This is a genomic window from Nostoc sp. DedQUE02 (assembly GCF_034531035.1).
Taxonomy (GTDB): Bacteria; Cyanobacteriota; Cyanobacteriia; order Cyanobacteriales; family Nostocaceae; genus Nostoc.
The window spans coordinates 1-55,251 of record NZ_JAVRBY020000049.1; the positions used below are offsets into that span (position 1 = coordinate 1).

General features: G+C 42.3%; 44 protein-coding genes and 6 pseudogenes. 35 read left to right on the top strand and 15 right to left on the bottom strand.

Translation table 11 applies throughout. The features are described from left to right. Window positions 1–101 precede the first annotated feature (101 nt). Complete coding sequence (locus tag RMX98_RS27170) at window positions 102–275, top strand: hypothetical protein (RefSeq protein WP_322680284.1); 174 nt, start codon at window positions 102–104, stop codon at window positions 273–275. A 157-nt stretch (window positions 276–432) separates the two neighbouring features. On the opposite strand, the gene RMX98_RS27175 is transcribed toward RMX98_RS27170, so the two are convergent. Then, complete coding sequence (locus tag RMX98_RS27175) at window positions 433–579, bottom strand: DUF4174 domain-containing protein (RefSeq protein WP_322680326.1); 147 nt, start codon at window positions 577–579, stop codon at window positions 433–435. A gap of 182 nt (window positions 580–761) precedes the next feature. Here RMX98_RS27175 and RMX98_RS27180 point away from each other — a divergent pair, with 182 nt between their 5' ends. Together RMX98_RS27180 and RMX98_RS27185 are read left to right on the top strand one after the other, a co-directional pair. Then, a complete protein-coding gene (locus RMX98_RS27180) occupies window positions 762–1,139 on the top strand; it encodes an S-layer homology domain-containing protein (RefSeq protein ID WP_409881890.1) in 378 nt (125 codons plus the stop codon). A gap of 21 nt (window positions 1,140–1,160) precedes the next feature. After that, window positions 1,161–1,691, top strand: coding sequence for a hypothetical protein (locus tag RMX98_RS27185; RefSeq protein ID WP_322680286.1), 531 nt, complete (start codon window positions 1,161–1,163; stop codon window positions 1,689–1,691). Between the two features lie 321 nt (window positions 1,692–2,012). Here RMX98_RS27185 and RMX98_RS27190 read toward each other — a convergent pair. The 3 genes and pseudogenes from RMX98_RS27190 to RMX98_RS27200 form a co-directional block, all read right to left on the bottom strand. Then, window positions 2,013–2,177, bottom strand: a pseudogene (locus tag RMX98_RS27190) (TIGR03643 family protein); the annotation flags it as partial. A gap of 17 nt (window positions 2,178–2,194) precedes the next feature. Then, entirely contained in the window at window positions 2,195–6,154 is a 3,960-nt protein-coding gene (locus RMX98_RS27195; RefSeq protein WP_322680287.1) for an AAA-like domain-containing protein, read from the bottom strand. 34 nt (window positions 6,155–6,188) lie between these two features. Beyond that, window positions 6,189–7,706 (bottom strand): AAA-like domain-containing protein, encoded by a 1,518-nt coding sequence (locus RMX98_RS27200; RefSeq protein WP_322680288.1) that lies wholly within the window; start codon window positions 7,704–7,706, stop codon window positions 6,189–6,191. A 637-nt stretch (window positions 7,707–8,343) separates the two neighbouring features. Between RMX98_RS27200 and RMX98_RS27205 the strand changes: the two genes are divergently transcribed. From RMX98_RS27205 to RMX98_RS27230, 6 genes are all read left to right on the top strand, one after another. Next, window positions 8,344–8,721 (top strand): hypothetical protein, encoded by a 378-nt coding sequence (locus RMX98_RS27205; protein WP_322680289.1) that lies wholly within the window; start codon window positions 8,344–8,346, stop codon window positions 8,719–8,721. A 58-nt stretch (window positions 8,722–8,779) separates the two neighbouring features. Continuing rightward, window positions 8,780–9,343, top strand: coding sequence for a hypothetical protein (locus RMX98_RS27210; protein WP_322680290.1), 564 nt, complete (start codon window positions 8,780–8,782; stop codon window positions 9,341–9,343). Between the two features lie 15 nt (window positions 9,344–9,358). Continuing rightward, window positions 9,359–10,138, top strand: a complete 780-nt coding sequence (locus RMX98_RS27215) for a hypothetical protein (protein WP_322680291.1) — start codon at window positions 9,359–9,361, stop codon at window positions 10,136–10,138. Between the two features lie 356 nt (window positions 10,139–10,494). Further along, entirely contained in the window at window positions 10,495–10,920 is a 426-nt protein-coding gene (locus RMX98_RS27220; protein WP_322680292.1) for a hypothetical protein, read from the top strand. An 892-nt stretch (window positions 10,921–11,812) separates the two neighbouring features. Then, on the top strand, window positions 11,813–12,271 hold the full coding sequence (locus tag RMX98_RS27225) for a hypothetical protein (protein WP_322680293.1): 459 nt from the start codon (window positions 11,813–11,815) through the stop codon (window positions 12,269–12,271). An 11-nt stretch (window positions 12,272–12,282) separates the two neighbouring features. Beyond that, window positions 12,283–13,449, top strand: coding sequence for a PrsW family intramembrane metalloprotease (locus RMX98_RS27230; protein WP_322680294.1), 1,167 nt, complete (start codon window positions 12,283–12,285; stop codon window positions 13,447–13,449). A 216-nt stretch (window positions 13,450–13,665) separates the two neighbouring features. On the opposite strand, the gene RMX98_RS27235 is transcribed toward RMX98_RS27230, so the two are convergent. Then, window positions 13,666–14,295 carry a hypothetical protein gene (locus tag RMX98_RS27235; protein ID WP_322680295.1) on the bottom strand — a complete coding sequence of 210 codons (630 nt, stop codon included), beginning with the start codon at window positions 14,293–14,295 and terminating at the stop codon, window positions 13,666–13,668. 278 nt (window positions 14,296–14,573) lie between these two features. Here RMX98_RS27235 and RMX98_RS27240 point away from each other — a divergent pair, with 278 nt between their 5' ends. The 4 genes from RMX98_RS27240 to RMX98_RS27255 all read left to right on the top strand — a co-directional run bounded on the left by RMX98_RS27240 (window position 14,574) and on the right by RMX98_RS27255 (window position 17,986). Further along, window positions 14,574–16,379, top strand: a complete 1,806-nt coding sequence (locus tag RMX98_RS27240; RefSeq protein WP_322680296.1) for a mechanosensitive ion channel family protein — start codon at window positions 14,574–14,576, stop codon at window positions 16,377–16,379. Window positions 16,380–16,819: 440 nt separating this feature from the next. Then, window positions 16,820–17,236 (top strand): hypothetical protein, encoded by a 417-nt coding sequence (locus RMX98_RS27245; protein WP_322680297.1) that lies wholly within the window; start codon window positions 16,820–16,822, stop codon window positions 17,234–17,236. Between the two features lie 218 nt (window positions 17,237–17,454). Further along, complete coding sequence (locus RMX98_RS27250; RefSeq protein ID WP_322680298.1) at window positions 17,455–17,631, top strand: hypothetical protein; 177 nt, start codon at window positions 17,455–17,457, stop codon at window positions 17,629–17,631. Between the two features lie 115 nt (window positions 17,632–17,746). Next, a complete protein-coding gene (locus RMX98_RS27255; RefSeq protein ID WP_322680299.1) occupies window positions 17,747–17,986 on the top strand; it encodes a hypothetical protein in 240 nt (79 codons plus the stop codon). 140 nt (window positions 17,987–18,126) lie between these two features. Here the strand turns inward: RMX98_RS27255 and RMX98_RS27260 are convergent, their stop codons facing one another. The 4 genes from RMX98_RS27260 to RMX98_RS27275 form a co-directional block, all read right to left on the bottom strand. Then, window positions 18,127–19,254, bottom strand: coding sequence for a hypothetical protein (locus RMX98_RS27260; protein WP_322680300.1), 1,128 nt, complete (start codon window positions 19,252–19,254; stop codon window positions 18,127–18,129). A 291-nt stretch (window positions 19,255–19,545) separates the two neighbouring features. Further along, window positions 19,546–19,965 (bottom strand): Hsp20/alpha crystallin family protein, encoded by a 420-nt coding sequence (locus RMX98_RS27265; protein ID WP_322680301.1) that lies wholly within the window; start codon window positions 19,963–19,965, stop codon window positions 19,546–19,548. A 283-nt stretch (window positions 19,966–20,248) separates the two neighbouring features. Next, window positions 20,249–20,461, bottom strand: coding sequence for a hypothetical protein (locus RMX98_RS27270; protein WP_322680302.1), 213 nt, complete (start codon window positions 20,459–20,461; stop codon window positions 20,249–20,251). An 85-nt stretch (window positions 20,462–20,546) separates the two neighbouring features. Next, a complete protein-coding gene (locus RMX98_RS27275; protein ID WP_322680303.1) occupies window positions 20,547–21,920 on the bottom strand; it encodes a DUF2252 domain-containing protein in 1,374 nt (457 codons plus the stop codon). Window positions 21,921–22,216: 296 nt separating this feature from the next. Between RMX98_RS27275 and RMX98_RS27280 the strand changes: the two are divergent. Beyond that, window positions 22,217–22,609, top strand: a pseudogene (locus RMX98_RS27280) (Tn3 family transposase); the annotation flags it as partial. Window positions 22,610–23,759: 1,150 nt separating this feature from the next. Here RMX98_RS27280 and RMX98_RS27285 read toward each other — a convergent pair. Beyond that, window positions 23,760–23,900, bottom strand: a complete 141-nt coding sequence (locus RMX98_RS27285) for a hypothetical protein (RefSeq protein ID WP_322680304.1) — start codon at window positions 23,898–23,900, stop codon at window positions 23,760–23,762. A gap of 321 nt (window positions 23,901–24,221) precedes the next feature. Here RMX98_RS27285 and RMX98_RS27290 point away from each other — a divergent pair, with 321 nt between their 5' ends. Further along, window positions 24,222–24,824, top strand: a complete 603-nt coding sequence (locus RMX98_RS27290) for a glutathione binding-like protein (RefSeq protein ID WP_322680305.1) — start codon at window positions 24,222–24,224, stop codon at window positions 24,822–24,824. Window positions 24,825–24,933: 109 nt separating this feature from the next. Here the strand turns inward: RMX98_RS27290 and RMX98_RS27295 are convergent, their stop codons facing one another. Continuing rightward, window positions 24,934–25,242, bottom strand: a complete 309-nt coding sequence (locus tag RMX98_RS27295) for a hypothetical protein (RefSeq protein ID WP_322680306.1) — start codon at window positions 25,240–25,242, stop codon at window positions 24,934–24,936. A 269-nt stretch (window positions 25,243–25,511) separates the two neighbouring features. Between RMX98_RS27295 and RMX98_RS27300 the strand changes: the two genes are divergently transcribed. Both RMX98_RS27300 and RMX98_RS27305 read left to right on the top strand, forming a co-directional pair. Continuing rightward, entirely contained in the window at window positions 25,512–25,916 is a 405-nt protein-coding gene (locus RMX98_RS27300; protein WP_322680307.1) for a hypothetical protein, read from the top strand. A gap of 48 nt (window positions 25,917–25,964) precedes the next feature. Then, a complete protein-coding gene (locus RMX98_RS27305) occupies window positions 25,965–26,216 on the top strand; it encodes a hypothetical protein (protein WP_322680308.1) in 252 nt (83 codons plus the stop codon). Here RMX98_RS27305 and RMX98_RS27310 read toward each other — a convergent pair. Then, window positions 26,180–26,704: an isochorismatase family cysteine hydrolase gene (locus RMX98_RS27310; RefSeq protein WP_409881611.1), complete on the bottom strand. Its 525-nt coding sequence runs from the start codon at window positions 26,702–26,704 to the stop codon at window positions 26,180–26,182. The two genes, RMX98_RS27305 and RMX98_RS27310, sit on opposite strands and share 37 nt — an antisense overlap. Before the next feature lie 102 nt (window positions 26,705–26,806). Between RMX98_RS27310 and RMX98_RS27315 the strand changes: the two genes are divergently transcribed. The 4 genes from RMX98_RS27315 (at window position 26,807) to RMX98_RS27330 (ending at window position 30,081) form a co-directional block, all read left to right on the top strand. Continuing rightward, window positions 26,807–27,106, top strand: a complete 300-nt coding sequence (locus RMX98_RS27315) for a hypothetical protein (protein WP_322680310.1) — start codon at window positions 26,807–26,809, stop codon at window positions 27,104–27,106. A gap of 116 nt (window positions 27,107–27,222) precedes the next feature. Next, window positions 27,223–28,290 (top strand): WD40 repeat domain-containing protein, encoded by a 1,068-nt coding sequence (locus RMX98_RS27320; protein ID WP_322680311.1) that lies wholly within the window; start codon window positions 27,223–27,225, stop codon window positions 28,288–28,290. 613 nt (window positions 28,291–28,903) lie between these two features. Further along, window positions 28,904–29,512 carry a hypothetical protein gene (locus RMX98_RS27325; protein ID WP_322680312.1) on the top strand — a complete coding sequence of 203 codons (609 nt, stop codon included), beginning with the start codon at window positions 28,904–28,906 and terminating at the stop codon, window positions 29,510–29,512. 254 nt (window positions 29,513–29,766) lie between these two features. Then, window positions 29,767–30,081 carry an S-layer protein gene (locus RMX98_RS27330; protein WP_322680313.1) on the top strand — a complete coding sequence of 105 codons (315 nt, stop codon included), beginning with the start codon at window positions 29,767–29,769 and terminating at the stop codon, window positions 30,079–30,081. A 246-nt stretch (window positions 30,082–30,327) separates the two neighbouring features. Here RMX98_RS27330 and RMX98_RS27335 read toward each other — a convergent pair whose 3' ends face one another. Beyond that, a complete protein-coding gene (locus RMX98_RS27335) occupies window positions 30,328–31,761 on the bottom strand; it encodes a WGR domain-containing protein (protein WP_322680314.1) in 1,434 nt (477 codons plus the stop codon). A 205-nt stretch (window positions 31,762–31,966) separates the two neighbouring features. Here RMX98_RS27335 and RMX98_RS27340 point away from each other — a divergent pair, with 205 nt between their 5' ends. The 9 genes and pseudogenes from RMX98_RS27340 to RMX98_RS27380 all read left to right on the top strand — a co-directional run. Continuing rightward, a complete protein-coding gene (locus RMX98_RS27340; RefSeq protein ID WP_322680315.1) occupies window positions 31,967–32,194 on the top strand; it encodes a hypothetical protein in 228 nt (75 codons plus the stop codon). A 371-nt stretch (window positions 32,195–32,565) separates the two neighbouring features. After that, window positions 32,566–32,763 (top strand): annotated as a pseudogene (locus RMX98_RS27345) (transposase); the annotation flags it as partial. Between the two features lie 82 nt (window positions 32,764–32,845). After that, window positions 32,846–33,358 carry a DUF1822 family protein gene (locus RMX98_RS27350; protein ID WP_322680327.1) on the top strand — a complete coding sequence of 171 codons (513 nt, stop codon included), beginning with the start codon at window positions 32,846–32,848 and terminating at the stop codon, window positions 33,356–33,358. A 20-nt stretch (window positions 33,359–33,378) separates the two neighbouring features. Beyond that, window positions 33,379–35,748: a CHASE2 domain-containing protein gene (locus RMX98_RS27355; protein ID WP_322680316.1), complete on the top strand. Its 2,370-nt coding sequence runs from the start codon at window positions 33,379–33,381 to the stop codon at window positions 35,746–35,748. After that, window positions 35,741–36,550, top strand: a complete 810-nt coding sequence (locus tag RMX98_RS27360; RefSeq protein ID WP_322680317.1) for a DUF928 domain-containing protein — start codon at window positions 35,741–35,743, stop codon at window positions 36,548–36,550. Before RMX98_RS27355 ends, RMX98_RS27360 begins: the two co-directional genes overlap by 8 nt. Window positions 36,551–36,591: 41 nt before the next feature. Continuing rightward, window positions 36,592–40,677: a filamentous hemagglutinin N-terminal domain-containing protein gene (locus RMX98_RS27365; RefSeq protein WP_322680318.1), complete on the top strand. Its 4,086-nt coding sequence runs from the start codon at window positions 36,592–36,594 to the stop codon at window positions 40,675–40,677. Beyond that, complete coding sequence (locus RMX98_RS27370) at window positions 40,667–42,457, top strand: ShlB/FhaC/HecB family hemolysin secretion/activation protein (RefSeq protein WP_322680319.1); 1,791 nt, start codon at window positions 40,667–40,669, stop codon at window positions 42,455–42,457. The genes RMX98_RS27365 and RMX98_RS27370 overlap by 11 nt, the downstream gene beginning before the upstream one ends. Window positions 42,458–42,701: 244 nt before the next feature. Next, a complete protein-coding gene (locus tag RMX98_RS27375; RefSeq protein ID WP_322680320.1) occupies window positions 42,702–45,326 on the top strand; it encodes a CHAT domain-containing protein in 2,625 nt (874 codons plus the stop codon). Between the two features lie 365 nt (window positions 45,327–45,691). Then, window positions 45,692–45,856, top strand: a pseudogene (locus RMX98_RS27380) (helix-turn-helix domain-containing protein); the annotation flags it as partial. Between the two features lie 348 nt (window positions 45,857–46,204). Here RMX98_RS27380 and RMX98_RS27385 read toward each other — a convergent pair. Next, a complete protein-coding gene (locus RMX98_RS27385; protein ID WP_322680321.1) occupies window positions 46,205–47,089 on the bottom strand; it encodes a LysR family transcriptional regulator in 885 nt (294 codons plus the stop codon). A 349-nt stretch (window positions 47,090–47,438) separates the two neighbouring features. Between RMX98_RS27385 and RMX98_RS27390 the strand changes: the two genes are divergently transcribed. The 5 genes and pseudogenes from RMX98_RS27390 to RMX98_RS27410 all read left to right on the top strand — a co-directional run. Next, window positions 47,439–48,062: an NAD(P)-dependent oxidoreductase gene (locus RMX98_RS27390; protein ID WP_322680322.1), complete on the top strand. Its 624-nt coding sequence runs from the start codon at window positions 47,439–47,441 to the stop codon at window positions 48,060–48,062. 369 nt (window positions 48,063–48,431) lie between these two features. Further along, window positions 48,432–48,857, top strand: a complete 426-nt coding sequence (locus tag RMX98_RS27395; protein ID WP_322680323.1) for an SgcJ/EcaC family oxidoreductase — start codon at window positions 48,432–48,434, stop codon at window positions 48,855–48,857. A 139-nt stretch (window positions 48,858–48,996) separates the two neighbouring features. Beyond that, window positions 48,997–49,998 (top strand): hypothetical protein, encoded by a 1,002-nt coding sequence (locus RMX98_RS27400; protein WP_322680324.1) that lies wholly within the window; start codon window positions 48,997–48,999, stop codon window positions 49,996–49,998. 1,412 nt (window positions 49,999–51,410) lie between these two features. Beyond that, entirely contained in the window at window positions 51,411–51,647 is a 237-nt protein-coding gene (locus RMX98_RS27405; protein ID WP_322680325.1) for an EF-hand domain-containing protein, read from the top strand. A 139-nt stretch (window positions 51,648–51,786) separates the two neighbouring features. Continuing rightward, window positions 51,787–52,152 (top strand): annotated as a pseudogene (locus RMX98_RS27410) (transposase); the annotation flags it as partial. Window positions 52,153–52,435: 283 nt separating this feature from the next. Here RMX98_RS27410 and RMX98_RS27415 read toward each other — a convergent pair. Continuing rightward, window positions 52,436–55,251: pseudogene (locus RMX98_RS27415) on the bottom strand (hypothetical protein); the annotation flags it as partial.

A 55,251-nucleotide genomic window follows, 5' to 3' on the forward strand; every position in this document is an offset into this window, starting at 1 on the left:
GCTATGGATTCTCCAGTTCTTTGGTGCCCCTTGTCGAAAATATTATCTTCTTTCTTAACTAACCTGCGGAATATGGGTCAGAACAAAAGCGGATTCAGTTAGTGTTCTTAGAATTAATTGAGCAAAATGCTGGCAGAATGACGGTATTGCAACTTGCGAAAAATGCGGAAATATCAACCCAGTTAGCTAAACAATATTTAGATGAGAAAGCCTTGGAACTTAATGCTGATTTTGAAGTAAATGAAGAAGGAAATGTTTTGTATCATTTCTCTTGATACTCTTTTAGGGACTTAATCATAAATAAAATTACTTCTAAAAAGCGAAATTATGATTAAAATTCTCTACAAGAATGTGATTTAAGGATTTTCATAGTACTAGCGTACTGCTTTGAAGCAAGCGATCGCTTCCTCGCTTGTATTTTATAGCTACTTTCTACCTTGAAGAGCGCATTTCTTGCTGGCGCATGGGCATAGCGTCAATTTGCTCAAAAATTGCTGTCGCCTGGACAGGTTTTGTATCTTGGCGCTTAACACTACCATCTTTGCCTATACTTCTGGTGATATACTGCCTAATTGAGATGGATAATAAATAAAAAAGCTTCTAGTAGGTCTAAAACCAGGAGCTAATAAATTCATTGCTTGATAATTGTAGTATATATATTTTTAATGATTTATCTTATCTACTTTAAGAATTAAGCTAAGTTTGAAAGTCGAATATTAATTTGATAAGGTGAAGGAGTAAATGGCTTGTAGCTGCGACTAATGTTTAAAATGTCCTCAATTGCTAGCTTGTTAAATTCAGCCACCTTTACAACTACCTTGGCATTAGCAATAATTATTTTCTATCCATCAAAAAGTCTGTCACAAATACCAAGCGACGAGCGCAACACAGTTCCTCAGGCAGGTTGTCTATCTGGGTATCCTGATGGCACATATCAAGGTTCGCGCCCAGTTACGCGCTACGAATTCGCTACCGGCTTGAATACGTGCCTAAATCAGCTAAATAAACTTATTCCCGCTAACAGGGCGGATTTAGCAACGAAGCAAGATTTGGAAATTTTGCTCAAACGACAAAGGGAATTAAACCAACAACTTCAAGAACTCAACGAGCGAGTTGATACCCCACCTGCTACAAAATAAGTATTCGACAGCAGTTAGTTTATGCAATGGCTCAAGCGCCTGCTTTATAGCGATCGCTCTCCCAATCAAGCGAGGAAACTCCCGATTAATAAATTTATGTCTAAAACAACACTCTTCTCTGGACTAACTCTCAGTTTAATACTGGGTTTATTCTCCATTGCTCCAACTACTGCTCAAGAAATATACATTGACAATAACTGTAAACAAAATCAGCAATTAAATGAGTTTGACAGATTTACTCTTTTCTATAAATCCGAATTTAAAACCAAAGGGCAAACATATTGGTTTTACTCAGGTAGATATCAAGATGGAAGTACTATTGTTTGTATTTCACAACCAGCATTTAAACAAGCAAAACTTTTAAACATAGAAAAAATACAATCTGGTTACATCGATAAAATCGACAAAGACCCACGCAATAAAACAGCCTTTCTCGTTACCGTGCGCGAGGGTAATGGTTCCTATGTCCCAATGTTCCAATACCGACTCAATTTGTCCACACCCTCTAAACCTGCACTAACCAAACTACGGGCTTGGACATCAGGACGGTAGTTGCCCTGCTTTGGCCGTCGGGTAAGCCATCCAACATTTACTATGTGTTTTCTAGTACATTATTAGCCAGTTGTATGTAGAGAAGCGATGATCGAGCGCTGTGGGTTGGTGAGTTCTTCTACAGCGTTGGGTCAACTTAGGCGATTTGTGTCTGTTCTGTTCTGTCGATATCTCATTTAAACCGCAATTCAGAGACTTGTGATGCCAAATTGCCAGAATCTTTGAACATAGCGGTATAACTTCAACTTTTACAAGCGAACGCGAGTAGCGCGTCTCGTAGAGAGGAAACCCCAAGTGATTGCACCTGTCACACATTCATGTTCATGATTTTTGATTTTGTGACTTAAACCTACCTGCAATAAACTCTCGCTTAAATAAATGTTTTGTCTTGCGTTTGGTAACTCGCTCTCGCCACATACGAAAACTGGATTCTTTCATTTGCTGCCGCATTAAGGCAATTACCTGTTTCTCTTGTAGCCCAAACTGATGTTTTTCTCACCAACTTACTTATTTGAGTAGGCTGGAGGAATCGTTTTTTCCACCTGACAAAGAGATTGACGATCGCCCAAATCTGGATGCGATCGCAAATAATCTTTTATCCACATACAACCAGAGTGCAATATCTGGTTACTATCTAAAACGCGATCGAGTTGCCAGAGAATCACAACATCATCTAACCCGGCAGATGCTAGGATTGCTCCTTGATTCTGGGTAGCGGGGTAAAAGGCAACATTCAATGCTCGTTGTTCGTGTCCTTCCAGAGTAGCGCGGAGGATGCCATCTAACGACCAAAGTTTTACTTTATTATCCCAACCAGCTGAAGCTAAGACAGTACCCCAGTTGTCGGGTAGTCCAGAATGAGGGGGAATGAAGGTGATACCATTTACCCGATCTGTGTGGGCGGGAATGGTGCGAATTAATTTACCGTCTAACGACCACAGTTTAATTGTCGTGTCCTCGCTGGCTGTAGCAACGAACTTTCCATCAGGACTAAAGGCGACATCCCAAATAGTCTCGTTATGACTTTTCAGGGTGAATTGCGGCTGAGATGGAAATTTTCCGTTCGCATTCCTGTGCCAGAGGCGAAGAAACGTATCTCGACCGCCGATCGCTAACCATTGATTATCAGGGCTAAATGCTCCAGCATTGAGGCGATCGCGGTTTTTAGGTAGGGACTCACTCAGGGTTTGGATGAAAGTGCCATCCCGCTTCCAGAGTTTGGCTGTGCCGTCCCAACTGATGGAAGCTATTTCTAGCCCATCGGGACTAAACATCACATCCCGCACTGTTGCCTTATGGGCTGAGATCGTTTTTAAGGGTTTTCCCTGCATCGTCCATAAAGTCAAGGAACCATCATCGCTACCTGCGGCGATGTCCTTCCCATCTGGGCTGATATCCACCGACCAAACCTGTCCCGGTGGCGGGGTTAAGGTGTTGAGCAGTTGTCCGGCTCGATTCCACAGCTTAATAGTACCATCAGCACTAGAGGAAACGATTGTTTGCCCATCAGGGCTAATCGGCGTATGCCAAACAGAGGCACGATGACCCCGCAATACCGTGAGAATATCGCTTTGCCGCTGCCACAGCCGCACCAAGTTGTCTTCACCACCGGAAATCAAACGACGACCATCGGCACTGAAAGCTACTTCCCATGCACCGTTAATATGGGCATACAGGGTTTGATTGACAGTTCGATCGCTGTTCCAAAACTTAATTGTGTTATCCCAACCAGCTGAAGCGAGGGTTTGTCCATCGGGGCTAAAGGCGAGAGTCACCACGCTGCTGTCGTGTTCTGTGGCAGTTTCTAATAAAGTGCCAGTGACAGTCCACCAGATAACATTACCAATCCAGTCTCCAGCTACCAGAGTTTGTCCGTCAGGGCTGAAGGTGACGCTCATCAGACGGTTTTTGCCTTTTTTGGATGCGATGGGATTATTCAGTGTCCGAATTTTCTTACCCTCTAAATTCCAGAGGATGAGAGTATTATCATCACTGACCGAGGCTAGGATGTTAGCATCAATGTTAGCATCAACAGGACTAAACGCCACCTTTGAAACTGCACCGCTGTGTCCCTTAAAAGTGCGAGTCAAGCTGCCGTCGATGCGCCAAAGTTTTACTGTCTTGTCGTTACTAGCCGAGGCAATCCATTGTCCGTTAGGGCTGACGGCGAGCGATCGCACCCAATCTTGATGTCCGTTGAGTGTTTTAACCAGTGTACCGTCCAGCTTCCACAGTCGCACCGTGCCATCTTGCCCAGCCGAAATTAATTTATCGCCTTTGGGAGTAAAGGTGACATCAAAGACTTCTCCTTTGTGACCGCTAAGTACTTTTACCAATGTGCCATCGCTTTTCCACAGAGTAATCTTACCGTGTTGGTGAGCAGCAGCGATTGTCTGTCCGTCGGCAGTGATGGCAATACCCCGGACTTTTCCCTGTTTACCGTTTAAGCGGTTGCGTTCAATGACTTGAAAGGTGGCACGGCGCAATTCTCGATCTACCTTGGTAAGTAACTCAGCAGGCACATCCGCTAATTTGCTCAATCGAGTCTGGGCTTTGATGGCACTGACTAAAGCATCTAATCGATTCCCAGAGGCAAACTGAGCTTGCGAGACGTTAGCGATCGCTTCAATTTCTCGGAGAGTGGCTTGATATCTTTGGGCAAAGGCATACATTCCCAAGAAACTGGCGACGAGGAAAGCAATACTAACAGTCCCCAGTAACCACTTTTGCAAGCGACTGGCGCGTTTTTCTTGTTGCAGTCGCTTTTCAACTTCTTGCAGTCGCCGGAATTCTTCTTGTCGTTTCAAATCATCCAAGTCGGTGCTGGTGCCAAACCACTTGACTACCTGTCCGCTTCCATCCTTGATGGGAATCGCCCGATTGAGAAACCAGCGATAGTTTCCCGCGACATCTTGTATTCTCAGTTGCACTTCATAGGGTGAGTTGGTTTCTAGGGAATGTTTCCAGGCGAGAAGGCTATTGGGGCGATCTTCAGGATGAACCACATCCAGGCTTTTCCAGTCCGTCACCTTTGAATGCGATCGCCCCAAAAAAGTACTTAAGTGCTGGTTGGTATAAGATAGCCTACCATCTGGCTCTACAATCCATACCATCTGGGGCATTGCTTCTGCTAGTTGCCGAAAGAACCTTTCGCTTTCTTGCTGCGCCGCAAATTGCCGCCGGATTTCTTGCTGTTCTGCATCCTGACTGGCGGCCAGAAATTGATAATCTAAATCGCTGAGGTTTTTGTTTTGCGCCCACTTTTGGGCATCAATTAGAGCTTGTCCCCGTAAAAGCCGGGATGTATCCTGTTTTTGAGAAGCAATCCAAGCTGATACTGTTTCATAGTAGGGACATAGTTGATTTAATTGTGCTTCTACCCATTCCCGATTAAAAACGTCTTGATATATGCGATTGCGGATTTGCAGATATCCTTGATATTTAACTACCAAACCAGAAAGCAGCAGTTCTACCTGTTCTCGACTGTCGTCGGCTGCTACGGGAATAGCTTGTAAAAGTTGCTGATAGATTGCGAGTAATCTACTAATGCGCTGACTATTGTAAAGTAAGCGATTGCGAATCGTGCGTAAATGCTCTGGTTCGTCTTGAGATTCCCAATTGTTAATGATTTGCGATCGCACTAAACACTCTATCCAATCTGCTTCTTTACCTGGTGCAATTTCCAAAGGGCTAGCTTTCACCACCAAGTGACATAATTTTTGCGTTAGAAATGGCTGTCCATTAGTCCAAGCAATAATTTCTTTAAATACCGCTTGGGGATTGCTCGCAACTTGCTCTAATCCCACTACCAGAGGTTGAGCTTCTGTTAATGTAAATCCTTCTAAATTAATAGCAACACCAATATTAAAAGGTGTTTTGAGTTTATTTTGAATTAAATCAGAGGGAGTTGCAACGCCAAATAAAGCAAAACCCAGTCGTTCGTATTCAGGATTATGGACTCTTTGTTGATAACAAGCCCGAATCCACGCATAGAAATCATCTATACCAAAGCTTAATTGCAGCAAACTATCAATTTCATCAATGAAAATAAAAATGCGATTGTTACTCAGGTTTACTAGCAAAATATCTTCGATAAAATTGCCCAAGCGTTGTATGAGTGAGAACTCACTTTGTTTTTGCCACCAAGCTGCAAAATCGATTTTATTAGCTAATCCAAAACTATGCAGCAAGCGGACAATTATCCCTTTATAAAATTGTGTTTCGGTAAGTTCTTGGCTGCGTATCTGCGTAATATCAATGTAAGCACAACTAAAGCCTTCATTTTGTAATCGTTGCTTGGTATGTACCAGTAGTGAAGACTTACCTATTTGACGACAGTTGAATACATAGCAAAATTCCCCTGCTTTCAAGGCTGTATAAAGTTCAATGTCTGCTTGCCTAGTAACATAGTTGGCAGCATTAGCATTTAGACAACCACCAACTTTGTAAATACTTGTGTTCATAATAGCAAATCATAATTTGCTGAACTTTGTCTAATTACAACTCCAGATATTTTTTTAAGAAGTCTCGATATAATTGACAACTAATCACCCATTTTTGTTGCTGCAATTTAATTAACCCCATATCTTCTAATTTGTAGGTACTTAATATATCTAAATCGATATTTTCATTTTTTGTGAGAAATATTTTCATGCTATCTAATAATTGGGTACTTTTTTGTAGTTTATTTAATAAATTTTGTAAGTATTGACGATAAATTCCTAATTCTGTGCTTGCTGTTAGCAAAATATCTTCTAAGGTTAATTTATGATAGCGCAGATGATAAAGAGTAATATTGATCAATGCTGGATGTCCCCCGATTAATTCCATTAGTTGCTGCACTTGCTGATTTTCTTTCCAATCTATTCCATATCGATTTGCTAACTCAATTACATGTTCAGAAGTAAATTCCAATAATTTCAAGGGTAGCCCAATATTAAAGGGAGATTGATTAATATCAAGAGAAAAATCAACTTCTGTTGAATAAACAATTACCAACCGTAACTTTGGCCATACTTCATCCTGTTGCGCTTCTTCTTGCCACGAACGTAACAGAGGTAGAAATTCATTGGCTAGTTCGGGATATTCAAAAATATGCTGAACTTCGTCTAATACTAATAATAAAGGTTTTTCTAAAGGTGCAAGCAAACATTCTTTTAGATAAAGAGTGCAGCTGAGTTTACTACCTATTTCTTCGTCCCAATGTTTATCGATATTAAATTCTATGCCTAGTTGACGAGCTATACTTGCAGCTAACCATTGCATGAATAATTGAGGTTTTTGCAAAACATCAATATCAACTTGAGCGATATTTAGTTTTGCTGTTTTATAGTCTAATGTTTTGGCATGAGCTAAAATCCGCAACATCAAAGATGTTTTACCCATGCCTCGACAACCCTGAATGCGAATGACGCATCCTGGTTGCGTGATTTCTTGATATGCTAGTTCTTCTAATGGAGGACGAGGAATATAGAATTTAGAATCTAAAGATAAAGGAGCGCAGGGATATTTTATATATTCACTAATCTTTGCTTGAATGTTGCGATCGCTTTGTTTTTTGAGTGTAATTTCACTTTTAATTTTATCTTCAGTGAGAAATACGGAAACAATTTGAGATGGTACAGTATTTGGTATGATTGTTTGTTGTTGCACAGAATTATCTGAATTTTGAGATAAATCTCTAACTATCAACTGTCGCTGTTCTTGTAAATATTCCTGGTAAAAATCAATGTCATTTGCATCATAAATAGTGTAGTCATCTTCATGCAACGTTAAATCAAAAGCACTAAAGCAGATTCGCATGGTGCGCGGATCTATCCTCGAATTCAAAGACCACAAACGGCTTAAACTAGAGGTGGAAATTCCAATGCGATCGCCTAATTCTACTTGTGTATAACGTTTTCCTCCTCTTTTTTGTCTCTCTTCTTCCAAAATTGCAGTTTGCAATCTCTTCATCCCAACAGCAGTTAGAACTACTCCTCTTTTTCGCAGTGATTTATTTTTGTCTTCTTTCATTTCTAAATGAAAATTTTAACTTGTTTTCATATTAATTTTGCTCAAAAGCAGTTTCCAGCCTTAAGTGACGTATATGATGTTTTAATCGATGTAATCTAAATATTACCAGATATATGCAACAGTTTAACTGATGTAAGTGAAGTTTTTGAACTGGGAAAAAATCAATTTATTTTTTAGTAGTGACAAAATAAAACATGATTAAAAAATAATAAAAAAAGTTTTAAATGTCTATGTAACCAAAAAACAAAGTTTGTATATAAAAATACAAAAATTTTAGGCAAATGAAGTATTTTATTGCCCAATCCTGAGATTAGCAAAGCTACAGCCTATACAAGAGTGTTTTCAGGTAATTTGCCTGCAAGTAGGTTAACTGATTTATCTGCACTTGAGGTAAATAAGAAAACATGGGAAATTTGAAGCTGTCTAAAATATTGGCGTTGCTCAATCAGAACTATGAAATTCTAAAATTACTTTTTTTCCTTCGTAACTTTGTGCCTCAGAAAGCGGGAACGCCTAAAGGCGAATGCTTGAGACAATCGCAACCTACAGTTATGTCAAACTTTAACTATCACGCTGACATCTGTGTTCTTGTCCTATCATTATTATTTCCATTTTTTAAATAACAGGATTGAGCGCCATGAAAAGCGTGGAGAAAAAAATCGTTGCTCTTTGTTTTATCGCTGCTGGGAGTCTTTTCTGGAGCATGGAGGGGCTGGCTAGTTCTGCCCAAGCTCAAAGCTTTGAACCTGTTTCAATAATCATTTCCGAATCTTCTAAACCTGTCACCTACATGACAGTACTCGACAAAAATACAATCGTCATCCAAATTACGGAGGGCGAATTTAACTTCCAGGGCTATCTGGAGAGGACATCTGGCAATACATTCATTGGCGAAAACGAGCAGGTGCGCGTCATCTATGATCGAGGTACTAAGCAGGTTGTGGTGATTAACAAAAAGACGGGGACTGAGTTTTACAACTACTACTTCTCTGATACCAATGAAGGGGCGCTTTAGGTTCAAGCAATCCAATTTGTAATGATTCCTAAAATATTTGCACTCTTGAGAAAACAACATGAAAATAAACCGTTTAATTCCGATCGTTGCGAGTTCCCTAATCATCACAATTGCCCTCAATGCCCAGGCTCAAAATGCTGGAGATCCTGTTCGCGGACTTCAAGATTTAGTGAATGTTCGCGGACGAGATGGAGAAGCCATACTCCAAAAGCGGGGCTATAGGTTTCGCTGGGCTGAAAAATCTGATGATTCTACTTATAGCTTTTGGACTCAAACTAAAACCGGTCGGTGCATTAGCGTGAGGACAGAACAAGGTCGCTATGTCTCTCTGGCTGATACCGGAACCACGGCCGATTGCGATCGCGGCGATAGGAAACCTCCTCAAAATACAGGCAATTCCTCTTCCCGACCCTTGCCAGACCTAATAGGAGCGAGGGCTGGTCAAGCAGAACGTGAAGTGCGGCAGCGGGGATATACCTATCGCCGTAACGAAAAAGTATCAAATACTTCTGTTGCTTCGTTCTGGGTTGAAGGCAACTCAGGTCGGTGTGTAGAAATCGTTACCTCAAACGGCCGCTATCAAAACATCTCTTACGTTGATTGGCATCACTGCCATAGATAATCTAATCCCGTTCTTGTGTCTAAACCGATTGACACTGGCGAAATTCTCGATGGTAGAGTTTCCAAACAAATTCATCTAGAATCAATGCAACTAATGAAAAGCTTACGAACATTAGCCCCTACTCTTGTGGGTTTATTAACTCTGACAGTTACTCATCCTGTTAACGCTCAAGCAGCGATCGACACTTTAGACAACGGGAATCTGAGTGTGACTGGTATGAGATCGGGAAGTGGCTGCACTGTCCTTTTTAATCCTCAAGGGGAGATCATTCAACAGGGTCGATCCTGTAATTCCACAGAAATCCGTAAAGCCGAGACAGCGATCGATACCTATCTTCGGGAGCAAGGTGCACCTGAGCGTAACAGTGACGACTCAATGCGCCAAAGACTGACCTTAATCTGCTACGGTGAAGGTCGCAAACCAAGTCTTGAAAGCCGCAACAGCTATGAATGGAACTCACGTCGTCATCGCTATGAACTGCAAAATCGTGTAGAGTCTTCGACAAACGAGTTCGATTCCGAGGTTCAAGTGGAGATTCGTAATATGCAGGGAAAAATTCATCTGACCGGAAAGCTCATCCCGCCAATTAATTCAGGCGGTACTAATGGATGGTGGAACCTCAAGGATCTCCGTGTCACACCTGAGCAAATTACGGGAAAATACCAAGTAAATGGGCTAAATCATCCGCGTGTTGAGATCGACCGACGCAGTGGACGGATTGCCATTAATGGGATTGAGCATTTCCGTGGTACTTGCGATTCCGGCGACTGGAGCAATAGCAGAACTCGTTTTTAGTCTGTTGTATGGTTGGGTTTCGTCAAGACAAAGACGAAACCCATGTCTTCGCAGTTGAAAACTCGCTCCATCGGTGGCATCAAGATTTCGTTTTGGTGCAGACGCGATCGCATTCCTCCCTTCGACACTAGCTAATAGGCGAAAAATCGAAGTAAATCTGAATAAATACTAAAGGCAAGATGATAAAACAAAAATCAAGATACATTTACATAGATTTGAATACCATCAACAACATAATACCAATCTTCAAATTTGAAGATTAATACTTTTGCTTAAGGTAATTTAATTAAGCTGAACGGTTTGCTGATTAATTAGAACAATAAACAATGAATTACTTGCGCTGGAGAAACTATCACATGAAAAACTCTGCCTTGACTCTTATTCGTAGTGTTTTAGCCGCCTCGGTTATCACCACATCGCTCACATTTAGCTTCACTGCACCGTCGTTAGCTCAGGCTCATACGACCGTAAGGTTTTCCGCTGGCAAAGACAACACTTTTATCCAGTCTTCGATTACGGGCAACCAATACCATGACTATATTCTAAATGCGCGGGCAGGGCAGAGCCTCTCGGTTTCGTTGATTACCAAAGGAGCAGCATACTTCAACATTCTCTCACCAGGCAGCACAGATCGGGCAATTTATAACAGCTCAATATCGGGCAACGACGGAAACGTTCGTTTGTCACAGAGTGGTAACTATACAGTTCGTGTGTATCTAAAGGGTGGCAGTAAGGACAGAAATCGAACGGTTCCTTTTGAACTTTCAGTCGGTATCTTGTGATGGTTGCTTTTCAATACTAGAGAAAAGCTTGAAAACTGTTAGAAGCGATACGTTTATCACATCGCTTTTAACAGTTTTCTCGATCGCTGGAAGTGCAACAGTCTAAACACCTCCAACAGCGTATTATGTGCGGGATCTTAGGCAGAAATTTTCTGCCCAATATAAGGGAACTCCAAAAATTGAAGAAGGAGTCAGAAGTCAGAATCCAGGAGTCAGAATCACAATCGGAAGGGGATTCAGACCCCAACCAATTGTAGACACCGTGCAGACGATAGCGCCGGCGGCAAGCGACGCTGGAGCGTCTGGGGTTTTAAACCCGTTTATTCATCCGCCCTTTGGGTTCAGCAGTCGCTCATGGGGGAAACCCCCAAGACCGCGCTGCTTCACCACTCGCACAGAATTCAATTCTGAATTCTGAATTCTGGCTCCTGAATTCTGTTTGATAAATTATCCAATTTTCGGAATCACAACGACTTTTCCTCCCTCTGCTCTCCTGCCCTAAAAGCGTTCGCGTAGCGTCCCGCAGGGATGGGATATTTTTTTATTTGGAAGTCCCTAATATAGTCCGGCGGCTACCAACGACCATCTTTTGAGACACGGCAAAACACAAATCACACCAATTTTAAAAAAGAATGCAACAGATACATACGGACATACCTTTGTTCTGTCTAGCTTTCCTAATTTTGAATTTTGAATTTTGAATTTTGAATTTTGAATTGGTATCACCCTCATCAGCTTCACGCCTGTTTAGCACCGCAAAAAGGAAAATTGTATGTCCCCCCTAAGACACGAAGCCCCTGTACCGGTTGAATATCGACTGCTTGGACTCGATCGCCGGCTCATTTGGCCGACGGTGAGCGTTTATCTTGTGGTGTTTTTATGGACGGGAGTCATGCCAGCCATCAACGAGGCTGTTCATAACAAAGAGGTTTTAGCAGGGACAGCTTATAAAGTCGGCCCTGTAAGTTTTACACCGACCCAAGGCTGGGTGATAACTCAGACCCCATTGCCTGTCGGGGCTTCATCAAACGCAGTGGTCTTCAAAGATGGCGTCACGTTTAGCGTCAAGAGCGGCGTCTGGAAGGGAACTGCCGAGGAACTCCTCAACCAGATCGTGAAAGACCAGAATGAATTTATTGTCGAGGGTAAATTAGTTCCTGTTACAACACTGCAAAAGGTTGCCGGAGTAGCTAAGAGAATTAATGGCCCCGACTATATTGGTCTACTGCTTGCATACGTCGATGGCAAGGGTCAGGCAGTCGAAGTGATTGTGAAGGGCCCGGCCGCTACCTCCACACAACTGGAGCAACCGATCGCTGACATGATTCAGAGCATCACATTTAAACCATAGGAGGGCAATTCGTGACTAGCACTTCAAAGAGTGAGGACACAATCCGCAAGGCTGCCATCGATCGTTCAGGCTGGAGCAATTCCGTCCGATTTTTTCAGCCGCACAACCCGGCGTGCTACTTGTATTGGTTGCTCGTACTCAAAGGCATCTACGGCTTCTGCCAACTTTTGTTCGCCAACGCCATCTATCCCACTGCTCTGTTTATTGCCCTCTCCGCTGAGGCACTATATTGCCTGCCTTGGATCTGGTTTCTCACCCACAAAGATCGCTATGAACGTGAGCCAGCCAAGCTCGCGCTGCTCGGCTTTCTCTGGGGCGGACTAGTAGCGCCCTGGGTTATGGCGCTCCCTGGCAATAATGCAATCCTATCGCTATTTGCGAAGCTGACCAGCCTCGACTTTTATAGCCATTGGAGTCCGGCTCTCACGGCACCCATCGTGGAAGAAAGCTCCAAATTCGTCGGGCTGGTCATGCTCGCTTTACTAGCACGCAACCATGTCCGCAACGCCTACGACGGGTTTCTGCTTGGTGCGTTTGTGGGTCTCGGCTTTCAGGTCTTTGAAGACGTGTCTTACATTGTGCTCGCCCCCAACGAAAGCTTCGGATCGCAGCAGGTCGCTAATGCGTTGCAGGTATTGGTAGTACGTACAGTGAGCGGTTTCTGGAGTCACTCGCTCTACACGGCAGTTGCGGGTACGGGGTTTGGCTACTTCCTCGAAGCGAAAAATCGCTCGTTCGGCCATCGGCTCGCGGTTTTAGTAGGTTTCTTTCTTTTGGCTTGTCTGGCTCATAGCTGTTGGGATGCCGTTGGTGGGTTTATCGGCTTCGGGCCCATCGGCATCGTCATTGGAACGGTTGCGATTTTGCTTGCGTGGCGGTTTTCCGAGCAGCGTCAGCGCAAGTTTGTCCGCGTCCTGCTGGCTGACGATGTTGCAAACGGAATCGTGAAAGAAGCCGAACTGGCTGCGATTTCCAACCGACCGAAAGATCGGCGAGCTTACCTGAGAGAGATCAAGTCCTCATCCGGGCCTGACGCGGCAAAACGCGCTGGGTTCATACTCGATGCGGCGATCGATCTTGCAGCGGCAATTGCATCTACGGACAGTCTCGATAGTCCGGCAGCCAAAGCCGCGCGTGCGGAGATTGCGAGGGTGCGCGGTGCTGCACAGTTAGGTTAATTACAGTAGATTCCAGCCGAAATGCCGAGGCGATCGCATTGCTCCCTTCGATACTAGACTTCTTGGCATTTGTCGGGAAAAGGGAAGTGGAAAAGGTTCTGTATTGTCCCTTTCCCCTTTAACCAAAACCTTTTCCCCAAGAGTGCAAAAAACACAAATGCCAAGAGGTCTATCCTCTTAGTACTCTCTAAATTGGATTGTTTGTCCAGATAGCAACTATTTCTTACAATCCTCTGAATTCCCCGTGTAAACGATCGATTGATAGCGTCCTTGGTCTGTTTGGATTGTTACACAGTAGTTGGTTTTGCCTTCTAACCAGTAGCTGTAGCCCGAATCATCACTCTTGACCCATCGATAGCCCCGTTTTTTCACTGTGTTTTCTGCCTGTCCTGCCCTTGCCCCTACTAAATCGCTCAACCGAGAGACGGTAGTACCCGCTTCCGGCTGACGCCTAGCAGCAGCCGTCTGATTTCTGTTACCTGAGTTTTGTCCATTGGCAGATGTATCCCAATAGACAAAAATCGACTCATTGGCGAGACGATAAATCTGTCCTCGATCGCCAAGTCCAGATTGTCGATAGGCAGCATTACCATTTCGATCGCGATAATTGCCAGGTCGATTACCTGAAGGGATCAGGTCATAGCTATTACCATTTTCTAGTTGAATGCTAACCGCACCCTGACGTTGGGAAAAGGTACAAGGGCCAGAGGATGTGGCGCGGTCTTCTCCTTTTGGAAAAACATCGCAACGGGCATTCACGGTATCGGCTTTGACGGATACAGGAAAACTCAAAGAAGCGATCGCCAGTGCTACCGCTAAAAACGAATTTGAAGATTTTATCGCCATAAAACTCCTGAATTATGACAACGAAGATGACATTTTATATCATCCCCTTAAATGTGCGTTTGCAAGTGTTAACTAGCAAACTTTCTTAAACTATCTTTGTTGTGTCACTCTCCAATAGCTTTTATGATTTCTGAATTCTAGAGCTTTTGTATAGGAAGCGATCGCCAAATTTTTTCTAATAGCCCGAAAATCTTTAAAATTAATTGATGATAGAAAATTAAAGTAGGATGATGACTAACACTAAATATTATTAGTTACTCAATCACTTGACCATAGATATGTTCCTGTTTAATCGCTTCCTCCATTCAATAATTCGGTTTGTGCTAGTCAGTGTGATGACGATCGCAATAGTACTTGGTTGGAGTGCGATCGCCCACAGTCAACTGCCCTCGTCACCCACCGCCGCTTCTAACAATCCGTACAAACCGCCTAAAGGCGTCACCCGTCTTGGTGAATATGAAATTGCCAACGTGAATTCACCACTAGACAAAAACCTTTTATTTAAGGTTGTCTCTCCCACTGTTTTTAATCGCGACCAACCGCCAGAGGGAAGTCTTCCTGTGGAAGTACGTGCTGAAGAAATTACGCAACGGCTGATGCGAGCGCTCGATAGAGCTAATAAAGCCAAACAAACTCCCATAATTTCTGTTGCCACCTTGAATAACCGCCTAATCCTCCAGCTCAATGACAATCAAACGTCCCGTTCTTTAAGGTTGGTGACAGTGACAGAGCCAGATGCTGACTACTATGGGAAAACACTGGAGGAATTGGCCCAGGAGTGGAAAAAAATATTACAAGCAGAAGTGGAACGCATTGAGCGACTCTTCTCACCTAAGGTATTGTCTCAACGGGTTGGGCAGGCACTACAAATCAGCATCGGCTTGGTGTTGGGCAGTGTTGTGTTATGGTTCCTGCGGCGAACTCTAATTCGCAAACAGACGGTATTGCAAGCTCGTTATCAAGAGCATATAGCTGAGGCAAAAGAGGCTGCGGTCAAACGCTCTCAGACAGAAACATCGGCCAATATTCAGGCAATCGACACCAGCGAATCAGAGGCACACACCATCGCCGATGGGCGATCGCAATTTTTAGAAATCATTCAGCGACAGTTCACTCTCAAGCGCCAACTGGGGATCTATTCTTTTCTGACCTTGCTACTGTTTTGGGCGTTTATTCTCGGATGGTACATCGGCATTGTAGTCATCATGTCTCGCGTCCCCTATCTGATGAGATGGTGGAGTGAAGCTTTAGCCCGTCCCCTCGCGCTGCTGATTATTTGGTTTTTCACTAGTATTGTCATTCGTATCGGCAAAAGCTTAATTGACTACATCACCGATGTCTGGACAACCCATCCCTCTCTCCCTTTGAGTGAAACTCAACGGATTACTCTGCGATCTGCAACAGTTTCTGGGGCACTAAAAGGATTAATCACCTTTGTTTTGATTACCTTCGGTATCTTGCGGACTCTAGACATTTTTAATGTACCCACTAGTTCAATTTTGGCAGGGGGGGCTGTCATCGGTATTGCAATTTCCCTTGGTTCTCAAAGTTTGATGAAAGATTTGGTCAATGGCTGCTTAATTTTGATGGAGGATCAATTTGCTGTGGGAGATGTGATTGAGATCGGGAATAAAAGCGGACTGGTGGAAAATCTCAACCTACGCGTGACTCAACTACGCAATGGCGAAGGTAAGTTAATTACCATTCCTAATAGCAATATCACTGATGTCAACAACTTAACCCGCCTTTGGTCGCGGGTAGACTTTTCTATTGTGGTGGCCTATGAAAACGACCCGAAGCAGGTTTTAGAGATTCTCAGGCAAGTATCCCAGCAATTGTATAGCGAAGTGAAATGGCGCGATCGCCTGCCAGAATCGCCCGAAGTCCTGGGCATTGATGACCTCTCCCACACGGGTATGCTAGTGCGCGTTTGGATTAAAACGGCACCGATGGAACAATGGAATGTTGGGCGAGAGTTCCGTCTACGAGTGCGCCTAGCCTTTGAAGCAAACAATATCCAGATTGGCAGACCACAATGGATTACTTACAACACAGATTTGGCAAAGTCTCCTTTTCAAAATTAGCCTTTGCTAAGAAACTTACAGTGAAAAAAATATCCCAAACTGATGTATATGATGTTTTGAATAAAGTAATTTATCTCTTAACTGATTTAAGTTATATTTCTGTAACTGTAACTAAGTTCATGAATATTTTTTGATAGAAAAAATAAAATATACAACATATATTAAAGCTATATCAAGAAAAGTTTTAGGTCGATCTCCAAATTAAATATCAAAAAATTAATAGATGGTGCTTTGGGCTAATTTGCCTGTAAATAGATTAACTGATTTATCTGCACTTGAAGTCAAGAAGAAAACATGGGAAATTTAAATCTGTCTAAAAATTTTAGGGCTTCTGTTTTCTATATTTGTTCCAGGATGGGTAAGTTTAACGAGCAAATACGAAAACAAGCAACAAAGGCTAGGTGAAGTTTAATTTGTCAATATTTAGGTGAACAAAAATCATGAACCTTAAAACATTACTTGTTACCACTGTTATATCTTTAGCATCATTTGTTGCGACTTTTCCAGTGAAAGCAAATATTTCTCAGGAAGGAGTGCAAGGAATTAATGATATTTCTGTAACCTCAAATTCTTCTGTTGTAAATCAGTTAAACCAGCCTTATCTCATCGCTAGACCTAATTGGGTGACACTAGCTGGAGGACGGTCAAAAAGAATTAACCTACGTACAAGACCAACTATCAACTCGGATACTAAGGGCTACGGTTTAGGTGGCGATCGCGCCCAAAATTTACAATGCGTACAAGACAAAGATAGACGTGGTAGTAAGCTTAACTGGTGTCGAGTGAAATTCCCAAGATCGGGAGCGATTGGTTGGATTCGTAGCGACAACATTATTTTCAGCGATGGTGGCGAATAAAATTGCAGTCTACACCATAGACACTAGACTTCTTGCAGAAGTCGGGAAAAGTGGAAGGGGAAAGGGGGAAAGTTTTGGTATTTTCCCTTTCCCCTTTAACCTTTTCCCTTTTCCCACCTCTTGCAAAAAGCACTTTTGCAAGAGGTCTACTGGACGATGGCTTTGAGTGAGTCTATTGCCGTTCAAGAATCGCTTAATTTGTGGTGTGAGAAGTTTGTGTGTGTTATTGTCAGCAGCGACAGCCAGAAGCCTTAGACCAAATTTTTGACAATCTGCCTGTTAAGCTCAACCAACAAGTAGTGACAGGTATTTTGGCAGCATTGCAGAAAGATATTGATACTTTGAGTTGGTTTTGTGGTTACATGGCATCAGAAATCGTGCGATTCGTTGATTAGTGAATCACGGTAGTCAGTCCGTAAATAACTAATCCAGCCCGACAGCAGATTACTGTCATTAAAGGCTGAACTCTCGGTCAGATGCAAGTGCAAGCCTTGCTATTCAGACTCAGAATTGACTCCTCATCTGCCCACACCGAACGGGAGCAAAACTCTGATTACATCGGGGATGGAACCCTTTACTGATTTTATGCCTTACCCCGGTTGTCGCATTGTCATACTCAACAACGAGAAATTTGAAGCACTGCCGCCTAAAGTGCAAGCAGCAGTCAAAGAAGCTTTTGATGTAGTAGAAACTAGTGGGGAAGAGGCACAAAGGAGAAATGAGGCATTACTACGTGAGTTAGAAGTGTAGTAACCGACATAGTATAACTGCCGGATGAGCGTAGGCATCGCTACACACCATTCTTAGAGGAAAAAGAGCGATCTCACCCCCCAAACGTGACAGATGCTGACCAGCCTCAAAGTCCACAGCCCAGGGCGAGCAGTAAACGGTCAGACCATCGTGAACGTGGGCAGCTGACCAGTGTTGTCAAAGAGGCCAACGCTGTAGCTGCCTCCATACGGCACGATCATCGCGTTTGATCGCACGGCGGCCCGTGCCCAGTCTGCGTTCCCAACTGCCGATGCTGCAAGCGCCGCCAGCCCAGTAGCCTGTATGCACTGTAAGAAGTATGCGCTGGTCACGAGGAGCAGGTCATACGTGGGCTGGTCGTAGTTTGCGATCGCGAGAAACACGTTCTGGGGCTGCCACGTTGCCTTGCCCTGGGCAACCCCAGCCGACTGGATCGCCAGGAGTGAGTCAACACCACCGGCACCGTTGACGATCTCGGCGTAGCGATTACCAGGCCGACTTGCGGCTTGCTCGGCATGTCGCCGCCAATTGTCCAGCGCTCGGATCTCTTCGACAGCATAAGTGCCATCGAAGAGTAACGTGTCGCGGTAGATAAAGTAGCCCACAGGAGCCATCGCATTTGTCGGCTTTGAACCGGTGAGAATTTGGTCGAGGTAGCCCGCGTTGTACCCGTAGCTGTCGGTGAGTCCCTGGAGCGGCGCACCCCGAAGACTCCCCTTTGCGTAAGCGATCGCCCCGGCATCGTTGCCGTTGAATGCTGTGAGCGCGGTGTTAATGCGCGTCACAATCGCGTTAAAGCTATTGGCGTTCGGCAAAAATCCGGGCCGTGGGTTCGGCGAACCTGGCACCGGGAAACGGATGAAAGCGTCGCGCAACCACACGCCGCCAAAATACCCGGCGAGGTGCATCAGCCACAGCAACGTCGGGAGTGACGGGTCGTCGGGTTCGGACGGTCGGAGTGTCTGCTCGAACACGTACACCGGGACATAGCGTGAGAGGAAGTCAATCGGATCGTGACCTCCAAGTGGGGTTGTGCGTGCATAGGCGCTCACGAGCCGATCAAGCAGATCCAGGTCTTCGGTCATGACGGTTCGGAGGTTGTCAAAGAACGGGTAGAGGGGTAGGTTGAGCCGCAGCCTCTTTTGGCTTTGTGCGACGGCAATGCTGCCGAAAACTCCGGTTCTTGAGAGGGACGTGGCGGCAAGTCCGGTCGCTCCCGCTCTCACCGCGCCAATGAAGAACGCACGACGCGAGATGTGATTGTGCATGATGATTCCCTCTGCTACTGAATTAAAATACAGTAAATTTAATAAATCTCCAATTTCAAGAATTTTCTATATAAATTAATGGGCTTATTTATCAACAAGCAACTATCAAGTAAATATCAGGTATAGAGGATAGCGGCGAGCGACACCAAGCAGTCCGTCATAGACATCGCTCACATTCTTAAAAGAGCGACACCAAGCAGCCCGTTGTAGACATCGCATACAAAAAAGCCCAGTCATCTCATAACTGGGCTTTTAGCTATCTCAATCAATCATTGGAACAATAGTTTTAGACTATACAGCAGGAAGTTCAAGATTAACCTTGACAACTTTGTTCTTTTCTTGCTCAGTTTTTGGCAGTATCAGATTCAAAATGCCGTCTTTATAATCTGCGGTGACATTGGTATTTTGAATTTTAGCTTTAAGAGGAATTACACGTTGGAACTTGCCGTAGTAAAACTCAGAACGAGTACCTTCTTTATGTTCTAATTTGCGTTCTGCAACTACTTTCACTGCACTTTCAGTAACTTCAATATCTACATCTTGTGCTGATACACCAGGTAGTTCAAGTTTTAGGTGCAATGCATCTTCAGTTTCAGTCAATTCGGCTGCTGGAGTTTTAAATGTTTGAACTTGTAAATCATCAAACACTCTGTCAATTTGACGTTGTAGTGTAGTCATCTCAGCCCAAGGGTTGTAACGTACAATAGCCATATTATTTTTGCGCCCTAACTTTTTATTTACTTGATTGAGGGATTGAATGTGTTGCTTTGATTCTTATATTAGTCATAATAAAAATTTGTGTTAATTCGGTTGTTATCACCCACTTATTGATGATTACCGTACTAAATTAGGCATGAAAAAGAATTACGGTTTACTCGAATTTTGCAGTTCGGTAAACCTGAATATAAATTATTAAAGTCAATAACAACCAAGAAATCTGCTGTTGAAGGGCATAGTGCAGTTAAGCAATCCCTTCTTGAGCGGGAGGTATAGCTCATCGCTGATCGTGCAGCCCTACCCAAACGATTGCCCCCAGCGCTCCCAGTTTTCTTTGTTGAACGGCGTAGGCGTAGCCCGCCTTTGGCATCGCCACTTCAAAATTAAGTTCAACTCCAACTCCTGCCGTGCGCGTCGGTCTATGGGTGCATCCCACCAAAAAGCAACGTGTTAACGGGTTTAGGAGTGCGTAGTTTACCGCCGCAGGCATCGCCCCAATTCAAGCCAGGAAAAGTCAAAAGTAAGCGTAGCCTGTTGCAGACATCGCCTATAACAATTGCAATCAACAGTTCAGTTTAGTAGAGTGTCACCCCACTGTTGTAAGCGTTCACGAAACTGGTGTAGTCGTACTCGACTTGAGTTGCATAGTTTAGAGCAAAGTTAACAATTTCATCTTTGAATACACCCTTGTTAGGGCTGGTGATATCAGTCACTTCCTTGTCAACGCTTTCTGAAACAATGCTAGCATCGTAATCTTTATCAGAGATAGCATGGTTCTTAGCAACGACCTTACCTGCATATCCCATCGCATCCATGAATTTTGATTTAGTGGTTAGTAAGGTATAGTCAAAGTCCACCTGGTAAGGGGATTTTTCATGCAGCATAAAGGGGATACCACTGACCGTAGTGTAGCCAACCAAGGGGTCAGTATTAGAGAGCATCGCTTTGGTGGCAATTGTCACCCTCGCCCCTTGATGATTTCCATAGACTGAACTTGGTAGTAAACCTGGAACTGCGATCGCTACGGGGCTAGAAGCTTCCTGCTTCATCTCCAAAATGCGATCGTCATCGGTTGCTGAAGTTGGGCCCTCAATCAGCAAGTAATACCGATACTTACCAAGACTACCAGTACCGGAACCTAATTTGAGACGAATATCTTTTAGAGTGTAGTAACTATTGCTGTAGCGCTTACTGCTAGGAATTGAAGCGATGTAGCTGCTAATTGCCCCAGTAATATCTGAGTAGGTGCTGCTGGATACAGGCTGGAGTTCAGAGGTTGTCTGAAAAACTCGATTGCTACTGCTATTTAGCAGCGTGTACTTATTTAATAAACTAGAGCGGCTCTTGGCTGCTGCCTGTTGAATTAAATCCTTGACCACACCGTTGGTATTGCTCTCTTGCAAACGGTATGATAGCTCGTCGTTAGTCCCCTTAAAGTCGCTCATCTTGTTGAGGTAAGCATCCAGAAAATTCCGCACAATATCTTGACCATCACTGGAGCTTAGGCCGTTTTCTTTGGCTGCTAGGAGAATCGAGACTGCCATACGTCGCAAATCCCAAACATAAGGGCCAAGATAACCTTCATCAAAGTCAGTAGTATCAAAGACGTTATTATCGTTGCCATCTCTCATTCCCCCAAGATTTTGCAGATGCATATCCCCCTCTAACCAAATGGCATCAGTAGAGGAATTGACAAATCCTGAACTCGGTAATGTTTGCATATCACGATAGAAAATGTCAGCCGTTCCTCGATAAAAGGCGAAGGGGCTAGCTGTCATCTTTTGCATTTTCGTTGCTAGTTCTTGGGGCAATTGAGAAGCAAAGGGATGGTTGTATTGGTAAATTTCATTTTCTACCCAAGTTGAACGGGGAGTTGCAGCAACAGATGTAAATGTAGACCCCACAATTAAGATGAAGACGGCTACGATTCTGGATATGTGTTTGAGCATGAAATTCTCTTAGGCGGTAAAGAAATTAACTCTTGTTGGACTCTTGTGTAGACACAACTATCCAACAACAATTCTTTTACCACCTTACGTCAGAACTTATAAAGTGATTTAAAGCACAATGTAACAACTATTCATAGCCCTGATCTTTCTAAAGCTTCGGCAGCTAACTGTTTAACATGAAGCTGTAAATTTTCTCTTTGTTGTTCAAACATAAAAACTGACCTTTGGCTAAAAACTGGTGCAAACGTTGTGTGGCAATGCTATGTTTGCTACGCCCTCGGTTGGCGATCGCTCACATTGATGATGAGACATACCGCCGTCGCATTTTGACTCAAATCAACCGTGGTGAAAGTCGTCACAGTTTATCGCGAAAGGTTTTTCATGGTCAAAGGGTTGAAATCCACCAAAGATACCGTGAGGGTCAAGAAGACCAATTAGGGGCGTTGGGTTTAGTTGTGAATGTGATTGTGCTGTGGAATACTTACTATATGGATGCCGCAGTCAATGAGTTAAGTTCTCTTGGTCAGGCAACAAATAGAGAAGACATTGCCCGACTCTCTCCGTTGGGACGCAAACATATTAATATGCTGGGTCGTTATTATTTCTTGTTGGCAGAACCCATTTTGAAAGGAGAACTACGTCCCTTGCGTGACCCTAATGCTCGTAAAGAATTTGATGATTTGTTGTAGGGTTGAGGGCTTATCCCGGTTTTCTGTTCTTAAGTTATGTAACAAAACTATCATGTATATACATAGAAAAACAAGAAGAATGACGTAGTTTCAATGCTTTCACCTATGTATATACATGGCTACGGTTTTTTCTAGTTTTTCATCTCAATTTTCTTATCCCGGTTTTCTGTTCCGTTGCTACTCACGCCCCGGTTTCAGCGAATAAGTGATGTATTGGCTCAAACTCTTGAAACCCTTACAAGACACCTACTTTACTTTAGTTTACAAATTAGCTCTGAGCGCTTGATTTTTTAAGAATGGTCGGATTATCTAATCCTCAATTATGTTAACTTTGGAACAAGCTCTCCAGAAGTGTGATTTTGACTAGAAAATAATTTTTTATTAGATGCTAGGGATTTATGAACAAAAATAAAACTGCTGGATATCTTCTTATATTTGTTGGCGCGATTGGCATATTTAGCCTCGTTATATTAAGCATCTTTAGTATACAGATTCTACTTTTCTCGTGTTCGTGGAGTACAACTCAAGGAAATTGCTTTCTCCCAATAGCGATTTTATTACTTATTACTTCTGCCCTTAGTATTGTATTCATAATGATATTTAAACGTGGGCTAAAAAATTTTAAATCTAGAAAAACCTCTTTTGAGAAAGACAGCTAATCTTCAATACTTTCTAATTGTTTGGAGAGTAAGAATTGCTTGATTGTAGTTCCTTAAGACAACCAATGATTTATAGCCCAATACGCTTGGGTTAAGCAAATTTATCTGTTAATGCAGGCAGGGGGAGCAGGGGAGGCAGGGGAAGCAGAGGGAGAGAAAAAAGTTTAACTGAACTGTATTGATTTATAGCCCCAACCAAGATGAAGCATGGGGTTTATATTGATTTTCTCTGAGTTGCGATCGCTCTTGGGTCAACACCTTGGCTATGGTAAAGGTCGAGTGTGTCGAAGATGGGCAAAGAAGTCTGCGCGCATAGTTAAGCTACTGAAAGCAAAGATTTATACATAATAAGTCTAGGATATACGGTTTTACAGAATGTGGCACAATATTTCTCCAGAAGCGAGTAAATAATGGACTACGACAAATTTCCAATTACTACTACGACCTACTGTTAGATGATTTACCATTAGGTGCAGTTCTGAATATGGCTTCTACCGTGCAATATAAAACTGCCCTAGACGGAAGGTGCGAACGCTCGCATTTAAAAGTTCGGTTTCCATTGTCCAAACACCGTCATGAAGACTGAAACCTTTAGGAAATCGTAAGCGTTGTGGAGGTAAGTCACGAACCAAACCCAGTTTGCTTTCCTTCGGGGCGCGAGTCTAATGCTCAAGGAACTCGCACCAGATAGAGACAAAATTCTGAGGCGCTTCTTTCCTGGTGTTCCATTGTTTTAAGTGAACGCTGCACAAATCAATGATAATTTGGTTGGTAAAACTCAACCTTCTGTGGTGCTGACGAGTGGTTTATTGAAAGCGTAAATGTCAGGCATAGTAATGTTTTTATCTCCTGGCTCTTTTAGTATTGCTTTTATCTCTATCGGCTAATACCCTAATTTCTCAATCAAAGCTACACTACCATCGGAAAATGTCAAAATTTTGGGATAGCAGCAGATGATTGATCTCTACACCTTCACCACACCCAATGGACGCAAAGCTTCTGTCATGCTGGAAGAAGTCGAATTGCCCTACAATGTCCACAAAATTGACATTACTACTCAACAGCAATTTACACCTGAATACATCGCCATCAATCCCAATAGTAAAATTCCCGCCATTGTTGACCAAGAAACTGGGATTAAAGTTTTTGAATCGGGTGCAATTCTAATTTACCTAGCCGAAAAAACAGGTAAGCTCTTACCCACTGAACAAAAAAGCCGTTTTCAAGTACTACAGTGGCTGATGTTCCAAATGGGAGGAGTCGGGCCAATGTTTGGGCAACTTAACCACTTTAAACGCTTTGCACCCGAAAAACTTCCTTATGCCATCGAGCGTTATGAAAAGGAAACTTTACGCATTTATGATGTCTTAGATAAACAACTGCAAGACAATGAATTTATCTGTGGAAACTATTCGATTGCGGATGTTGCAACGTATCCGTGGGTAGCGATTTATGAATTTCTTGGTTTAACACTCGACAACTGCCCAAACCTCAAACGCTGGGTGGACATGGTGCAGCAACGTCCGGCTGTGCAACGCGGAATGCAAGTTCCTTAAATACAGGAGGATGGATGAGTCAACAATGGGGATGATGGCTCACGGACAGGGTGAGGCATCACTTCAGCAACAATGCGCCCATCGCTGTCTTTTCCCACTGGAATAATCATCAGTTGGTTATCGACAGCAGCGAAGCGACTAGCTTGAGCAATTTCTGTTTTGCTCCATTGCTCAATGCTTGTTCTGGCACTTCACCTTGTTTCATTTCCGGGACATCAATTCCACAAAGCTCAACCTCGATTTGGCTGTCATCGGTTTGACGAACTGTGATGCTGTCCCCATCTGCCACTTGTGTAGCTGTCCATTCTTCGGTGAGTGCAATTGATGGCTGGTTAGTTCTTTGGAAAATCAAGATAGCGGTGATAATAGCTCCAGCGATCGCTGTTAAGATTATAGCAGTTCTCCACAATGGCTTCATGTTGCTACATCTTTATTGCAATATTAAGAAACCACAATTTTAACCGCAGTGAACATTTATTAGCGGTTATTTTCTCAAGTTATCTAAACAGAGTTAAATACTTGTTCTTTTTCAGCTTAGAGCGATGTGATTGCTGTTATTAAGCGAGTATATATAGTTAATCATCCCAAATATCGCCATATCCTGGCAATTATGATGTTGGGTATTTAAAATAAAATATTGTATCAGCATTAAAGTTTAAGGTTCATTGCTTTTTTAATAAATTAAGTATGAGTTCAATCATCGAAACAATTACGATTAATGTGGAAGCCGACGAGAATGAACAGTATATTTCTATACTGTCGTCATCTATTAACCAGTTAAGAGGTGAAAATCGTTACTGTGGTCAAACCAAAGAACACGCTATAGCTATTGCATTAGAGCAGTTAGCCAGTAAATATCGTCAGATTGCCGAAGAGAACCAAAATAAAGATTGGCTTGCAGTAGAGCATTCTGAATCTGGAGAAGTAATACAAAAGCATTATCATGTGATTTTACATTATGAACGGATTGGGATAGCAGAGTCTAAATTTGAAGCAATGCAGGACACGCTGCTGGGAAATACCGTAGTTGAAAATGCCAAAGTTACCTTGATTGAGATTGATGCAAACTTACCAGTCTCGCCCTTAACTTAATGATCTGCTAAATAATTGCAATGAATCGGCAAGTAGGAGAAAACAGTAATGCAAAGTATCAAATTGAGTTCTTACGTAGGGTCTGATGGGATCTTACATTTAGAAATCCCTCTGGGGATAACGGACAAAGAAATAGAAGTGACAGTAACCTATCAACAGCTAGAACCATCAGCACCCTCAAAAACACCCGAAGAATTGGGATGGCCAGCAGGATTTTTTGAGCAGACTTACGGTAGTTGTCAAGATGATCCAATTGTGATTAATTATGACATTTTCTCAATCACCTCATCACTCATCTGAATTTGGTTTTTTCCGATATTACGTTTGAGCAAGAAAATACCTGCATCATGCGCTTGCTGACCACCAGCACTAAAGTAAGCATCCTCGATAATTACTGGTTCAATACCGCGCTCAAAAGAGTCAATTGCTGTCTTGAAAATACAGCTATCAGTTTCAACTCCACAAAGATATATTTTACTGATTTGATTAATCAAAATAAAACTCGAAAAACTTTTCGTAAATGCAGAGTAATAAGGTTTATCAAAAATATTATGTATATATGGCTGAAGTTCATCAATAATGCTCGTTTCTGGTTCATGTATCAAGCTTGACCAATGAATTAGCTTCACATAATTACTGTCAGCAGTATTGATAAATTTTGTAAATCCAACGAGTTTACCAGCCTTTAAAAAACGCTCAATTAGATTAATGACAGTAGAAATAATATGTCTGCATTTATCAGGCATAAAACCATTTTGCATATCTACTACAAGAAGTATTTCGCTCATTTGTGCCAGCATTTATTTAGATTAAGAGTTAAGATATTAAATAAAACAATATTATATAAGTAATCTCCAAGTCACAAAATGGAGTTTTTCAAGTAAAAATATATGAGTAATACTGAATTTCATCCTTGCCCAATCTGTTCGACCCCAACTCGATATTTTCCAAGATATCCACGTGCAGTTTGCGATGATTGCTATAGCAAAGCAAGTGATGCTCAAGGACGAAAATTGAGTTTTTTTAATACCTCAATGAGTGGAGGATTTGAGGGAATTATAACTGAAACTAAAGAGAAGTACGAAAGCCATATTTGCTATATTGATGGGGTAAAATGCTGCGCTGATGAAGCTCGGTTTGGCGGTATTGTGATTGAAACGATAATAAATGATAATTTTTCTAATCACTAGGAAACCGTATTTAGATTATTAAGTTATACCCAGTACTTGACTGTGGTCTATCAGATTAGATGCGATTGCGCCCCATCAAATGGGAACCATGTTATGTAATTGCGTTCCTTGGCACCATGAAATTATTGCATTTTCTCAAATCCAGACCAGTTATTATAGTAATAGCTATCGCAGTAAATATCACTGTCATTGATGTACATTCTTCTAGTTCAAATCTTCCCATAGGCAAGAGTACAATTACTCAGTTACAACCACAGATTCAACTTATTCACACACTGACTGGGCATAAAAAAGTGACTTTTGGTGTGAGAGCAGTTGCGATTAGCTCTTCGGGGCAAACCCTGATTAGTGGAGGTAGAGATGATACGATTAAATTCTGGAATTTACGTACTGGGAAATTACTGCATAGTTTAGACGCTCACTCAGATGGTATTACTTCAATAGCTATTAGTCCAGATGGCAAGCGAATTGTAACTGGTGGGATAAGCACCCCAACAATGAAGGTTTGGGATTTACGCACTTTCCTTATGCTTGAGAGCGAAAGTGGACATACTCAACCAGTAGAGACTGTTGCGATTAGTTCAGATGGTAAATTTATTGCTAGTGGCAGTGACGATCATACAATCAAGCTTTGGGATTTACACACGCTTAAGCTGCTTGATACCATTACTACACACTCAGGATTTGTGAGTAAAGTTGCATTTAGCCCTGATATGCAAACCCTTGTAAGTGCTGGGGGTGGCGATGATAATACAATTAGGCTGATTGATTTACAAACCAAAAAAACACGCCATATTCTCAAAGGACACAAAACTGGAGTTGATGCTATTGCCATTACTCCAGATAGCAAAAAGCTTGTTACTGGTAGTTTTGGTCAGCTAGTTTCTCGAAATCGTGCAATTAGTACTCTGAAATTATGGAATCTTCAAACTGGAAAACTGCTGCATGAGTTTAGTGATAATTTTAATTCAGTTGAATCTCTTGTGATCAGCCCGAATGGAAAAATTCTCATCTGCGGTAATTATGATGGCAGTATTAAACTGTGGAGCTTAGAGACTTTAAAGCCGTTGCATACCTTTCAAGATGGTTCCAGTTCTGTTTTAGGGCTTGCTCTTAGTCCAGATGGTAAAACCCTTGCTAGTAGCAATGAGGATAGTACTGTACATATTTGGCAAATTAAATAACTGCATTAGCCCTATTTTTGGCACATGGGAACTTCTAAAAGCAGAAGCTGGTTACGAATACAGAACTTAACTTTAACTATGGGTATTGTCGTTCAAAAAGTACGAGTCAGAATAGCTTTTCTAAAACCCGTACTTTTCCGTTCCTAACACGCCATCTGTTAAAACAATTGAAAATTCAAAATTATCAATTTCATTATTACAAGACGCGACGCTCCTGCGTCGCTAACGCTTCGCTATCGTGGACTCGCTGACCGCCGACGCTATCAGTGGGGGCTTGAAACCCGCCATCTAGAAGCACCACTGATTCAAAGAATTCAGTGGGGGCAAAAAAAGAGCGAATTAATTAATTCAAAATTATTCTTCTTATTCATTTTAAATTTTGAATTTTGAATTCAAAAAATGATCAAAAGCAAATACAAAACAGTCTTTCAAGTGTCTCGATCTCACCTACTGCTTCTGGAAATTGATTTATGACTTCTTGAAGATTCATAGATTGGGGTAAAAATAGCGTCGCCCACACTAGGGGCTTATTGGCTGAAAGTATTACTATTCATCTTAATTTGTCAATGGCTGTAACCAATAAATTCAAGTATGCTGAATTTATCAGTGAAGAGTGCAGATTCCACAGGAGATAGCTTTGTTGAATATCAACCTTTCTTTTTGTATCTGGTTAAAACAACGTCATACATTCATTGGAGTTTTATTGCTTGCTATGTCTATTACAGCTTGCAGTAACTCTGCTACATCACAATTAGCATCTGCTAATCGCCCAACGCTGGCAAATCTTTCGGACAGGTCTAATCCATCTTCTCCACCCGCCTCTGGCACACAAAATCCTGACAATAACCAATCCCAAGAACAACTTGCAGTCCAACTCATTCATGATTATTACGATGCCATCGCTCGTCAAGACTATAAACAAGCTTACTTGGCTTGGGATGGAGATGGTAGTGCCAGTAAGGAATCATTTGAGGAATTTCAGCAGGGTTTTGCTAACATCGTATCCATTGTTGAAGAAGTCGGAAAACCGGGTTCTTTAGAAGGGGCAGCAGGTTCGATATATATTGAAATTCCCGTTACTGTTACGGCTGTTACTAGCAATGGAACTCCACAGCGTTTTCGTGGTAGCTATAAGCTGCGACGAGTCAATAACGTTCCTGGCTCAACTCCAAAGCAACGTAAATGGCATATCTACTCGGACAATATTTCTCTTGAGCAGTAATTGGTTCTAGAAAAATCCTGAATCAGCCTGAATGCTCTGTTACTTCCTTTTAAACGTCAACTCTCCCTAGTCGAAATCAGATTAACGGGACTTAGACAAAAATCAAGCCCAAATAAAACTGATACTTGTACCCCCCAAGCCAAATTTTTGTTTAAGTACCGCTAACACTTCATCTGGGCAAAATTATTTTAGTTCCTGGGCTGCTGTCTGCAAACTAAGATAGGGTTAAATGCCATCTCTAGAAAACTCAAGTTATGAAGTACAAAATTTTAGCTACACTTGTAGTATTAGCGACTACTAGCTTTGTTACTCCTGCTAAATCTCAAGAACCTGTAACTGAAGCTCCAGCAACATCAAATCAAGTTGTGAATGCTTGCGTTCAAAATCTTGCCCAAACTTTACCAAATCCTTTTACTGATGTTCCATCAGACCATTGGGCTTTCAAAGCAGTTATGACCATGCACTATTGTGGTGCATTTCGCCAAGCTACACCACCAACAATATTAAAAAAACTCCAACCCACTCAACGCCAACAGCAACCACAGCAAGAACAACTGTTTGAAAAATAATTACTGATCACAGATATGCTTAATTCACAGACGGTATCCGCGATTTTGAGTTTCTTCCTTGGTGGCACACAGGACATAGTTGCTGGTGATGGAGAAAGTAGCGACACCGGACAGCCCGTCGTAGACATCGCTCTTATGGAGGCTAATCCATCGCCTAAGAGCAATCGATTTTCAGGAGTGATTGCCGAAAGCTCTTTGAAAAGACAGCGAACGCTCGAATACAACAAATGTTCCCGCTTTATCTCATTAAACTAATTTTTGAATATCACCATAGGCACGGTAGAATCCGCCACTGGCTGATTCACGTATTTCTTGAACAAGGTAACGCGCACCTTCAACACGAATATCCTTGGGAAACTGCACTTTCCAGTTGTGGTTGTAACCATCACAAACAACACGAACTCTCAATTTACTTCCTTCTCGAAAGCATTCAACAATAACCCCAGAGCTTGTATTTGTAGTAGTTTCTAGAACAGATGAGGGTGCTACTCCTTCACCTAATGGTGCTTTAATAATTACTGCTTCGGGAACTGTACCCGTTTGAGCAGAGCGAATCGCAGTTTCATTAGCATCAATGCAAGCCAAATAACCATCTGTCGTAACAATATAAATATAGTTGTTGAAAAACTGCATAGATAAAGCCGAGCCACACCCTGTAGAAAGTTTCCAAAGACGCTCTCCTAGCCCATCAAAGCAGTAAATGGAAGAACTATTGTCTCCAGCAAATACATACTTGCCGTTAAGTGCGGTAGCGCAAGAGTAAACTGACGCATCACATTTGAAAACGGAGCCAACTTCTCCATTTTTATTAAAGCAGTGAACTTTATGATCGCTTGTTCCGGCATAGACTGTTGATGCCTCTTGCCAACCAAAGAGTACGCTGCCTTGAGTTTTTTGATGCCATAACATCCGACCTTCAAGGCGATCGTACATAGTCACGCCTTTGCTGTGACCGTGGTAAATCCCAGATTGGTCACAACGTACCATCCAGCCGGAATCGCCTTGACTCAGACGCGTCCACTGTGATTCATCATCATGATCGATTGTCGTTACCCCACCATTGGCATCAGAGACGGCTAAAAGTCCATCTTTGATATCTAACCAAAAAATATCGACATTTTCATCAATCTTATAGCTCAAACGTGGTAGCTTGCCAGTCAGGTCGTAAACATTGCCATCATCGCAACCAGCATAAATCCAAATATCATCTGCCACTAAACATTTAACGCCATCAGGAAGCTTAAACCGATTGATTGTTTGACCTTGATGATTCAAAGAAAAAACTTGACCGGCTTGATTCCCAACCCAGCAACGTTTGGCATCAATGAAAATTCCAAAAGCAGCTGAAGATGAAGCAAACTTCCAAATAATCGGAGCTTGTTTAGCGGTGGAAATAGTGCTGCTGACTTGGCGGCGTGTCACAGAGCGCTTTTGGCGAACACCCATAACAGCTATTTCATAACCCTTGTTGAGCTTTTCTTTAATTTTTTTACTCGCCTCTGCTTTCGCTTTCTCAGAAGTTGGATAAGCTTTTGTTTGAGTTTGCCCACAGTCGCCAATACGACCGTAACGTATAGTTAATTGATTATCTTGAACTATCACTTCATAAAACTTGTGAGAGCTTCCACTAGCTTCGGAAAGCTCCAAATATGTCTTTTCTTCAGGAACGACTTCTCTCATAAAAATTAATATTAGTGTTTAACTATACATAACTATTGAGGTATGCTTGCTTAGAGGTAATGAAACAAAGTAGCTACAAAATTAAATTTTGCCCTGATATATTGTGGGAAGTATCTTGAGCTTTGACCACTAATCTGGCTCATGAACTAATTTGAAATTTTAAGTTATTAGTAATACTATTTATACAGTAAAATTACATAAAATAATGAATAAGGCTACCATTGTTGCAGCATTTCTACTACTGATCTCTGGAATGCCGCTTACTTCGGTAAGTGCGATGGATGGCTTGTTAGTTCTTTGGAAAATCAAGATAGTGGTGATCATAGCTCCAGCGATCGCAGTTAAAATTATGGCATTTTTCCAGAACGGCTTCATTTTGCGACATCTGTTGTTACAGGAAACCATAATTTTAACTGCAATAAAGATTTATTAACGATTGTCTTGTCAAGTTATGTAAACAGATTTCAATATTGGTTCTCCCTAAGCTTAGAACGATGCGATCGCTCATCTGAATTTACCAGGACTTACGCAACTGTCACAAGCAATGGCGCAGTTGGCTACACCTTGCGCCAAACAACTAGGCAATCAACATGGAAACAGGCGGACGTTCTAGTTGCTTTTTCATGATTTGAAGAATAGTTAACACAGCCGATTAGTGTTACTAATTTCAGCAATGCCCTCTGAGTACACCAATTCTATATAGTACATAAATACTATAAACTAGCGATCGCTCTGTGCCAGTTGCGTAAGTCCTGTTTACCACTCGTTTGGAGACAGTATTAGACATGGTTGGTTTCAGCTAGGCAATATTATCCCGAAAGTCATAACACGATGCTGCGGTGGTTTGATGAGATAATTGCCTATTTTGACTACAGGATTACCAATGGAATGGTAGAAGGTATTAATAATAAATTAAAGTTGATTAAAAAGTCTGCTTTTGGCTTTAGTAATTTTGATGATTTCAAAATTAGAAGTTTGCTTAACTGGCATTTTAACTATTAATTCAGCATACTAACCTAGTTCTTATGCTTGTGAGCAAATACCACTAACAAGCATCAAACCCCTTAATTTCCTTTTTGATTGTATTCCTGACGCTGTTGCTCACCTTAGACTCAGTGCTAGGCAGACAGGAGTGAACTTAGGTCAATGGTTCGAGAATCTGTTTGAAAATAGTTGGATGGTTTTAGAAGAAGTTTTCGGCAGCATAGATGAAAAAAAGTTTGCGTTAAGAAGTGTTTCATCTTTAAGTAAAGTTAGTGTGGCACGAGCAAAAATAATAGATTTAGGACTACGAGTGGGAAATGAACCACTAGCCTTAATAGTAGCAATAGCTGCGCTCGCCGAAGGCATCGCACCATTACCCGAACAAAAAGTAGAAGTACTAGTACAGCTACATTCAATGGACGAAAAAACCTATTTGCCATCTAACCTGAGACTGAATTTACAAGCAGAATCAGGAGAGATTCTTCAAGAAGTTGTATCACGAAGCAATGATAACTTTATTCAATTAAAACGATTTCGAGGGGATTCTGGAGAAAGCTTTAATATTCAAGTGTCTGATGGTAATTTTACAATCAAAGAAACTTTTGTCATCTGACACTTTTTTGTTGGAGTCTAATGAGTAAGTTAGTTGTTTTGAATTTAGGTAAGGGCGACCTCCATAAAGGTTTTCCTGATGTCACGGTTCAACTTGGGTTAATAAATAACCCACGTGCGATGGAATTTCGCGGGAGTTTGCCACCAGCGCCAGAAATTTCTCAACTTTATCGAAATTGGCAAATACTATATTTGGCTCTCTATCGTCACTATAAATGGTGGATACGTCTAGAAATCGAAGATAGTGATGTCACAAATTTTTCGGAATTGGAATTTAACGATTTATGTCAGCACTTATCATCTAAAATTAATATTTGGCTCAATTGTGAGCAGTTTCGCAAGATAGACCAAAAATTACGCACGCAACTAAATCCAAATGAAGAAATTTGCTTTATAATTGCAACTTCTGATAACTTACTCCGACGACTGCCTTGGCATTTATGGAGTTTTTTTGATGATTATCCAAAAGCTGAAGTTGCACTTAGTCCCTTAGAACCACGAAGATTAAATAAAATATATACTCAAGATAAAAAAGTCAAGATTTTAGCAATTTTTGGTAGTAATCAAGGAATTGATATTAGTCAGGATAAGTATTTATTAGAGAATTTACAAAACCAAGCTCAAATAAATTTCTTAATTGAGCCACAACAAAAAGAGTTAAGTAACGAATTTTGGGGAAAGGGTTGGAATATTCTATTTTTTGCTGGACATAGTTCTAGTCAAGAAAAAGGAGTTTTACAAATTAATCAAACTACAACAATTACTCTAGATAAATTAAAATATGGACTCAAAAAAGCAATTGAGAACGGATTGCACTTGGCAATTTTTAATTCCTGTGATGGCTTAGGTTTAGCAGAAGCGTTAGAGGATTTACACATTCCTCAAGTCATTGTCATGCGCGAACCAGTCCCGGATTTGGTAGCACAGGAATTTTTAAAACATTTTTTAGGTGAATTTTCTAGTGGACAATCACTATACTCTGCACTGCGCGAGGCGCGAAAAAGGCTCGAAGGAATAGAAGATAAATATCCTTGTGCAACTTGGTTGCCAGTAATTTGCCAAAATCCCTTGTCAGCGCCAATGACTTGGCAGGTGCAGCGAAAGATCATCACCACTAAGAGTGTTTTAGTAATATTGCTGGCAAGCTTGTTGATAACAAGTTTAGTCATGGGAGTGCGGTATGGGGGTTATCTGCAAACATCGGAACTACAGGCTTTTGACCATTTTATGCAGTTGCGATCGCATTTTGTCACCGAAAAACCTGACGAGCGGATTTTAATTATCACAATTGATGAAGCGGATATTCAATACCAAATCAATCAAGGAATGCAAATGCGATGGTCTTTATCTGACCAAGCCCTTGCTTTACTATTAGATAAATTAAATAAATACCAACCACGAACTATCGGTTTAGATATTTATCGGGATGGAATTGTAGATCCCAAATATCCAAATTTAGCTACTCGTTTTCGGGAGGACAATCGTCTATTTTTCGTCTGCAAAGTTGCTACTACTGATAATGATGGTGATAGTGATGGTATTCCCTCACCGAATGGAGTTTCAAGGGAACGCTTAAGCTTTAGTGATTTTGTTGCAGATGATGAAGATATTGCTCGTCGCCAGCTTTTATATTTGACTCCGCCCCCAACATCTCTATGTACTACAGAATACGCTTTTAATCTCCAACTAGCACTTCATTATTTAGATAAAAAAGGTAAAATTTCAAGTGTTACAAAAGACGGTTATTTACAAATTGGTGATATTATATTTAAGCAATTAAACGAACATACTAGCGGTTATCAAGAAGTAGATGCATCCGGTTATCAAATATTGTTGAATTATCGTTCTCTTGACCCTGTTGAAAAAATTGCCGAGCAAGTTAGTTTAAGAGATGTATTAGAAGAAAAAATCCCATTAGAATCAGTTCAATTACTCAAAGACCGCATTGTGATGATTGGCCTTTCTGCCCCTACCAATACAAACGATTATTGGAAAACACCCTTCAGTTCTAATGCTAAACCGAAGCAAAAGCAAGTACCGGGTGTATTCGTACAAGCACAGATGCTAAGTCAAATCCTCAGCGCAGTTTTAGACCGCAGACCTTTGTTGTGGTGGTGGTCTGGATGGGTGGAGGCACTTTGGATATGGGGATGGTCATTAGTCGGAGGTATTACAGCGTGGTATTATTCAAAACCACTGTACCTGGGATTAGCGGTGATAATAACACTTTTAACAGTGTTTGGGTTATGTTTTGGTATTTTTACACTAGCTGGATGGGTGCCATTTATCCCCTCAGTGTTAGCGTTGCTAGCTACCCAAGTAACGGTAATCTCATGGTTTAGACGTTCGCATCTTCGTAAGAGAAAACAATTAAATTTTAATCGTGATTAAAAAATTTGTTGTCCAACCAATTCAACGTGCTTGCGTAATTCCTTTAATACTTATTAGTTTGATGAGTTACTCGCCATCAGTGCAGGCACAACAGACAAATTCGATTCCAAACATTGTTAAAAATTCGTCCTTCCAATCCTCTCAGCAACCAAAATTGCCTAGAAACGGCGCACCCACAGGTCGGCGCAGAGCAGGGGCTGGGCGTAGTCCTGAGTGTCCTAGCTCTCTAACACGTCTTACTGCTTTAGCACCTGGTGATGGAGGGGAATCAGTCTTGGCATCAACAGTTGCAGAAAATCCAACTTTTTGGTTTTATGTTCCTCAACTACCTCAAACCATCCGTTCTGGAGAATTCGTATTGCAAGTGCTAGATGGTAAAGATGTACAAAATGTCTATCGAACACCTCTTACTCTGTCTGGAAAAGCGGGGATCGTCAGCATTACTTTGCCAGCACAACCGCAATATTTTTTAAAAATAGATAAAAAATATCACTGGTACTTTCATATTTATTGTGGCGATGTAGAAAAAACATCTGACAATTTTTATGTAGATGGGTTTGTGCAAAGGCAAGTGCTGACAGAGGCTCTTGATAGTCAGTTGAAGTTAGCAAAACCAAAAGAGTACATTGTCTATAGTGCCAATAATATTTGGTACGATGCCCTAACTAATTTAGGTCAACAACGCCGCACTAATCCACAGAATGCAACTCTTAATCAAGATTGGGTTGACTTATTAAATGCAGTTGGCTTGCAAGACATTGCTAAAGAGCCAATTGTACAGGATTACAACTTGGAAAAATAAGACTAATCACACGATGCAGTTACTGATTTGTGAGGGGTGTTATGTCAGGAATAACTCAAGATTGGCGGTGTTGGTGTAGTAGTTTGGTGATGACAAGTGTGTTAATTGCTTCCTTACAAGATAAAGCTTTTACCCAAATTACCCCAGATAACACCTTACCTAAGAACTCTAGCGTTGCCAAGGATGGAAACACCTTTAATATCACTGGAGGAACGCAAGCAGAAAGTAATTTGTTTCACAGCTTTAGTGACTTTTCCGTTCCTCCTAATGGTACTGCTTCTTTTAATAATGCTGCGGATATTCAAAATATCATCAGTCGGGTAACAGGTAGCTCAGTCTCTAATATTGATGGATTAATTCGCGCGTCGGGTAAAGCTAATTTATTTTTGATAAATCCCAATGGAATTATTTTTGGCGAGGAAGCAAGGCTAGATATTGGTGGTTCTTTTATCGTGACTACAGCTAATGCAATTGGCTTTGGCGATCGCGGTTTTTTTAGTGCAACTAATCCGAATAGTCCACAGTTGCTAACAGTAAATCCTTCGGCTTTTTTATTCAATCAAATTGCTGCTGCACCGATTCAAAATAACTCAATTGCACGCGCAGGAGTAGATCCAGCAGGCTATGATGCATTTGGTTTACGAGTACCAGATGGAAAAAGTTTACTACTGGTGGGTGGTGATGTCAGCATGAATGGAGGAGAATTAAATGCTTATGGTGGACGAGTTGAGTTGGGAGGATTGAGCGAACCTGGTACTATAACACTGGGTGTAGAGGGTGATAATCTCAGCTTGAAATTTCCTTCTAATGTTGCGCGAACTTCGGTATCCCTTACCAATCAAGCTGCAATATACGTAGAAGCTGCTGGTGGCGCTAATATTGCAGTTAATGCTAAGAATTTAGATATTTTGGAAGGAAGTCTTTTAAGTGCTGGTATTGGACAAGATTTAGGGACATCTGAAACTGTTGCAGGAGATATTGCACTTAATGCTACCGGGGAAATCAAGGTTGCTGGTGGGAGCATAGTTCGTAATCTTGTGAATTTTGGTTCAAAAGGTAATGGGGGTAGCATTACTATCGATTCTGGTTCATTCTCTCTAAGTGATGGCGCTGGACTTGTTGCCTCAACATTTGGACAAGGGAGTGCGGGGAATGTGACAGTGCGGGCACGAGATGCTGTTTCTCTTACAAATGCTTACATCTCAAGCACAGTGTCATCAGGGGGTGTAGGTAAAGGTGGCAATATCGATATCAATGCTGCAACACTATCACTAATTGATGGCGCTCAATTGCAAACCATTACTCGTAGTGCATCTGCTACCCAGCCAGCAGGACGGGGAGATGCGGGGAATGTCAATGTTAATGTTACAGGCATTGTTGATATTGCTGGAGAGAAAAATGGTTTTTTCAGTGGGATTCTTAACTTCGTGGGAACGGGGACAGTTGGTAATGGGGGTAACATTACTATCGATTCTGGTTCTTTCTCATTAGGCGATCGCGCTCGATTTGAAGCCTCAACTTATGGACAAGGGAATGCGGGGAATGTGACAGTGCGGGCACGAGATGCTGTTTCCCTTGCAGATAATGCTGTCATTGTGAGCGCGATGGGAGCAGGGAGTGTAGGTAAAAAAGGTAATATTGACATCAATGCTGCAACACTATCACTAATTGATGGTGCTCAACTGCTAACCATTACTCGTGGTGTATCTGCTACGCAACCACCAGGAAGGGAGGATACGGGGAATGTCAATGTTAATGTTACAGGCATTGTTGATATTGCTGGGGAGAAAAACGGTTTTTTTAGTGGGATTATCAGCAGTGTAGAAACGGGAACAGTTGGCAATGGGGGTAACATTACTATCAATTCTGCTTCTTTCTCGTTACGCGATCGCGCTCAACTTGCTGCCACAACTTATGGACAAGGGAATGCAGGGAATGTGACAGTGAGTGCAAAAGATTCTGTTTCCCTCGCAGCAGATGCTATCATCTTCAGCACGGTGGAACCAGGGGGTGAAGGTAAGGGAGGTAATATCGACATCAATGCTGCAACACTATCACTAATTGATGGCGCTCAATTGCAAACCATTACTCGTGGTGCATCTGCTACCCAGCCAGCAGGACAGGGGGATGCGGGAAATGTCAAGGTTAATGTTACAGGCATTGTTGATATTGCTGGGAGTGGGATTGGCAGCGAGGTGGAAACGGGGACATTTGGCAATGGTGGTAACATTACTATCGATTCTGGTTCTTTCTCATTACGCGATCGCGCTTTTCTTTCTGCCTCAACTTCTACACATGGGAATGCGGGGAATGTGACAGTGCGGGCACGAGATGCTGTTTTGCTGGAATATGCTTCTATCTTCAGCACGGTGGAAGCAGGGGGTGTAGGTAATGGAGGCAATATCGACATCAATGCTACAACACTATCACTAATTGATGGTGGTCAACTGCTAACTGTTACTCGTGACGCAAGTGATACCCAGCCAGCAGGACAGGGAAATGCGGGGAATGTCAATGTTAATGTTACAGGCATTGTTGATATTGCTGGGGAGAAAAATGGTTTGCCTGGTGCGATTGGCAGCTTTGTGTATTCGGGAACAGTTGGCAATGGGGGTAACATTACTATCGATTCTGGTTCATTTTCATTACGCGATCGTGCTTTTCTTGCTGCCTCAACTTATGGACAAGGGAATGCGGGGAATGTGACAGTGCAGGCACGAGACACTGTTTCTCTTGCAGATGCTTCCATATACAGCACGGTAGAACCAGGGGGTGTAGGTAAAGGTGGCAATATTAATATCAATGCTGCAACACTGTCACTAATTGATGGCGCTGAACTTCAAGCCTTAACTTCTGGACGAGGGAATGCGGGGAATGTAACAGTACAGGCACGAGATACTGTTTCTCTTACAGATGCTTACATCCTCAGCACGGTGGAAGATGGGAGTGTAGGTCAGGGAGGCAATATTAATATCAATGCTGCAACACTATCACTAATTGATGGCGCTCAATTGCAAACCATTACTCGTGGTGCATCTGCTACCCAGCCAGCAGGACAGGGGGATGCGGGGAATGTCAATGTTAATGTTACTGGTGCTGTTAATATTGCTGGGGAGAAAAATGGTTTGTCTAGTGCGATTGCCAGCAGTGTGGAAACAGGGACACAAGGCAATGGGGGTAACATTACTATCGACTCTGGTTCATTTTCATTACGCGATGGCGCTGAACTTCAAGCCTCAACTTCTGGACAAGGGAATGCGGGTGCAATCAAGGTTAATGCTGCTGATTTTTTCACGATTTCTAGTACCAATTCAGACTCTAACAGTGGGTTGTTCGTGAACTCCCAAAGTCCGACGGGTACTGCTAGAGATATTATCGTCATCTCACCGAGAGTTACCTTAGACAACGGTGGCACACTCAACGCCCAATCTGCATCGGGTAATGGTGGCAACATCAACTTACAAACTGATTCACTATTTCTACATCGTGGTGCTTCTATTTCTACCACCGCAGGCACAGCACAAGCTGGGGGTAATGGTGGCAACATCATCATCAATGCCACCAATGGCTTCATACTCGCTGTGCCTAGTGAAAATAGTGACATCACTGCCAATGCTTTTACAGGCAGTGGTGGCAGAGTGGATATTCAAGCCACTGGCATTTATGGTATCGAGTTCCGTGAAAGTCCAACTGTGTTGAGTGACATCACTGCTAGTTCAGAATTTGGTACACAAGGCACTGTAGAACTCAACACCCCAGATGTTGACCCCAACAGTGGCTTAGTGCAATTGCCAACAACACCAGTTGACACTCAGGTGGCTCAAGGCTGCTACAGTCCAGATTATGCTCAAAACCGATTTGTGATTGCCGGACGCGGCGGTTTACCACCCAATCCCAAAGACATTCTCACTCCTGATGCGCCTCAAATCGATTGGGTGTCTGTTAAACCCACTAACAACAATCGTTCCACACCACCTGTTAGCAGTACAACTATTTCCACTCCCAAACGCATTGTTGAAGCCACAGGTGCAACGCTAAACGCCAAAGGACAAATAGTCTTGAGTGCTAATTCATCTGCCGCACCCTACACTTTTAGACAGAACCCTATTCAGTGTCATGGTAGCTAAAGTTACTCATACTTTTGCAGCGTCCTGCTTACTGATGTTATTCAACAGCCTGATAACTACACCCAGCAGGGCACAGACACTCAATCGCGTACAACCATCCCAAAACAATTCTCCTTCGCTTCCGCAACTTCCGCCACCGCAGGATGTCCAACCACCCTCACCCAAAACACCAACACCACCAACACCACCCCAACTTCCACCTCCATCCGAATTACTTCAACCTGAACAACCACAACCATTACCAGATGAACCACTCCTGGAAAGATCGCAAATCTTCAGTGTTAAACAGTTTGAAGTCATTGGCAATACAGTATTCAGTCGAGAAAAGTTGACTGAGGTACTTGCTCCCTTTACAAACAAGCTGATAACATTTGCACAATTGTTAGAAGCTCGTTCCAAAATTACCGAACTTTATATTCAAGAGGGATACGTTACGTCTGGGGCTTACATTCCTGAACAAACTTTTGCTAACAACGGTGTTGTCCAAATCCAGGTAATAGAAGGGAAATTAGAAGATATCCAAATAACTGGGACTAAGCGACTCAACCCAAATTATATCCGCAGCCGTATAGCTTTGGGCGCATCCACTCCTTTGAATCAAAAACGCCTATTAGAGTCACTACAATTATTGCAACTCAATCCTTTAATTCAAAACGTCTCTGCTGAATTGTCTGCTGGCTCACGTACTGGTGCTAATTTACTCGCTATTAAGATAACAGAAGCTGATTCATTCAATATACAAGCAGTCCTGGATAATGGTCGTTCACCTAGTATTGGTAGTTTCCGCCGCCAACTGCAAATCAACGAAGCTAACTTACTCGGATTTGGAGATAGTATATCGTTAACATATAGCAATACCGACGGCAGCAACACTATAGATACCAGCTATAGTTTACCTCTCAATCCCCGCAATGGTAGTCTTACTTTCAGTTATGGTACTACATCAGCCAATGTCATTGAACGTCCCTTCAATACATTAGATATTGAATCAGCTTCCCAATATTACGAACTGACATTCCGCCAACCTCTAGTGCAAACTCCTAACCAAGAATTCGCTCTTGGGATAACCGCTTTTCGTAGAGAAAGTGATATTTCCTCCTCTTTACTAGAAGAGAATGAGGTTCCTCTTTCTGAACTTTCACCAGGGGCTGATAAAGAAGGACGCACCAGAGTATCTGCGTTGCGTTTTTTTCAGGAATGGACGAGTCGCAATAGCCAAGAAGTCATTGCTGCTCGCTCTGAATTCAGTCTGGGAATTGGTGCATTCAATGCCACAATTAATGATACCGAACCTGATGGCCGCTTTTTCGCTTGGCGAGGACAGGCGCAGTGGGTACGCCTCTTAGCTCCTGATACTCTACTATTAATCCGTGGTAATGTGCAATTAGCTTGTACAGAGCTTTTAGCTTCAGAACAATTTGGTTTAGGTGGTATAAATAGTGTACGAGGATATCGTCAAGATTTACTGTTGACAGATAATGGCGTTTTTGCTTCTGTTGAGTTCCGGCTACCAATTGCCCGTGTACCACAATGGAATGGAGTTCTGCAAGTTATGACCTTTGGTGATGTTGGCACAGCTTGGAATAATTCTTCCAATAGAGATGAAAATAATACTAACACTCTAGCTTCTGTTGGTTTGGGTTTACGTTGGTTACAGGGTAATAACTTCACTGCTGGTGTTGAGTGGGGTATCCCTTTAGTTTCTGTTGATACTCAAACTCAAAGCAATACATGGCAAGAAAACGGTTTGTATTTTTTTGTACAATATAATCCGTTTTAATTTCACACAAAATTGTAGAGCTACAGAGAGTTATATCAGGTTTGTATTCTCACTAATTAGAATAATTAAATATAGCAGAAGGCAGATCGCGCAGCGTGTCGTAGACAAGGCAGGAGGTACAACTATTACTATTCTTAGTTTTGACGCTTTCAAATTTCTTGACCTATGTGACTACGGTTATACTATTTAAGAAAGTAAGTTTTAAAATTATATGAAATTTTTCCAGCATTTTTTTATAGCATTATTGACTGTATTACTCTGTGCGTTTTTACCATATTTTTTTGATTTATCTAATTATTTAACAGCAGAATTTGCAAATTCGAAAGTTGGATTTGATTCTGTTTTAGCAACTACACGTGCTGTCAACCCAACTCAGACTTCTAGCTTAGTACAGCAAAGTCAAGCACTTTATGAAGCAGGACAGTTTTTAGAAGGGGTACAACTTCTCAAAAAAGCACTAGCTGAATTTAAAGCTACTAATGATGTATTGAATGAAGCTATAGCTTTAAGCAATCTTTCTTTAGCTTATCAGCAATTAGGACAATGGCTTGAGGCAGCCGAAGCTATTACACAAAGTATTAAACTGTTACAAACTCTCAAAGATGCAAATTCTTCACAAATCTTTGCCCAAGCTTTAGATGTTCGAGGTGGACTAGAATTAGCACAAGGGCAAACTGAAGCAGCCTTAAGTACTTGGCAATCAGCAACTAAAATTTATCAACGCTTAGATGATACATCTGCACTGGTTCGCGATCGCGTTAATCAAGCCCAAGCAATGCAAGCTTTGGGAAATTATCTCCAAGCAGATAAAACCTTAACCTCAGTCCAAGAAATTCTTAAAAACCAACCAGAGTCTTCTATAAAAGCTACAGGATTGTATAACTTAGGAAATGTCCGGCGAAGCTTGGGCTATTTGGACGATTCGCACAAAATTCTCGAAGAAAGTTATTCTGTGGCTATACGAGTAAAAGATGCGATCGCCCAAAGTAGTGCTTTACTTAGTTTAGGTAATACAGCCCGCGCTCAAATCTACGCTCAACTTAGTTTGGGTAACTCAAACAGCGTCAAAGATTACACGCAAACAGCAATTCAATACTATCAACAGGCAGCGCAGATTGAATCTGCAAAACCTACTGTACGTCTTTTGGCTCAACTAAATTTATTAAGACTACTGGTAGAGCAAAAAAAATTTAGCACAGCAAAAGCATTATTACCTCAAATTCAGTCTCAGATAGACAGTTTGCCTCCAAGTCGGACGGCTGTTAATTACCGAATTAACTTTGCCCAAAGTCTGAGCAAAATAACACAGAACTCAGTTGAGCCAAAAGATGTTGCAAAGATGTTAGCACAAGCTGTCCAAGTAGCTAAGAGTTTAAAAGATCAACGAACTGAGTCTTATGCCCTTGGTACTCTTGGTGGTTTGTACGAACAAAGCGGACAGCTAGCGGATGCTAAAAGCCTTACACAACAAGCCTTGGTGAAAGCCGAATCTATTGATGCTCAAGACATTGCTTATCAATGGCATTGGCAGATAGGACGGATACTGCAAAAGCAATCCAATATCCCAGCAGCAACAGATGCTTATAATCGAGCTTATAATGCCCTCAAATCCCTTCGTAACGATTTAGTTGCGATTAATCCTGACGTACAATTTTCTTTCCGCGAGAGTATAGAACCTGTATATCGACAGTACGTTGACTTACTGTTGCAACTTCCAGAAAATACTTTTCAGAAGCCAGATAATCTCATTCAAGCTCGTCAGGTAATCGAATCTCTTCAATTAGCAGAATTAGATAATTTCTTTCGTTCACCCTGTTTGCTACCAAGAGTTGACCTTGATAAATTAGTTGAAAAAGAAAAATCCACAGCTGTTATCTATCCAATTATTTTAGATAATCGGCTAGAAATTATTACTAGGTTGCCAGGACAAGACATAATCTACCGTCAAACAGCTAAAATTCCTAAAGATATATTAGAAAAGACTGTAGAGCAACTACAGAAAGATTTGCCTGTAGCTAGCCGAGAGCCTGATGTTAAGCAGCGCTCACAACAGTTATATGATTGGTTAATTAGACCTATTGAAGCAGATTTAGCAAACAAAGCTATAACATCCCTAGTATTTGTGCTAGATGGTTCTTTATGGAATATCCCAATGGGAATTCTTTACGATCATCAACAGCAGAAATACTTAATAGAAAAGTATGCTATTTCTTTGATGCCTGGACTACAACTTCTTGCTCCTAAACCTTTACACAATGTGCGGCTAAACGTTTTAATTGCTGGGGTTGAGCAAGAACGAGTGATTGAAGGTAAATCCTTTCCAGAACTTTTAAATGTTACTCAGGAATTAAAAAAAGTTCAATTTTCAGTTAAATCAAGTAAAGAACTCTTAAATCAAGAGTTCACGAAAACTAATCTGCAAAACCAAATTCAATCTACCCCTTTTTCAATAGTGCATCTAGCTACTCACGGGCAATTTAGTTCAGATATTGAACAAACCTATATTCTTACCTGGGATAGCTTACTAAAAGTTAGGGAGCTAGATAGTTTATTACGATCTAGAGGTGAAAGCCGACCCGAAACAATTGAATTACTTGTCCTCAGTGCTTGTAAAACCGCCACAGGAGATAAACGAGCTGCTTTAGGATTAGCTGGAGTAGCAGTACGAGCAGGCGCACGTAGTACATTAGCTACTTTGTGGACAATTGATGATGAATCAACTAGTGAATTTATGGGTGAATTATATCGGCAATTGGATGCTGGAGTCACTAAAGCTCAAGCTCTTCAACGCGCTCAACTTGCAATTTTAGCGAAAGAAAATCGGCCATATTTTTGGGCACCTTATGTCCTTCTGGGTAATTGGTTGTAATTATTTAACATGAGTATGCTTTCATTTATACCCTTGTGAAGATGCACAGCCTTACTTCAATTAAGTGAACTTCACTAGACTGGTAAACGCTATATACTCTCTTAATAAGCTTAAAAAGAACTAGTATTTAACTCTGTTTAGATAATTTGAGAAAATAATCGCTAATAAATGTTCACTACGGTTAAAATTGTGGTTTCTTAATATTGCAATACTAGATGTAGCAACATGAAGCCATTGTGGAGAACTGCCATAATCTTAACTGCGATCGCTGGAGCTATAGCAATCCGGAATCATTCGTGAGAAAATACGTAAAAGGGTATAAGTAGTTTGTAAGACTAAGGTTAAGGTACGGTAATGTGGATGCGATCGCTAGACCGCTAGATGAGTTTATCGAAAATAGCAAAGATAAGCGTGAAGTTCAACGAGCGATAGCAGTTAAGATGTTGCTGTGTGGATACAAGCATGAGCAGATAATGCCGATATTGGGAGTGTCTAGTGGTTTTATAAGTAAGTGGAAAAAGCATTTTTTCAAAACAAATACGGTACCTATCGTTTGTTGATTTTGATTACGTATAATAACAATTTGGTCAGCTAAAGATTTTTGACTAGCTACAGATAAGATTGAATCATGTCAATGCCGCAAAGATCGTATTCAAAGAAATCATGAAAGCCTCGCGTTATTTTAGTCTGGCTTCGGCTCAAAGATGTAGCCTATAAAACTGGTCAAACAATTTATCAAATTAAGCACTCTTTGCTGTCAAATTATTTAGTTCAGCAACTAAAACGGCCGGATGTTCCCATGCTTCTTGTCTAGTTGTTTGGCGCAGCCGCACCGTCTCTTGTGACAGTTGCGTAAGTCCTGATTTTCTGGAAGTCCTTTAGCGCATCTTTTGCTCAAGGAACTCTAGAAAGACCTTGACTTTTGTGGGAATATATTTTCGGCTAGGATAAAGTGCGTTAATTGGGACTGGAGCCAGTGACCATTGAGGCAAGACGTTTACTATATCCCCACCCTGTAACTCCTGCTGAAACAGAAATTCCGGCAGCAGACCAATTCCTACTCCAGCAACGATTGCTTGATAAATGGGGGCAACATCATTGCTGAGTAGTCGTGGACGAAAGGAGAGCGTTACTGTTTCCTGCTGTTCATTGTGCAATGTCCAGGTCACATTGTTCTGACGATGAGCCATACAAAGCAACGCATGACCGGTCAAATCAGCGATCGCTTTTGGTTCGCCAGCAGTTTTGAGATAGGTCGCGCTGGCAAAGAGTTTCATGCGATCTGTGCTAATCCGCCGCACGATCAGGGATGAATCGTGCAATTCCCCAATCCGAATCGCTAGATCGTATCCTTCTTTGACAATATCTTTGTATTCAGTCGTTGCATGGAGAATCACTTGAATATCGGGGTAGGTCAGCAGAAACTCCGGCAAATTGGGTGCGAGAAAAGACTGCACAAACAAGACAGTGGCTGTCACTCGCATAATACCCTGCGGATGCTCCTGGAGGCTCGCGATCGCATCATTACCGTCATGTAACGCATCAAGAATGGGTAAACAGTTTTCGTAATACAGCCGTCCTTCTTCAGTTAGAGAAACCCGCCGCGTGGTGCGATGAAATAATCGGACTTTTAGCCGTTGCTCTAGCTCATTAACCTTCACACTGACGGTAGATTTAGGCAAGTCCAGCGATCGTGCTGCTGCGACAAATCCTCCCAGTTGTGCGACTTTGAGAAATACTAAAACAGCATTCAAATCGTCCATAACCTGCACTCACTGCGATGAGAGTATCTGCACTCTGCTATTGTCCAATATTACAAACAATCAATTCATAAAAACCACCTTTATCTATACAAGTTGATTAATCATACTGAAAGATGTCAAGTACAGAGAAAATGGGCGCGAGGGATCATGGCGCAGCCGTTCTCTTTGAAGCGGAGTCACCGAAGCATATGCAAGAGATAATCGACAGCTTTCCACTGATCGAGGCTGACTACTCTAATACCCAGGTCTTGCCCCTTGCCCCAGATCCTGCATTTGCAGAGAAGTCTTAATCGAGGCCGCATTTCTCCGGCCGAAAAACCCACTAAGCGTTACATAGGAGAGTTAAAACATGAAAGTCTTAGTCATAGGAGCCGCCGGCAAGACCGGTAGAGCTGTAGTCGAACAGGCTGTGGCCGCTGGTCATCAAGTCACGGCCTTCGTTCACAAAGCTGACGAATACGAAGTCTCAGAGGTTCGCGTTATCGAAGGTGACGCCACCAACAGTGTCGCGATGGACGCAGCAGTCCTTGGTCAAGACGCTGTTCTTGACACGATTGGCGGCAAAACGCCTTACAAGGCAACTACGCTCGAATCGAGCGCCGCCAACACAATCATTGCTTCCATGCAGCGAAACGGTGTGCGCCGTCTGGTGGTAACTTCGATGATTGGCGAAGGGGATAGTGAAGCGAATGCCACTCTGTATGAGCGCTTACTGATTGCGACCTTTTTGCGCGGCGCGGACAAGGACAAAGCGGCAATGGAGTCTGCTGTCGAGTCGAGCGGTCTGGACTGGGTGATTCTTCGCCCAGCCATCCTCAGCGACGACCCCGCCAAGGGGAACGTTCGAGTCTTCGATCCCGAAACGGGCGAGAAGGCCCATAAGATTACCCGTGCCGACTTGGCTGACTTCATGCTTGCCCAGCTTGACAGTAACGAATATCTCCATCAAGCCGTTACTATCGCAAATACCTAACAACTCTTCGGCCACGCTTTTTTTTTGGGGTCATACCATTTCACGAAATTTTTGATACAAATCACTTTTCTTGCTTTCCCTGCTTCCCCTGCCTCCCCTGCTCTCCCTGCCTGCCATCTGTATCAATTTTTAAGGCAAACGGTATCAGCAGCGTGTTCGTTGAGTATCCAGGACAGTCCTGGACAAACAGATGGAAATTAAAGAGTTCAGGCAACACAACCCTTCGTAATGCCCGTTGACTGGAGCCGATGGCGACGATTTGGGTACAGTTCGCTGGTGTTACAAGGCTTATTTCCCCAAGTGGCACTCAAGGTGCTGCGTTCCTAAGCGGTAGTTCTTCAATACAAATCATTAGTGAGAACAATCATTATGTCTACAACAGAAACCAGTGCAAAGGATGAAGCGGCAATCAAAGCAGTGATGACAACGTTTGCCGAGGCGTGGAACGCTAAAGATGCGGAGCACTTGGCGACGTTGTTTGCCGAGGATATCGATTTCGTGGACGTCATGGGTCGTTGGTATAAAGGGCGAACCGAGACGAAACAAGCACACGCGCAGGCGCTGGCGTCGTTCTTAAGCGATAACCAGATGACTATTACTGACACCCAAATTAAATTCCTCACCCCGGATATGGCAGTCGCACATACCACTTGGGAAACTACTGGACAGAAGAATCCTGATGAAGTACATCGAATAGAAGATACAGGTGTCTGGACAGCCGTAACAACCCGCAAGGAGAATACCTGGCAGATTACCGCTTTCCACAACACAGGGACTGTGCCAATTTCTGAATGAAGTTTTTACAACCAAGTAAGCTAATCTGTTTGTCGGCTCTTGTGTTGCCAGTTGCCGTCGCAGAGCCTCGGTTTGGGCGGCTGCTGACCAGGGCAAACGCACCACACTTAAACAGAATTGTTCGAGACTAAACAATAGCATGAATAATACGAAACTTGAAATTGCCTTCGGGGAATACGACCGGACTCGCATTTTGGCGGATGGCACTGTCAAAATTGATGGAGTAGATGCCACCTTTCACAGCAACCCCATCGTCACCGAAATTTTTGAAGGCATGATCCGAAAGCATGCCTTTGACGTGTCGGAACTTGGAATGACGTATTTTCTACGCACGATGGATTTTGAAGAACCGCCTTTCATCGCCATTCCTGTATTCCCGAATCGCTGTTTCCGGCACTCGGCGATTTACATCAACAAGGCGAGCGGCATCAAAACACCGAATGATCTTGTGGGCAAAACCATCGGCGAGTTTGCGGTCTACGGTCACGACGCGGGTGTGTGGCCCAAGGGGATATTGTCGGACGACTATGGCGTGACGCCTGACCAGTGCCGTTGGATCGTTGGCACGCTTGACTGGTCCTTGAAGCCAGTTGACTTCATTCCGCACCCGCACCCTGCGAACGTTGAAGTTGAACAGGCTCCTGAACAAACGGATTTGGGAGAAATGCTCAAAGAGGGAGAAATTGATGCGCTGATTGCTGCGGATGTACCCAAGTGCGTGCTGGAAAAGTCGCCGAAGGTCGCCCATCTGTTTGAAGACTATGAGGCGATTGAGCGTGCCTATTACCAGCGCACGGGTATTTTTCCAATCATGCACGTGGTCGTCGTTCGCAAGGAACTGGCCTCGGAGCGGCCCGAAATTGTGAAGGCAGTTTACAAAGGCTTCTGCGATGCCAAAGATGCCGTCCGGGAGCAGTATAAAAAGGGCATGATTTTCAACAACATGGCGACCATGATCCCTTGGTTCAGCAAACTTGTGGACGAGGATCGCACCCTGCTGGGTGACGACTGGTGGCCCTACGGACTGGAGGCGAACCGCAAAGCTGTTGACACTTTCCTGCGATATCATTTTGAGCAGGGCTTGTCAAAGCGGCGGCTCACTTGCGAGGACATTTTCGTACCTGAGCTTCTCGGAACGTGACGCTGGTGACGATCTCAAGAAAATCAGAAGTATCACTTCACTAACTATCAGCCGATCTCCGGGGGTGAGGCAATCAAAGTTCCGCGTTCCCTCGCTAATCCCCCGCCTAACCCTCTTCTGTCAGTTTCCGAAAACTTTTACCATTTCTGAATTCTAGAGCTTTTGTATAGCAAGCGATGTCTACGACGGGCTATTCGGTGTCGCGCGCTTCTTTTCTAATAACAAATACAAGACCCATTTTTTTCTAATAGGATAGCTTGTATTGATTGTCTCATCAGGCTTCTAGCGATCGCCCTCCCGGAAAGTGACAGAAGATGGCTATTCTGTGTACACTTGTTTACAGTATAATATACGCTATTAATTGGATGGTGTACACTGATTGCGAGTTAAAGAAAATTACTCTTCAGTTGATGAGCCAAAAAACTATTTGTGCATTCTCTCATTTAGCTCGTAAACAGGCTGCATCCTATCTAAAATTACTTGAGAGTGCAATAAGATTCCGCACCCACAATACAGGGGTGTGCGGCTTCTGTTTATCTAACTAGCTCTAATAAGCCCTGCTACCTGAATAGTAATTCTTGTTGGAGTTAAGCGCGATTGCTTTCTAGAGCATCTTCTTTAAGGGGAACTAACCCTTGGCTCTATTGCTGCTGTTTCAATGGCTTCTCTGAGCCATTTTGACCTCTCTGGCATGGCGCGAATTGCTTTGTCTATTTCAGGGTCTACTTTGACACACAGTGGTTGATCTGCCAGCGCAGGCTTGGCGATGCTGTCGCCTGTGGTTGATAAGGGTGTAGAGATAGCTACTGAACAAAGGCTAGAAATTGATGCTAATAGTCCCCGTTAGGGGAAGAGGTTATGTAAAGTGTCGCGCTCGTGCGTGACGAAGAAGGTAAAGCCGTTGGTGGGTTTCCATTCCCGTTAGGGGAAGTGGTTTTGTAAAGTATGGCACAGCTTCTTGTATTGGGTTGTATTGGAATTGGTTTCCATTCCCGTTAGGGGAAGTGGTTTTGTAAAGAGTTCACTTTTGGAACCGTTACAGGGAGAGGGTTTGAGATCCCCCAATCGACACCAGTTTTTCTCTTGTCAAGAAATGACAAAAAATTCTCAATAATTCGTGCCTTTCACAGCTTGGAAACGTTGCTGTGCAAGCAATCGACACCAGTAAACGAAATTTTGCGGTTTTCAAGGTTCTGGCGAGTGGTGTCGATGAGTTTCAACACATTTGGTTATAGAGTATAGTGTGTTAGTGAAAACTGTCAAGTACTGGATAAATAAGTTAATGGTTGTGGGTGAAATATCGGTTAATGGTAGTTTGACGACATTGCTACCAGGGATAAACACACAAGGATTTGAGTTTTTGTCAAAATTTTGAAAGGATTAAGATTGAAAATTTCATCATCAAGAATTTTATGGTAACTGAACAAGAGCTTCAAGAGATTTTTAACGAATTAGATTCAGACGGTGATGGCAAGGTCAACATTGATGAACTTATTTCAAATAAGAATCAGGCTTTGTACTTATCAACGTTAGCTGAGACCGGAAATTTCAACAATCTGCTAACACAGTATGATTCTGACTCAGACGGTAGCCTTTCCTTTGAAGAATTAAAAACAGCAGTTTCAGCAGTAGGTAATTTAGGAGATTAATCCCCAGTAATCGCCAAGTTACCCACACTATCCAATAACCCAGACGTTAGCCCCGGCATTTTCTGATCGCGGAAATCCGGGGGCTTTTGTTTATCGTTCAATTAGCGGGGTCTACAGCGTCCGGGAAAGTACGTTAACTACCTTTAAACTTCATCTGATAATTAATGATTGTGGAGAATTGCTAGCATTTAAGTTAACCCCCACCAATGTCGATGACCGAAAGCCATTTCCAGAGATGACTGAAGATTTAATTGGTAAACTTTCTGGTGACAGAGGATATGTCTCGCAAAAATTATTTGAAGAGTTATATAAGCGAGGCTTAGAGTTAGTTACAAAATCCAAGAAAAACATGAAAAACCGTTTAGTGAAATTGATTGATAAAATTCTCTTACGCAAAAGAGCAGTAATTGAGTCTCATCACCACAACTTCAGCGAGTATGGTTGTAGAGTCGTTCAGCTAACAGTTCAAGAAGTAGCCCAGTCAGGATTCATAGGGTTTCCCTAGCTGGTACGAATTCCCGCCGTAGCAGCTTCCGGCGGGGTCAATTATCGGCTATTCCGTACCTCCCAGTTTTGCAAGCCAGTTATTTATCTCTGCACAAAGTATATTGAAAGGAGCTTACTTATGACTAACCTTGTCCAAAACTTAGAACAGTACTGGTACATCTCACCACTGTAGGGCTAACGAATTCCGCCTCTCTGGTCAGTTTATTAGAGCGAGTGTATGTCAAATCAGCTAAAGCCGGGGTCGGTTGCAGCAGAAAAGGTAAAATCTTATCCTGTATATTTTATTGTAATAGTTTCTTTAGTTCTTCATCCGTAAAAGGATTTTTGCCAGCTTTTAAGTCTTTCACCCAGCGTTGTCTTTGTGCTTTATCTTGATCGTTAGCTTGAGCAATATACGCTTCAAAGTCTGCTATTGCCCCTCGGCTATTACCTGTTAACGCCTTAGCCAATCCTCGGCTATTACGAAAACTACCATTATCAGGCTGAAGGTTAACGGCTTTTTCACAGGCAAACATTACCAGCTTCGCCTGTCTTCGCAAACTTCCTTCCCAGCAAAGAGTATTCCAGGAATCAGCAGAAATTTCAATTTGTGGATCTAACTTTTGAGCATCGTTATAATTTGCTACTGCTTGTTGAACTTTACTCTCTTTCACAATTCTTTCACTTTCCTGTATTAAGCTTTCAGCTTTACCAATATTTGCAAACTCTGTTGCTTTTACCTTGGGATCAAATTTCAGGTTAGGATTCCATTTAAAAGCTGTTTGGAATGTAGCGATCGCATTCTCAATATAGCCAGATTTAGCTTCTTGTTCTCCTTGTTTAACCAAAAACGGTGCTGCTGCTATTAAGTTTGATTTATTTTGACAAACAGTTAGTGTTTGTAGGTCTTTTGGATTAATTACTAGATAATCGTTCAGCCATTGACAACCACGAGACAACAGTTCATTAAGGCTATCCACACGCCACACTCTAGCTGTATTGTCCTCTGATGCCGTGACTATGTGTTTTCCATCTGCGCTAAAACTTGCGTTGTAGACATAACTTGTATGCCCTTTAAGTTCAGCTATTTGTTTACCCGACAAGTCCCACACTCTGGCTGTATTGTCATCAGATGCCGTAACTATGTGTTTTCCATCTGCGCTAAAACTTGCGTTGATGACAATACCAGTATGCCCTTTAAGAAGGGCTATTTGTTTACCCGACAAGTCCCACTCTCTGGCTGTTTTGTCCTCTGATGCCGTGACTATGTGTTTTCCATCTGCGCTAAAACTGGCGTTGATGACAATACCAGTATGCCCTTTAAGAAGGGCTATTTGTTTACCCGACAAGTCCCACACTCTGGCTGTATTGTCTACTGATGCCGTGACTATGTGTTTTCCATCTGCGCTAAAACTTGCGTTGTTGACATAACTTGTATGCCCTTTGAGTTGATTGTGCTCATGAACATTATTTAAAATTGTTTGTAAAGCTAACTGTGGACTGGCTGCTGGATATTGTTCTAGAGGGCGTTTGTCTTTGACTAGCCCTTGCAACTCTTGTCCTGCCTGCATTGCTAACAGTAGTGGTTCGATTTCTTGTAATTGAAAGTTCTGCCACGCTGTAATTCCAATTCGTTCTAGTCTTGCACCTGTCTGTGCTTCTTGGCTCAACCTATATGCTTGGTTGGCAAAAAATGCCGCAATTCCAGCTAATACCAGAGAGATACCTAAGACCCCTGAACCAAGACGAATGCGCTGTGTTGCTTTGGTGTTCGCTATTGCCAAAATTTGCTTTGCCTGCTCAGATTGCTGAAGTTGCTCTTGGGCTAGCAGACGTTGCTTTTTTTCCTTTTCCAATTCTGCCATCAACTCCTGGAGCTTTGGTTGCTGTTGTTGGCGAATAAAAGCTGCTAAATAGTCATGTACCAACTGATAACGGTCAAATGGGTTCTCTGGTAACAACACTATCAAACCAGATTTGACAAAAATCGCTAATACCAAATCTAATCTATTAAGTTCTGTAGTAATATCTGCGACTAAAGCTTGTAAATCTCGTTCTAGTTCAACACGAGTCTTGAGTGGACGAGTACCTTTTTCATCGGTGAGCAAATACAACAATAACTCTGCGACTTGTTGATTCTCGACACCGCAATCATTAACCACTTCAGCCAAATAACGTTTAACCAGTTCTTCTTTAGTCCCACGCTGCTGATATTCTTCCAAAGTTGTAATATTCTCAGTTTGTAATTGTGCTCCTACTACTTGTAACTCAATTGGGCGCACTTCCCCTAATTCACCAGCCAATTCATTTACTAATTGCTCAATTAAAGCGGATTCTAATTGAAAACTAGTAGTCTGAGTCAAACGCTCGATAATTGACTTAGTATCGTCGGGTGAAAAATTTCCTAATTCATAAAGAATATTTTTACTAAGAAGATCATTACCAACAATCGTCATACTAGGTAAACGATTACATTCGAGTAAATAATGCAGATAATCTACTCGCAATGAAAGAATTACCTTCACTGACAGAATATTTAGACATTCTCCCATAAATTCAAAAAACTGCCGTCTTTGCTTTGGCTCGGTGTAAACAAAGAAAAATTCTTCAAACTGATCAAAAATTAAAACTGTACGTAAGTTATGCTGTTCGTTACGGAGTAATTGCTCTGTGAGAGTGTCAGTTTGGGCTATTGTGGTTGAATTTTCAAGTTCTAATGCTGACCCATCTCCTCCTATTGATTTGTTATTCAGTGCCTGTTGGATTAATCGTCCTAATTCTTCGAGCCAGTTAGTATAAACACGCATTACCACAGGCAGATTATCTTTAATTCCGATCGCTTTATTTTTTAAAGCTGGAACTAGCCCTGCATTAACTAGAGAGCTTTTGCCTACACCTGACTGCCCATGAACGACAATCAACTTATAGTCCAGGCGACCTACACGCTCAACCAATCGTTCGACATCCAATAAGCGACCTGATGCAGCAATTTCTGGGGCGATACTTTCTTGAATTTCAGTTTTGCTCAAGGATGCTTGAGCAAGCTTAGTTGACTGTAATCTACCAGCACCAATAAACGCCCGTAAACCAAACTGCTGTTCAACAGACTGCTGGTGTT

Bases quoted from the DNA above. Each gene is read 5' to 3' on its own strand.
- RMX98_RS27180 (WP_409881890.1), top strand. From the start codon at position 762: ATGTTTAAAATGTCCTCAATTGCTAGCTTGTTAAATTCAGCCACCTTT.
- RMX98_RS27185 (WP_322680286.1), top strand. From the start codon at position 1,161: ATGCAATGGCTCAAGCGCCTGCTTTATAGCGATCGCTCTCCCAATCAA.
- RMX98_RS27195 (WP_322680287.1), bottom strand. From the start codon at position 6,154: ATGAACACAAGTATTTACAAAGTTGGTGGTTGTCTAAATGCTAATGCT.
- RMX98_RS27200 (WP_322680288.1), bottom strand. From the start codon at position 7,706: ATGAAAGAAGACAAAAATAAATCACTGCGAAAAAGAGGAGTAGTTCTA.
- RMX98_RS27205 (WP_322680289.1), top strand. From the start codon at position 8,344: ATGAAAAGCGTGGAGAAAAAAATCGTTGCTCTTTGTTTTATCGCTGCT.
- RMX98_RS27210 (WP_322680290.1), top strand. From the start codon at position 8,780: ATGAAAATAAACCGTTTAATTCCGATCGTTGCGAGTTCCCTAATCATC.
- RMX98_RS27220 (WP_322680292.1), top strand. From the start codon at position 10,495: ATGAAAAACTCTGCCTTGACTCTTATTCGTAGTGTTTTAGCCGCCTCG.
- RMX98_RS27225 (WP_322680293.1), top strand. From the start codon at position 11,813: ATGCCAGCCATCAACGAGGCTGTTCATAACAAAGAGGTTTTAGCAGGG.
- RMX98_RS27235 (WP_322680295.1), bottom strand. From the start codon at position 14,295: ATGGCGATAAAATCTTCAAATTCGTTTTTAGCGGTAGCACTGGCGATC.
- RMX98_RS27240 (WP_322680296.1), top strand. From the start codon at position 14,574: ATGTTCCTGTTTAATCGCTTCCTCCATTCAATAATTCGGTTTGTGCTA.
- RMX98_RS27245 (WP_322680297.1), top strand. From the start codon at position 16,820: ATGAACCTTAAAACATTACTTGTTACCACTGTTATATCTTTAGCATCA.
- RMX98_RS27260 (WP_322680300.1), bottom strand. From the start codon at position 19,254: ATGCACAATCACATCTCGCGTCGTGCGTTCTTCATTGGCGCGGTGAGA.
- RMX98_RS27265 (WP_322680301.1), bottom strand. From the start codon at position 19,965: ATGGCTATTGTACGTTACAACCCTTGGGCTGAGATGACTACACTACAA.
- RMX98_RS27270 (WP_322680302.1), bottom strand. From the start codon at position 20,461: ATGCCTGCGGCGGTAAACTACGCACTCCTAAACCCGTTAACACGTTGC.
- RMX98_RS27275 (WP_322680303.1), bottom strand. From the start codon at position 21,920: ATGCTCAAACACATATCCAGAATCGTAGCCGTCTTCATCTTAATTGTG.
- RMX98_RS27290 (WP_322680305.1), top strand. From the start codon at position 24,222: ATGATTGATCTCTACACCTTCACCACACCCAATGGACGCAAAGCTTCT.
- RMX98_RS27295 (WP_322680306.1), bottom strand. From the start codon at position 25,242: ATGAAGCCATTGTGGAGAACTGCTATAATCTTAACAGCGATCGCTGGA.
- RMX98_RS27300 (WP_322680307.1), top strand. From the start codon at position 25,512: ATGAGTTCAATCATCGAAACAATTACGATTAATGTGGAAGCCGACGAG.
- RMX98_RS27305 (WP_322680308.1), top strand. From the start codon at position 25,965: ATGCAAAGTATCAAATTGAGTTCTTACGTAGGGTCTGATGGGATCTTA.
- RMX98_RS27310 (WP_409881611.1), bottom strand. From the start codon at position 26,704: ATGAGCGAAATACTTCTTGTAGTAGATATGCAAAATGGTTTTATGCCT.
- RMX98_RS27315 (WP_322680310.1), top strand. From the start codon at position 26,807: ATGAGTAATACTGAATTTCATCCTTGCCCAATCTGTTCGACCCCAACT.
- RMX98_RS27320 (WP_322680311.1), top strand. From the start codon at position 27,223: ATGAAATTATTGCATTTTCTCAAATCCAGACCAGTTATTATAGTAATA.
- RMX98_RS27330 (WP_322680313.1), top strand. From the start codon at position 29,767: ATGAAGTACAAAATTTTAGCTACACTTGTAGTATTAGCGACTACTAGC.
- RMX98_RS27335 (WP_322680314.1), bottom strand. From the start codon at position 31,761: ATGAGAGAAGTCGTTCCTGAAGAAAAGACATATTTGGAGCTTTCCGAA.
- RMX98_RS27340 (WP_322680315.1), top strand. From the start codon at position 31,967: ATGAATAAGGCTACCATTGTTGCAGCATTTCTACTACTGATCTCTGGA.
- RMX98_RS27355 (WP_322680316.1), top strand. From the start codon at position 33,379: ATGAGTAAGTTAGTTGTTTTGAATTTAGGTAAGGGCGACCTCCATAAA.
- RMX98_RS27365 (WP_322680318.1), top strand. From the start codon at position 36,592: ATGTCAGGAATAACTCAAGATTGGCGGTGTTGGTGTAGTAGTTTGGTG.
- RMX98_RS27370 (WP_322680319.1), top strand. From the start codon at position 40,667: ATGGTAGCTAAAGTTACTCATACTTTTGCAGCGTCCTGCTTACTGATG.
- RMX98_RS27385 (WP_322680321.1), bottom strand. From the start codon at position 47,089: ATGGACGATTTGAATGCTGTTTTAGTATTTCTCAAAGTCGCACAACTG.
- RMX98_RS27390 (WP_322680322.1), top strand. From the start codon at position 47,439: ATGAAAGTCTTAGTCATAGGAGCCGCCGGCAAGACCGGTAGAGCTGTA.
- RMX98_RS27395 (WP_322680323.1), top strand. From the start codon at position 48,432: ATGTCTACAACAGAAACCAGTGCAAAGGATGAAGCGGCAATCAAAGCA.
- RMX98_RS27400 (WP_322680324.1), top strand. From the start codon at position 48,997: ATGAATAATACGAAACTTGAAATTGCCTTCGGGGAATACGACCGGACT.
- RMX98_RS27405 (WP_322680325.1), top strand. From the start codon at position 51,411: ATGGTAACTGAACAAGAGCTTCAAGAGATTTTTAACGAATTAGATTCA.